Source organism: Shewanella sp. SM73 (genome assembly GCF_025653795.1).
Taxonomy (GTDB): Bacteria; Pseudomonadota; Gammaproteobacteria; order Enterobacterales; family Shewanellaceae; genus Shewanella; species Shewanella oncorhynchi.
In genome coordinates this window covers 1-57,671 of record NZ_JAKKRY010000014.1, presented here as the reverse complement: position 1 = coordinate 57,671, position 57,671 = coordinate 1, and the positions used below count along the sequence as shown (strand labels likewise).

Below are 57,671 nucleotides of genomic sequence, written 5' to 3'. Positions count from 1 at the left end.
AGATAACGGCAGGATTTGTGCGAGCAAAATAGTCGCTACCGCACTTAACAAATAGCCACCAAAGGTTGCTGCGAGGCAGCGATTGCCTATGTTCAGGCTATCGCTCCAGATGGCTGACGTTTTCCAGCGCATCAGTCTTTGTGTTAACGGCGGAGTCATGTTGGTTTTTTCAGTCATGATGGTGTGCCACTTCTGCTGAATTTGTCTTGTGGGTGCGGGATAGCACAGAGATTAACAGGGCGGGTAAAAAGGTTAAGCTGAGTAGCGTTGCCACGATAAGACCTGCCAATACCACTATGCCAACGCCGCGGTAGAGTTCGCTGCCAGCACCGGGGAATAACACCAACGGCAATAAGCCAAACAAGGTCGTCGCGGTAGACATTAGAATCGGTCGTAATCGACTGGCGACGGCAGATTTGACGGCATCAACGACACCAAACTGACCCGATTGCAGGTTTTTACGGCTCTGTTCCACGATCAAAATCGGGTTGTTAACGACAGTGCCGAGTAGGATTAGAAATCCAAGCATAGTAATCATATCAAAGGGTTGGTGCCAACCTTGGCCGCCAAGATACGCAAATAAGCTGCCAATAGAATTAAGCGCTTGTAAGCCGACTAACCCGCCTGCGAGTCCGAGCGGGATAGTGATCAGCACAAATAACGGATAACCCCAGTGATTAAAAATCGCGACTAATAACAAGTAGATGATCAACACGGCGACCAGAAAATTGCTGGAGAGTGCCGCTTTCGTCGCTTCGAGCTGATCGGCTGCGCCCGAAATATCCAAACTGACATCTTTACCGACAGCACCCTGTTGATAGAGGATGGGGACTAATTCTTCCCGCACCTTAGCCACAGCGGTTTCCAGCGCAATGGAACGCGGCGGAATAATGTAAAGAGTCACGGTTCTGCGGCCATCGACGCGGCGTAAACTGTCGCTATCCATTTGCTCGCTAATGTCGGCCAAGGCTTGCAGTGGCAGTACATTGCCCTTAGGCGTGACTATCGGAGCGAGCGCTAATTGCGACAGACTCTGTTGATTGCCTGCCAGACTAAATAGAAAGATATCCACCTTGTTATCATTAAGGAAAAACTCGTCGACATAGGCGCCATCGCTCAGTGCCGAAACTGCATAGCCAAACTCGCTGCCGCTAAAATCTTGTTCTACAAGACGTTGCCAGCGAGGGGAGATCTGCCACAGCGGTTGATCTAGCGACAAGGTCGATGGGTCAGAATACAGCTGTGGTTCGGCAAATACTTTTTCCGCCGCTTGATACGCCGCTTCGGCAGCACGATAGAGGCTGGCTTGATTCGGGCCAGAAATATCCAAGGCGACAGCGCGGGTGCCACCATCGTTGCTGGAAATAATGGAACCCCGCGATGAATAGGCGCGCATGCCCGGATATTGCTCAAACAAGGCGGTGAGTGAACTCATCATGGCATCCATATCTTGGCTGCGAACGGGCTCGCTCATCACCCAAATACTGCCGACACCCACGCTGAGGGTATAGTATTTTAGCGGCGGGATCTTTTGCTCACCACGTTCAAAGGATGCCGCCTCGGCATTGACTCTCGCTGAAAGCTGAGTCGTTAATTCTTCTGCAATTTTAGCCATTTCCGATAGGTTGTAACCCGGCGGTGCGACCATAGAAGTAAAGGCTTTTGGTTCTTCGCCTTCGGGTAAATATTCGGCCGGAGGCATCAGCCAAGCCGCAAGCCCAATCGTTAAGACGAGCGATAACACAATCACAGCGGTGCGGCGTTTGGCCGATAGTACAAGTTGGCTGACTAAGCTCAATATGCGTGATGCTTTGGGCGGCGCACTTTGGTTTGTCTGCGCCGAGTGCATCTTACCGAAACCAAAACGGGCAATAGCTGCGGGTACGATGAACACTGCGACCAGCATAGAAGCGATAATGGATGAAGCGATGGCAATCGCGATATCCGAGTACAGTTGTCCCGCTTCTTGTTTGATAAATAGAATGGGTACAAACACTAGCACTGTGGTGAGCGTCGAGGCTAATACTGCGGGCCAGACATCGTAGATGCCACTGATGGCTGCTTCGAGACGATCTAATCCGCGTCTGCGCGCTTGTTCAATGCTTTCGAGCACCACAATGCTGTTATCGACCGTCATGCCTATGGCAAAGGCAACACCCGCCAGCGAAATGACATTAATGGTGCGATCAAACACCAGTAGCCCGACGAAGGCGGCTAAGGTACACAGCGGAATACCGATAACACCAATCAGGGTGGCTCGATTCGAGCGCAAGAAGAGGTACATGACCAAGGTTGCCAGTAAGGCACCTAGACCTAAATTCACCCACACATTTTCAACTGAATCTTGCACATAGCGCACATCATCACTGAATAACTCTAACTGCATGGCGTGCTGGGCGAGTTGATTTTGATTGATCTGCGCTATCACGGGCATCATGGCATCTTTGATGGCGATAACGTTAGAACCGACATCCCGTTTGACCGCTAAGCTGAGGGTACGTTCTTGTTCGGCAAAGGACAGTTCACGGATCTCGGCGTGGTCGAGTTTTATCTCGGCAACGTCTTGCAGCAGAATATTCGTATTACCTTGGCGTTTTAAAATCAGTTGCTTAAGTTGATTTAAATCCTCAAAACGGCCAATTACCCGCAGTAAATAACGTTTTTTACCACTGTCGATATCGCCCGCAGAAGTGTCCTTGTTGCGATCTCGAATGGCTTGGCGTACGTCCATAATGCTGATGCCGCGTTGGGCGAGTTTGGCGGGATCGAGCCGTATTTGGATTTGTCGTTCAGCGCCGCCTTGAATGGTGACGGAGGAGACGCCTTTGACGCGCTCCATTTGTGGGCGAATAAAGTCGTTAGCAAAATCGCGCATCATGTCTATGTCTAGATTCAGCGGGTTCCCTGCGACAGGTACGAGACGAAAATACATGAAAGCATTGTCTGAATATGAACTGCTGTAAAGCTGTGGTTGGTCGACGTTTTCTGGATAAGACGATACTTGGCTGAGCGCATTGCTAACACGAATAAGCGCGTCGCTGATCTCAGTGCTTTGGGGGAATTCGAGTTCTATCCATGCCGAACCCGTATCAGCCCAAGATGTCATGCGTTGTAAGTTGGGCAGGGTGCGCAGGTAGCGTTCCTGCTCAAGTAGAATTTCTTTTTCGACGTCTTGCGGTGTTGCCCCCGGCCAACCTGTGGCCACGCTGATGGTGCGCACATCTAAGTCGGGGATCATTTGGATTGGGATACGCAGTGCTACAGCCGTGCCCAACACGCAGAATATCAAGACGATGACAGACAGTAAGGTGCCATGTTTAATTCCAAACTTCAGCATCCCACTAACCTCCTACAGCAGAGTTGAGTACAGAGACTGGCTGTTGGTCTTGTAGGCTCTCGTTACCGCGGATCACCACGGGCGCGTCTTTGGGTAATGGGCTAAGGATTTCAATCCCTATGGCGCTCGTGTGGCCCACTTGAACGGTATGCCGTTGGGCTATGTTGTTTTGCACGGTAAAGACACTGAACTGGCCGTCCGGGTGACGGACTAGCGCATCTTGCGGCACGACAACACTGTGTTGCGCCCGCTGTAAGTGGAAGGTCGCAGTGGCCGATGTGCCGGGCATCAAAAGTCCACTCGCATCAGGAATGGTTAAGCGCACCAAGAAGCTGCGAGCATTGTGGTCGCTCACGGGGACGAGTGCATTCACATGGCCGATAAACTGCTGTTCAGGCAGCATATCTGCGGCAATATCGACTTGAGTTGCAGTGGCTATGTTTTGGAACATTTCCTGTGGCACTTGAATATCGAGCCAGAGCTGTTCTTGGGACACTAAAGTGAAGATTTCAGTGCCGACATTGACCCATTCCCCAGTTTCAGTTTGTTTGCTTGAAATCACTCCCGCAAACGGCGCGATCAGTTGGTGGCGGGCGACCACCTCTTTTTGGTGTGCTAATGCCGCCGTTAAACTCTGCAGATTAGCTTCGGCTTCGGTTAACGCCGCTTGACGAATCGCGCGCTCAGTTTCGGGGAATAATTGCTGAGAACTGAGTGTTTGCGCTTCGGTGAGGAGTCGCTGCTTTTCTGCCAGCATGGTCTTAGCGGCCATTACATCGGCCTGACGCTGTGCTAATTGGTGTATGGCTAAGGTGTCATCGAGTGCGAGTAGAGGCTGGCCAGCTTTAACGTTAGAGCCCGCATCGACCAGTACTTTGGCAACTAAGCCATCGGTACGTGCAGATAAGCGGGCTACCCGTGCGGATTTAATGGAGCCACTGAGTGGCAAAAGTTCATTGGTACTGCCTGTTTGGGGCAAGGCGACTGTTACAGGTGCTGTGCTTGCGTGGACTGCAGAACACAGCATGTATAAACCTATCATTAAATAACGCACGTTAACTCCATCTCACTATTAAGATTATTACTGAGTGATAAAACTCGTGGTGGTGATGTGTAAAACGCTATCAACCTCGTTGCCTGCGAGTGTTTGTTTACCTTCTGTGGTGTGATTACTGACGAGTAAGTAGCGGCCCGCATCTGGGGTATCTAGGGCGAATTTACCTTGGGCATCGGTGGTGAAAGATTTACTCCAAAAACCGGGGCGATAAACTTGTACTGGATGATTCACCAGTGGTGCGCCTTTATAGCTAAGCACAAACTCGGGAACGCCTGACTTTACTGGCGTAAATTCAAAATCTTGCAGCGCTTTTGTGTGATCTTGTCCCGTGCGGGCATAGAGTATTGCGGCCTGCAATCCGGTCTCGGTTTTCCATGGTTGCCACGCGGTATCGGCATAGAAACTGATGTCACTCTTGCTATCTTGGGTTTTGACCAGTAGATGATCGGCTTGTGCTGTGGCGGTTAACGGCGTCTTGGCATTGGCGGCGAAAATACGCGCCGCGCTTAACGATGCTAACTCTTCTGCCGAAGCTTGCTCTGAACCCGGTTCGCCAAATTGCACTTTAACCGAACCATCGGTATTACGCTCAAGCCATACTTCATGTGCTTGAGCCGAAAAAGCGATACCGCCGAGTAAAGTGAGTATTACAAGTGCTTGTTTCATTTGAACATCCTTAATGTTATTTCGGGTTAGGGCTATGTTTTAGAGCGTCCAACGTAGTGATAGTGTGGCATTACGTGGCTCGCCAAAGTCGGCGTAACCCCAGAGTGAACGGTTGTAGTTCTTGTCGAAAATATTGTTAATGTTCACTTGCATAGAAATAGAAGGTGTGATTTGGTAGCCAAACATTAAGTCAACGAGTGAGTAGGCGGATTGTGTTTGGCGGTAAGCCACATTCGGCGCGCCATCGACACCCCAAATAGTGCCTTGATAGAAGGTGCTGCTCTGCCAGCGCCAGCTCGCACCTGCAGTAATGCCCGGCAGAATATCTTCAAAGTTATATTTAGTGGTGAGTTTGAAGATATCTTCGGGTAGATAAGTTTGACGACGTAGGCCATCTTTATCTTCTGCATTGTTGTGGGTATAACCACCGCTGATATCCCATAAGTCGGTAAGACGTCCGGCAATTTCTAACTCATAGCCTTTGGTGGTAATCCCATCCACACTTTCGTAGATAGAGTCACCGGAAGGTAGCTGACCTTTACCTGCATACTCGGGTTCGTTGTCTTTATTGGTTTCGTAGACGGCGGCTGACATGTTTAGCGTGTCATCGAACAGCGCGACCTTGACGCCGCCTTCGACGTTTGTGCCTTCTGCAGGTTCGAGCAGTTGGCCATCTTCACCAAAATAGGTGCCAGGTTTGAAGATTTCAGTACGGCTAGCGTAGACAGAGATCTGCTCGGTCACATCGTAGACTAGGCCGTAGTAGGGGATGAAAATACCGGTTTTTTCCATGGTCGCATCTGTGCTGTTACCCACGAGATCATGCTTTTCATAGGACCAGTTACTTACGCGTCCACCGACCATTAATTTCAGTGAATCCAACAGATTGACACGGACAGTGCCGTAAACACCCGATTGGCTTTGCTCATTGGTTTGGCCATTGGTGGGTGAATTAGGAATATTAGGCTTGGGGTAATTGCCCTGATCCGCAACGTTATAGCGACGTTGGGGGGCGGAGTTCGTGTTGATGTTATCGAACTCGTTGTCACCATAGTTAAAACCGATCACAGCGCTATGTTCACGGCCGAGCAAGTCGAAGTTACCCGTTGCATACAGGTTGAAACTGTTGGTATCGGATTCACGATCATGTTGGGCGGCATAAGTATCGCCCCAAGGGCCAACAAATTCGCCGGTTGATTTGACGATATAATCGCCTGGGTAAAAGGCCAATGCGTCTATGGTGGCGTTAGCAATACGATAGGCACTGACAAGTGACCAGTCGTTATCGAATCTATGTTTAAACTCGGCCATGAGACTTTTTTGGGTCACGTCCCAATGGGTCCAGTCCTGTGAGCTGGAATAACTGCGGCCGAAATCGACAGCTGTGCCATCGGTATAAAATGCGGGATTAGAGTTCCAGTTATACACGCCATCGGTTTGCGATTTTTGATAGTCCGCAAACAGTGACAGGCTAGTATCTACGCCTAGACTCGTTTCAACCACGCCATAAAGCACTGTGGTATCGCGCTGATAGCGGTCGATAAAAGAATCGCCTTTCTTCACCGCACTGACGAATCGACCTTTCACATTGCCTGAATCCGTGAGCCAGCCAGAAACATCGGCCTCAAGTCTATAGGTATTCCATGAGCCATAACTCGCACTTGCCGTGGCGCGGGTGTCATCCGTTGGACGTTTACGAATAAAATTAACCGTGGCAGAAGGTTCACCTAAACCGCTTAAAATCCCTGCCGCCCCTTTTAATACTTCAACCCGTTCGGCAATCACGGGGTCTAAACCTTGATCAATTGAGCCGCTGTAAACATGGGATGAAGAGGTCGTGATTAAGCCGTCAATTTGGACACCGCTGTCGAGTGCATAACCGCGCACGAAAATCTGACTATTTTCAGAGGCATCGCCCACCATAGTGACGCCAGGAGTGTGATTTAACACTGACTCCATAGTGACCAAACCTTTGTCACTGATCATTTCTTCGGTAATCAAAGTGACGCTTTGTGGGGTTTCTTTGAGTGACATAGACAAACCCGTGGCGCTATTCATTGCCGCGCGGGTGTATGTTCCTACCACGTTCAATCTTTCTATCTGTTCTGTATCTTTTTTCTCATCTTGCTTAGGGTCAGTATTGGCTTGAACCGTCAGAGTAAGTGTGCTGAGAAGTACAGGGATCAATGGCGAGCGCCAAGACGTTAAAACAGATAGGGGAGGCATGGTATTTCAATCCTTTCAGGCGATTTCAGATTAAATGATGATTGGTGATCCTGAGTGCAAATAAAGCGTTTAGGTGCAAATGAGAATCGATCGCATGATAGGTTTGTTGAAAATAAATGCAATATGCTCAATGTGTAAATTGTTTAAGCTGGGTTGTAACTTATTGGCGAATAGCTTGTCAGCGAGCTGTGATAAGCCGTCGCAGTGGGATCTGCACTTTTAGCGCATGCCTTACTATAACTCGGTTTCAGGGCATCGACTTGGAACTCAGGCTGTTGTGGATAGGGTCAATTTAGCCAACAAAAAGGCCACAGTCGTTACCGACTGTGGCCTTTAATCTTTACAATTGAATCGAAATCCAACGGACTTGTTAAGCCTAAAAGTGTGATTTACAGCTTAGGTTTACGCCCGCACTTGGCCTGTGCCTGAGACTAAATACTTCTCAGCGGTCAAGGATTCGAGTCCCATTGGGCCATAGGCATGTAGCTTAGAGGTCGCGATGCCGATTTCTGCTCCAAGGCCGAGTTCGCTGCCGTCGGAGAAGCGCGAAGAGGCATTGACCATTACCACAGAAGCATCGACCGCACGTTGGAAGTGTGCGGCTGTGACTTCGTTTTCGGTGCAAATCACTTCGGTGTGCTGGCTACCAAAACGAGCAATATGTTGGATAGCATGGTCAAAGTGATCGACTTGGCGAATGGCAATTTCGAGATTTAAATACTCTTGGCCGAAATCGTCTTCTTCCATGTAAGTACAGTTTTCAAAATAACCACCGGCTTGAGTACAAGCATTGATTTTAACCTTATGCTCGGCCAGCGCTTTGGCTACCTTAGGCAGGAATTGCGAGGCAATTTCTTGGTGTACTAATAGGGCTTCGAGGGCATTACATACGCCAGTGCGCTGGGTTTTACCGTTGAGCAGTAAGTCCATAGCAATATCCAGATCGGCATCTTTATCGACGTATAAATGACACACGCCTTTAAAATGCTGGATCACTGGGATTTTACTGTTGTCAGTCACAAAGTTAATCAAGCCTTCGCCGCCGCGGGGAATGATCACATCGATATAATCTCGTTGCTGCAGCAGTTCTAGCATGAGGGCGCGATCTGGGTCGGGCACCACAGTGATTAACGCCTCGGGCAAGCCGTATTGTTTCAATACGCTTTGCAAAATAGTGGCGATAATTTTACTGCTGTGTAGCGCCTCTTTACCGCCGCGCAAAATCACGGCATTGCCGGATTTAAAGCACAGGGCACCCGCATCGGCGGTGACATTGGGGCGCGCTTCATAAATCATACAAACCACGCCCAATGGAACGCGCATCTTACTGATGGATAAACCATTAGGTCGTTGACCTATATAACGTTCGTTGCCAATGGGATCGGGTAAGGCGGCGATGGTTTCAATGCCTACCGCCATAGCTTCGATACGCTCTGGCGTTAGCGTTAATCGGTCGAGCATGGCAGGGCCGACGTTATCGGCGGTCGCTCTGTGTAAGTCGATTAAATTTGCGCTTTGGATTTCATAGGACTTTTCACGTAATGAGCGTGCCATATCGAGGAGTACAGTATTTTTAAGCTGTTCGTCAACTTGGGCGAGGATCAGAGCCGCTTTGGCAGCTTCTTGAGATAAATTTTTGATTAAAGTCATATTTACTCCGCTTAGATGTTTACTCGCTTAGTTTTATTCGGCTGATGCTTATTCGAGAATGGCGATGTTTTTCTCGGAAATAATCGGTCCAGTCTTTTGCTGAAATTCACTGGCAAACTCGCGATCGTCTTGGTCCGTAATAAAGCTAAGTAAACAACTGCTGTAATTGGATTTGGCCTTGGCCAATTTAGTGCCATCGTCTTTGCGTACTAAAATGGTGTCACCGACAGAAAAGTCCCCATTGATGGCAACGACATCGTCACTGGTCAATTGCTCGCTATGGATATCAAGGGCGATATTAAAGTCATTTTCAACAATGACTTCGCCTTGAGCCTGCGAGGTATGTGTCATCCAGTGCAAGTGATCCTGCATTGGCTTCTCATCGGGGGTAAATAAGGTTCCTGGGTTTTGGCCCTTCAACAATTGGTTGAATGAGTCGGCATCAAAACCATTAATAATAAAGGTTTCGATCCCGTGGGAAATCGCCTTCTTGGCGGCTTGTATCTTAGTCCGCATTCCCCCCGTACCGACGGCACTGCTGGCGCCGCCCGCCATGGCGTAGATCTCGGCATTAATCTCGGTCACCTGCTTGATAAGCTGTGCATCGGGATATTCATGGGGGTTTTGCGTGTAAAGCCCATTCACATCCGAACAGATAATCAGCGTATCGGCATCGGCCGCCGCGGCGACCATGGCCGAGAGATTATCGTTATCGCCAACTTTGAGCTTGTCGGCGGTGACGGCATCGTTCTCGTTGATGATAGGCAATAGCCCATGTTCGAGTAGGCTGAAAATCGTGTCTTTAATACTGATGTAACGATCTCGATTGCGTAAATCACCGTGGGTTAACAGTAGCTGTGCGGTTGGGAAATCAAATAACTTGTTCCATGTGGCCATCATATCGGCCTGGCCCGCTGCAGCCATGGCTTTCTTCACTGTGACGCTCGGTTTATCAACCTCGCCAAAGTGATGCCATCCTGCAGCGACTGAGCCCGAAGAGACCAAGACAACTTGGATCCCTTGGGCACGACAATAAGTAATAAATTGGGCAATGCCGAGTAAGTAGTGGCTGCTGCAACCTTGTTTGTGTGGAGCAATCAGGGCACTACCTACCTTAACGACAATGCGTTTCCAGGGTAAGTCTGTCATACCTGCGCGCCTCATCTGTCTTCGGCTAAAACACGGCCAGCCTTATGGAATAATTTAGTGGTTTTGGCACAGGGATCAGTATCGAGTAACGAGACTATCCAAATCACCACACTGCTCACGGCAAAGCCGGGGATCATCTCATACACCACTGTGGTTAAAGCTTTACCGTCAGCAAGTACAGGTGCATAAATCCAAAACAACACTGTAGCTGCGCCTGACACTATGCCGGCAATCGCGGCTTTGTGGGTTAGGTTAGCTTTATACAAGCTAAACAAGACTAACGGACCGAAGGCTGCACCGAATCCTGCCCATGCATTACTCACCAGTGATAGCACACTGCTAGAGCGGTCAAGCGCCAGTAGACTTGCGACAATTGCCACGCCTGCTACGCCAAAACGTCCCATTTTCACCATGTCTTTTTCGCTAGATTCTTTCTTCGAAATAACGCGATAGATATCTTCCGTTAGCGAGCTTGATGACACTAATAGTTGCGATGAAATGGTGCTCATGATCGCGGCCAGAATTGCGGCTAATAAGAAGCCACTAATGATTGGATGGAACAACAACTCAGAAAACACGATAAAGATGGTTTCAGGATCGGTCAGCTTCATGCCAAATTTATTGGCGTAAGCGATACCGACAAGACCTGTTGCCAGTGCACCCACAATGGTCACTGTCATCCAGCCCATACCTATGTGTCTGGCGGTTTTAATGTCAGCGACTGAACGAATTGCCATAAAGCGCACAATAATGTGCGGTTGGCCAAAGTAACCGAGTCCCCAAGATAAGCTTGAGATAAGCCCTAACATAGTGACGTTCTGCATGGCATCGGTGAAGTGTGGAATCGATTGATACGCAAAGTTCAGCATAGTGTCAGCGCTGGTAAACTCTTGATATGCCACCACAGGCACTAAGATTAAAGCGACAAACATGATACAGCCTTGGACAAAGTCAGTGAGGCTCACTGCTAAGAATCCGCCCAACAAGGTATAAGAAACCACTACGCCGAGGGTGACGACTAAACCTATGTCGTAGTTCAGGCCGAATGCTGACTCAAATAACTTACCGCCAGCCACTAAACCCGCTGAGGTATACAAGGTAAAGAAGATCACAATGATCACGGCCGAGATAATTCGGATACTGCTGTTGGCATTGCCGAAGCGTTTAGCAAAAAACTCCGGGATAGTGAGGGCGTTATCCGCGACTTCGGTATAGACCCTTAATTTGGGTGCAACGACCAAGTAATTAATTAGAGCACCAATTAATAGTCCAAGTGCGATGTAAATGGTTTCGAAACCAACCAAAAACATTGCGCCGGGAAGACCCATTAGCATCCAGCCACTCATGTCAGATGCACCCGCTGAGAGTGCGGTGACCTGTGGGCTCACCTTGCGGCCGCCCAAAATATAGCCGGACACATCGCTGGTGGATTTTTTATAGGCGAATAAGCCAATAGCAAGCATGGCGATAAAGTAAATCGCTAAGGAAACGTAAGCCAGGTAATTCATGGGTTATTTGTCTCCTAACGCTTTGTTATTTTGAATAATACTCGGTTTCAAAATGACAAAGAGATAGGTGCTTAATATTGCGCATAAACACATAAACTGCATTGTTTCCTTGGCGTGTAATCGGGTAAAGCTTGCTACTTGCGAGATAAGATTTTCCTCTGGTGGGTTCTCCGTAGACATAATTGCTCCTTGGTTGATAATTGAATTTATATCACCAATATAGTTAGTGATCTAATTATATTAAGGCATTTTATCGGCCAAATATCAAGCTTCTATTGGATTTAAATGGTTTTGGCGGCAGCACGAGAGTGGCTTTTTCGGCGGAAAATAGTTTGAGAACTGACTATTTTTCAGAGGTGTTTTTCTGCTCGGCGATACTGTGGGCAGTGCGTTCGAAGGTTAAGGTGATGCGTTCAAACATCCCAGTAATCAGAGTGAATTGTTCGTGGGGTAACGGGCATTGCGCCAGCGCTTGTAATAAGGCTTCGCTGCTGGTGTTAAACTCTTCTGCGACTTGGCCGTGGGCGCAGGCGATAAATGCCTGACCTAAATTGTGTTGCCAGAGGTTGAGTGCATTTTCTAAGTCTGAGTGCGTATCTGAAATCCCCTGCAACATGCGCCGCATTCGAATCGACACATGGCCTAGATTAAGTGCAGTGAACACCAGATCGGTAAATACCCTCGAACTCTTGCCCGAGCCTTTTTCGTAACTGGCGATCCGCAGGAGTCGATCGCCCATGCGGGCGTTAAACCAAGGCTCAGGATCATCATGTTGCGCGATATGCACTAGATCTTTTTGGATAGATTGCAGCAGACGATATTGCATCAGCCGCTGGCTAGGTTCGGTGATCAATTTAAATAGCCAATACAGCACAGTAACGCCAACAAAAATCGCTAAGGCATTGCTGACAGTGTTTTCTATCGCAAATGAAATGGTATTACTGGGCTGTACTAATACCGCAAACGGCACGCAAATCCCGAGACCATAGGGCAAGGTCGGTCGATTCGCTAAGGCGAGTAGCCCAATAAAAAAGGGGCCTGCGAGCACTAAAATGAGGATTTCGAAATCGCCGCTACTCTCTGCCAGCAAAGGTAAAGCGTAAAACACTGTGAGGGGCACAGCGATAGTTATACCGACAAGAATACGGCGCAAAATCGTGGTTAGCATCGGCAGTGGCTGGCGCGCCATCATGATGGAAAAGACCACAGGCATCAGGATCATCATGAGTACCGCGCTCGACCCTGTGCCAATCCACAGCGAAGCACCAATGACAAATACCGCCATGCTGCGTAGACCGGTCGTAAACCCTATCAGTGGATCTCGGTGAAATTCCATTGGCGGCGCGTTGAGTTGTACCGCAGAATTGCTTGTCAGTACGTTATAACTCTTGAGCACCATGATCAGATCGGCGCTTAACTCCATCGCAACTTTGAGTAAGCGAGTCTCTAATGGGGTTCGGTCGCGGTATTGCATCAGGTTTTGTTGGAGTTGATACCTTAAAGTACGCGCCATTTTGTAGCATTCTTGGTCATCAGTGGATTGCGCCATCAGGGTAAAACTGCTGCGCATATTGGCTAAGGTTTTCGCGAGCGGTTCGCTGACCAGATGGGAATGATTACGTTGTAGTCGGCCAAATATTTGGATTGCCGCCAACAGCGAAAGGGTTTTATTGCAGAGAAAGTTCGCCGCATGGCTCTGCCCGCGACCTTCGGGACCTTCATAAATCACCGCGCTGGAGTCGTCACTCAGCGCCGATACTGATTCCATAATAGTGTCGATATGTTCATGGCGGCTCGCATGTACGCCCTGTAAATCTAGTTCTAATGCAAGATAGTTAAGCGTTTGATTAATTGTGTTTTTAGCATGCAGTTGCAGACCATGTTTTACCTTAGTCGGCCAAAGTAGCGAACTGACCAAGACGGCACAAATTGCGCCGACGATAATTTCGCTGATCCTCGCCTGCGCCACATCGAATATTTTTGCACTATCGGCTGTGCCTGGGCTCGCCATCACAATGAGCACTATCAAGCAGGCTGTCATGCCCGCCATAGCAAAGGCATAGACAAAGTTTTGCTGGCGCACCATGGCCGATAACCCAGAATTTAACCCTATCCAGCAGGCGAGTAATCCTAAGGCGAGTTCGGGATAGGGCGTAAACCCGTTGAGTATGGCAATCCCTGCAAGTGCGCCGACTAAGGTGCCGCCAATTTGGCATAAGCCCTTTTCTATCACGAGGCCACTTTCGGGGCGAATTTGCAAAAATACCGCTGACACCAGCGCCCAATATGGCCGTTCTAAATTTAAAAACATGGCCACATATAAGGCGAGCGCCATCGAGATCACGCCTTTAATCGCGAAGATGAGGGTTCGTCGGTCAGGAAAAAATAAACTCTTAAGTAACAGCGTCATAATGACTATTTGTCAGTCTGTAGCTGGATGGAAACTGTCATGCCGACGCTCAGTTCTATGTCCTTAGGAATGCTATCTAGCTGGATATCGACCGGAATACGCTGCGACAACCTCACCCAATTAAAGGTTTGGCCAATTTGCGGTAATAACTGCCCATTAGCGGTGACATTGGTATTGGCAATCGCCTTACCTATGCTGACCACTTTGCCGTGCAAGACATGGCCGCCACTCATCAGGCTGACATCGGCGTTTTGACCTATGTGAACCAAGGGGATTTTGGTTTCTTCAAAATAGCCTGTGATATAGAGAGAATCTTGTTTGACCAGCGAAAATACTGAGTTGCCTTTGCTGACATAGTTGCCATTACGCAGGCTTAAATTGATCAGTGTGCCGTTTTCGGGAGCGTGAATTTGCGTTCGCGCTAAGTCAATTTTGGCGGTATTCAATTGCGCCTGTGCGAGCTCATAACTGGTTCTTGCCAGTTCGGTATTGATAAAGGCTTCGTCGAAGGTTTCTTTGCTGACCAAGTTGTCATTGGTCAAACCGATACGGCGTTTGTACTTATGCTTTGCCAGTTCCCATGCCAATTTTTGGCTTTCCGCTTTGGCATTCAATTCGGCAATCGTGGCCTTGTAGCGGGTATCGTCCACAGTGAACAACACATCACCCTTATTGACGACTTGATTGTCTTTTACATTCAGTTGGTTCACCCAACCGGACACATCTGGCGCTATGGTAATGATTTCGGCGCGAACTCGGCCGTCGCGAGTCCAAGGAGAATAAAGGTAGTGCGACCATATCCAATGTCCGGCGATACCTGCAATCGCGACCACAATAAGGGTGAGGCTGATACGAAAGATTTTTCCCATGAACAATCAACTCCCAAGCAAGTAAATGACCAACGCCAGATAGCAGATAAACAGCCCAACTTCGAACCAAGCTGCGCGCCACAGCGTGTGATAGAGCCCAGTTTGATAGAGTACCCAGCGAGTGATGCAGGAAAGCAGAAAAGCTAAGGGGATAAAGATAATTAATGGACTAAATAACAAACCATCGAACGCGAGTTCTTTAAGCATTACGCTATTTATCCCGATGACAGTGGCGCAGCGATAACCGCGCTAGGTGTTTAAAATGCAAAGTACTCAGTCGAGATTATAGGAAAGTCGCGTGAGAGTTAATGGTTTTATGTTATCTGTGATCAATTAGGGCCAGCATAAGCTGGCCCTAAATATGATGAAATCAAAGCGAAAATCGCTTCTACCTCATAGTAACAAACTCTTCGGCGCCCGTTGGGTGGATAGCAACGACCGCATCGAAATCGGCCTTAGTCGCACCCATTTTCATGGCGACGCCAAAACCTTGAAGGATTTCGTCCATACCAAAACCAATACCATGAATACCGACGACTTTTTCGTCATTGCCAGCGCAGACTAACTTCATCTTACAGGCTTGGCGATGGGCCGTAACGGCGGTGTACATGGAGGTAAACGTCGACGTATACACTTTGACGTTATCGTCGCCGTATTGAGTGCGCGCTTCTGGTTCGGTCAAGCCCATAGTGCCGATTGGTGGATGGCTGAACACGACCGTTGGGATCAGGCTGTAATCCATTTTGGCATCTGTCATACCGTTAAATAAACGCTCGGACAACAAACGGCCCGCTTTAACCGCAACAGGGGTGAGCTCTACGCCGCCCGCCATAATGTCGCCGACACAGTAAATCCCTTTGTGAGTTGTATTTTGCTGCTCATCAGTGATGACATAGCCTTTGCTATCTAATTGCACTTCGGTATTTTCTAGGCCGATATTGCCTGTTGCAGGTGAGCGGCCAATTGCCCAAATTAGGCAATCGACTGTAATGCTTTCACCGTTTTCTAAGTTTAATGTCAGGCTGTCATCGGCATTTTTAACCACGGCTTTTGGCACGCTATGGGTGTGTAATGTCGGGCCTTCGGTTGCCATCGCATCGACGAGAGCATCGACTAATATAGGGTCAAAGTTACGCAGCGGCGCATGTTTACGCACTAATAAGTGAGTTTCACTGCCCAGAGCGTGTAACACGCCAGCGACTTCAACAGCGATATAACCCGCGCCAACAACGGCAACGCGCTTAGGTTGCTCGCGTAGGGCGAAGAAACCATCGGAGTCGATACCGTATTGCGCGCCAGGAATATTCGGAATCGTCGGTGCGCCGCCAGTGGCGATGAGGATGTGATCGGCGGTGTAATGTTCGCCGTCCACTTCGATGGTGTTGCCATCCACAAAACGGCCGTAACCATTTAACAGGGTCACTTTATTGTTGGCAAAACCACGGCCATAGGCATCGTGAATGCGACCAATGTAGGCTTCGCGGTTTTCGACCAAAGTATTCCAATCGAATTTATTAACAGTGACGTCGAAACCATAATCTTTGGCGTAAAGGTTCATCGCTTCGGCAACATGGGCGCCATACCACATGACTTTTTTGGGCACACAACCTACGTTTACACAGGTGCCACCCACGTGTTTGGCTTCGATGAGTAGAACCTTAGCACCACGCATTGCCGCTCGGTTTGCTGAGGCGATACCGCCGCTGCCTGCGCCTAGGCAGATATAGTCAAAATGTTGAGCCATGAGTTTCTCCGTCTTACTTCAAGGATGAGATGCTTTACAGCAGAAGGTCATTGTAGGGGGCTTTGCGGTAACAGACCAGCCTATTGCATCACTAACGTATAAGGCATTGCTTTTAATAAAAATACTCCTAAAGTTGCATTCAGTTGTTATCGTGTGGCTGTTTCGCGGCGATATTGGCACTTAGAGTGATCGTTTTGAGCTGGGCCTTCTGCACCACATTTCAAACATTGCCACTCCTTTTGGCGGGCGCTGAGTTCATCGGCTTGATGCTTAGCAGCGTTATCTTGCTTGTCGCCGAGTAGGGACTCTAGCTGATCCATACGTTTATCGAGCCAACGGCAGTTAGGATCATTGGCGACATGTTCACGACTGGCGAGCTGTTGTTTGCGACTGAGTTTTTTACTCTTAGCGGCTTTGTTCGATTGAGTGGCTTTAGTTGATTTAGTGGTTTTGGATGGCTCTGCGGGTGTGACAGTGGGGGGTGAATACTCGAATGCACTTTGCACTTGGTTAGGCACATTAATCGGCTTGCCCTCATTGTCGAGCAAAGTGCCTAGGGGCAAAGGCGCGGTTTGTGTCGGTTGCGCTAAGGACTCTAGACTCGGTTCAGGCTCAGATACCTGTTGCGCATTAGTCGAGCTTGTCACTGGGATAAAAAGCAGGGGCAAGGTAATGATAGCGGTTCGGATAAGATAGAAATGATGCGTTAACATTCCCTGTTCCTCGGCAAAATCGATATGAATAGTGAGTCGCTCCGTCGACATTTTGAGTTTAGTTAGTGAGCTTTGTTTTTGCCAAATGTCGCGGGATAAATTGACAGAGGAAGGTTGCAATACAGCGCTAGAAACACAGAGCTAAAACGACGTTAAAACGTTATTGCAAAGTGGATGCCTGCATAGGTTTGATCCTGTGAACTCATATCGCCATTGGCTGAGGCTTCTTGCTCAATATCACTCTGGGCAATGCTGTGGCTAATGTGTCCGCTAATATTCATGCTTGGGGTCAGTTGATAATTCGCTTCGAGGCCAAACTGCAGGTTATTACTGCCATCGTGTTCTTCTGTGCGGTATTTAAAATCAAACCCTTGAGTGATATAGGGCGTGAGGCTGAACTGGTCTGTGATATTCCAATAACTGTGCAAACTCACTTCAACAAAGTAGCCTGCCGCCTCTGTGGAATAGACATAACTCACCGATGGTACCAACCAAGCTGTGGCGTTGTAGGCGAGTTCTGCAAATAGCTCGTTATCTTGGCAGCGGCTATTGCTATAGCCTTCAATGCGCTGATATCCCAGATTAGCCTCTAGGTTTTCGGCTAAGTTGAACCCATATTCAAGGCCGATATTCCACTCTGTATAGGCTTGGCTATCACCGCGTCCGACTAAGGCATAAGTGGTTAAGTTGCCGTGTTGAACAGCAGCATTGAGCCAATAAATACCCCCATTTTGCAAGTTATTGCGACCCTGTGAGACATATTTGCTGTCCCAACCTAAATCCAGCGTCACCGCCAAAGGTTCTGTCATCTGGCGGGGTAATATGGTGTTTGAAATACTATCGACTTGTTCTAGGCCCTCATTAGCAACTGCGTTGTGACTAAGGCAGTTGATCCCTAATGTGCAGAGGACGCTGGCGATAAGTTTCACTGAGTGTGTTGCCATATTTTTGCTGATTTTGGTCGAGGTACGTTAGTTATGCAGATAATACCTTGCCCACATACAAACATTAATGCGAATTGATTCGATTTGCGATCGAGATTGCAACAATGTGTAGGTAAATAAAACGTAAATCCTAAATGCGAACTAGTTCACTTTTTTTCAGGGGAAATAGGGTTAAGTAAGGCGTTCGAAGGGGACAATCGGTTTTCTCGCCTTGATAAATAGGCCATTAGCCCTTATTTATAACAGATACAGATTGTTGAGGAGTCAATATGAGCAACCCTTTGCTTAGCGGCGCAAAATTACCGCTTTTTTCACAGATTAAACCGGAACATATTCAAGTCGCCGTTGAGCATGCCATTGCTCAGTGCCGCACTAAGATTGATGAAGTGCTGCAGAACCAAGGTCCTTTTACGTGGGACAACTTGGTCGCGCCATTAGAACAGGTTGACGATGAGCTAAGCCAAATTTGGTCGCCCGTTTCTCATATGAATTCAGTGACTAGCACAGATGAGTGGCGTGCCGCCCATGATGCTTGTTTACCTCTTTTATCGGAATACGGTACTTACGTTGGCCAACACCAAGGTTTGTATCAAGCCTATAAAGCGCTGCGAGCATCCAATGAATTTGCACAATTGAGCCAAGCCCTGCAGATGGTGATAGAGCACAGCCTGCGCGACTTTGAACTATCGGGTATTGGCTTAGATGACGCGCAAAAAGTGCGTTATGGCGAGATTGTAAAACGTCTTTCTGAACTCACCAGTGGTTTTTCTAATCAATTACTGGATGCGACGCAAGCTTGGACTAAGTTGATCACTGATGAAGCTGAGCTTGCTGGTTTGCCTGAGTCTGCCAAAGCCGCCGCTAAAGCGATGGCGCAGTCGCGTGAGCTAGAAGGTTGGTTATTTACCTTAGATTTTCCATCTTATCTACCCGTCATGGCCTACAGCGAAAACCGCAGTCTTAGGGAAGAATGCTACCGTGCGTTTGTCACTCGCGCTTCAGATCAAGGTCCCAATGCCGGAGAGTTTGATAACAGCCCGCTGATGGACGAAATTCTTGCTTTGCGCCACGAACTCGCATTGTTACTCGGTTTTGACAGTTTTGCTGACAAATCCCTAGCGACGAAAATGGCTGAAACGCCGGCGCAGGTGATGGCATTTTTAAATGAATTAGCGCTGCGCTCAAAGGATCAAGCTAAGGCAGAACTGGCTGAGCTGAGAGCGTTTGCTGAGGCCGAATATGGCGTGACTGAAATGGCCTCTTGGGACTTAAGTTTCTATGCTGAGAAGTTGCAGCAGCATAAGTATGAGATTTCACAGGAAATCCTGCGTCCGTATTTCCCCGAAGATAAAGTGCTCTCGGGGTTGTTCTACACAGTATCGCGTTTGTTCGGCCTTAAAATCCTTGAGCAAAAGGATTTTGACCGATGGCATAAAGACGTGCGTTTCTTCGATATTTTCGACGAAACTGACGAACACAGAGGTAGTTTCTACCTCGATTTATATGCCCGCACAGGTAAACGTGGTGGTGCTTGGATGGATGACTGCCGTGTGCGCCGTCAAACCGCCAATGGATTACAAAAGCCAGTGGCTTATTTGACCTGTAACTTTAATGGTCCGGTCGATGGCAAACCTGCGCTGTTTACCCATGATGAAGTGACAACCCTGTTCCACGAATTTGGCCATGGTATCCACCACATGCTGACCAAAATCGATGTTGCAGGCGTGTCGGGTATCAATGGTGTGCCTTGGGATGCGGTCGAGTTACCAAGTCAATTTATGGAAAACTGGTGTTGGCAGGAAGAAGCATTAGCCGAAATTTCTGGCCACTTCGAAACGGGCGAGCCATTACCTAAAGCCTTGTTAGATAAAATGCTGGCGGCGAAAAACTTCCAGTCTGGCATGATGATGCTGCGCCAACTCGAGTTCTCGTTGTTCGATTTTAGAATGCACCACGAATACGACCCAGCTAAAGGCGCGTGCATTCAAGAAACCTTAGACGAAGTGCGTCGTCAGGTGGCCGTATTAACACCGCCGGATTTTAACCGTTTCCAACATGGATTTGCCCATATTTTTGCGGGTGGTTATGCCGCAGGTTATTACAGCTATAAATGGGCTGAAGTGCTCTCGGCTGATGCGTTTTCCCGTTTCGAAGAGGAAGGTATTTTTAACCCTGAAACGGGTCGTCGCTTCCTGCACAATATCCTCGAAATGGGTGGCTCAGCCGAACCGATGGACTTGTTCAAACAGTTTATGGGACGCGAGCCGAATATCGATGCTCTGTTAAGACATTCAGGCATTGCTGCATAAGCAATTGTGAGTTTTGATAAATCAGCCATTTTAATGGGATGATTATCTGAGGGTATTTAGCTTAATCGAACGATAAAAAGACGCCTTAGGGCGTCTTTTTTGTGAGCTATATCTCGCTTGCCCTGTGGTATGACCTCTGTTAGCCTGTGGCTCTTATTTCAAGGGCGGTGCGTTATGAATCTGTATTTTCGTTTGTTTTGGTTGTTATTCTGGCGCACGCGCCATTGTCGTAAGATCGATTTTCTAGGGACAAGCCGTATCACTTATCGTGCTTTACCGAGCGATTGCGATATCAATTTCCATCTCACTAATTCTCGCTATCCTGCGTTTATGGATCTGGCGCGGACTTATATGTTGGCTGAGATGGGTCTGCTGAAACGTTTCTTAAAGTTGAAGTGGATGCCAATAGTCAACGCCGCCGAATTTACTTATATTCGCGATATTAAGCCGCTAAAAACCTTTGAGATTGAAACCAAAGTCGTCGGTTGGGATGAAAAATATTTTTATATTGAACAACGCTTTGTGAGCGAACGTGGCCTACATTGTATCGTCCATGTACGCGGTGTGTTTGTGTGCAAAGGTAAGCAAGTGCCGCTAGATGTGTTAGTGAAAGAGGCTGGTTATACCGATCCTGCACCTGAGTTGCCGCCCGAAGTCGTGAAGTGGAAAGCGTTTTTGCAGTTGAAGAAAGAACGCAATATGTGATTGTGTTGAGGCATGACTTACTCGCTAAGGTATGCCTCTTATTCCTGCCGTTTCCTCCATCTCAGCCAGTAACACCTCTTCTTGTACTAACATCCAAGCGCCACGCAGTTGTGCCTGTTGCCAATAGCGCACGATTTCATCTAAATCCAACAGGTTTAGATGTTGGAAGCTATAGCTTAAGCAAGGGATGAGTGCACAGTCGGCTAAGGTAAAACTGTCGCCACAGACCCAATGATGTTGTGTGAGTTGCGCGTCTAAGCGTTGAAACTGTGCCAGTAGTTGCTTCTCTAATTGTTTGATTTCGAATTCATTACTGTCTTCTATATGCTTTAACTTTTCTAATTGAAATAATGGGTTGTTAATATCATTGTCTATGATGCGATCGAACAAACGTACCAGTAAGTTGCGTTGTGGTTCTTGTGGCAGCAGTTGGGTACTGTTTTCAAAATGCCTATCTAAGTACTCGATAATAATGCTGGATTCGGGTATCAGCTGTTCATTTTGGGCTTTAAGCAGGGGGATTCGCGCTTGCGGATAACGTTGGTGAAATTCCTTGCGTGACAAAGGGTCGCGTAGATCTATGATTCTGGGGTAGAAGTTGGCCTGCTTTTCATAAAGTGCGATGAGCACTTTCTGTGAATAGCGTGATAACGGGTGATAAAAAAGCTCCATAGGCACTCACTCCAAACCCAGTCTTTTACGGACTTTACGTTTTAACTTTAGTCGTAATTGAAGCGCTTGCTGTAAGAGTTTTTTTAAAAAATGCTGGAATAAACACAATTTTTCTTGGCAAAGCCAAGTGATCCATCAGGGATAAAAATCGGTATTATGAGCCCATATAGAAAGTGTCGGGATTTAATCATTTTAAAGGTAATAATATGAGCCAGTTAGAGCGTTTTTCATCTATTTATGCCAGAGCCAGTGAGCGCAAAGGCGGACCTGCTGGACTCGAAGCCTTATTGTCTGGTTGCCTGTCTGATGATGAAATTCGCCAATATCGGGATGCTGAATTATTGTCGGCGATGAGCCGTCAGGTGTTTCAAAGTGGTTTTGTATGGCGGGTGGTTGTTAACAAATGGCCCGAGTATGAGAAGTCTTTCTTTGGGTTCGAACCGCATAAAGTATTAATGTTATCACCTGAGCAAATTCAAGCGCGGGCAAGTGATGCGACCTTGATTCGCCATCTTAAAAAGACTCAAGCCATTTATGATAATGCTCTGATGATCCACGATGTTGCTCGCGAACATGGCAGCTTGGCGCAGCTGATCGCCGCTTGGCCGACGCAGGATATTATCGGGTTGTGGGCATTTTTAAAGAAACGCGGTACCCGACTGGGCGGCAATACGGGTCCCTATTTTCTGCGCGGTATTGGCAAAGATACTTTTTTGTTAACCGATGATGTACAAGGCTATTTTAAAGCACATAAGTTAGTCGATACGGGTTTTTCATCACAAACGGCGCTTAAACAAGTGCAAGCCGTATTTAATCAGTGGCAACAGGAGTCGGGTCGTTGTTTGGCTGATATCAGCCGTATTTTGGCTTGCAGCGTGGGCGATAATCGAATTTAGTCCTGTTAAGTTGTGATTGAAGATGAACAAATTAGTTTTAATAGACAAATATTGCTTTGTTAGCAATATTTTTCATTACAGAAGCATTATTTGTGGGAGTCTGAGTTTCATTTAATGGGGTATTAATCTGAATTTCGGGTTTGCTCCGTTTTGGGGTAACCACTAAAATAGCCCGCTAGCTATTATTTGTGACTGTTTAATTGTGTGGCGTTGGCTCATAACGCTGGCGCTGCCTTTTAGCCGTGCACAAATAGTAGATGTAATAAACTGCACAGCAATCCGCTATCGGATGTATTCATGTTTTTACGCACAAGCAGTCTGAAGCCAGCTCTTTGCTTACTCTCTTTCGGTATTGTCAGTCTTGATAGGGTCGTTTTTAACGACTTGATGCTGAGAGTGGCCTGAGTAAAAACAAGCGCGCTGCGTTTTCGTCTCTATGTACAAATTATTGCAACAAGTGACGGTTAAGCTAACGTCATTGAGCAGTGGGCCTTGGCCTGCCGCAAGTCTAGAATATGAACAGATTTGCAACATATTCAATATGGAGTAGGCTTATTGGGTGTTTTACGGCATATCCCCCTAACAATGCCACTCAAAGTTAACCGATTTTTTAAATCGAATAACAATTCGATGAATATAGTAATGCTGAATGAGTGAAAATTTTCATTAGTTTACAATTTAGTTTCGTTATCTTCCTTGTTGATTCATATAGGCTATGAGATAAATAACGGATTTGATTTTAGTTATAATTACGGCTCGTGTCAGCGCAATAAGTGTACTGGTATGTGGGCAGTTAATATTTGAAGGAGTTCTCATGCGGCAGACAATTAAACTTGCCTCAGTTATAAGCGTGGCGTTATGGATGGCAGCTTGCAGCCCTCAAGAAGAGAGCGCTCAGGCGGGCGCTGGTCCACGTAGTATGGAAGTGGGAATCCTTAATGTTGTTGCCCAGCCACAAGTGATTCAGGTGGAATTACCAGGACGCAGTAAAGCTTTCCTCGAGGCTGAAGTTCGTCCACAGGTTAACGGTATTATCACTAAGCGTAGTTTTGTTGAAGGTGGCAATGTGAAACAGGGTGAATCTCTGTATCAGATTGATTCTTCAACTTATAAAGCTGCTTTAGTGAGTGCCAATGCTGATTTAGCCAGAGCGAATGCGGGCTTAGCCTCAGCAAAAGCTAAGGCGGCACGTTATCAGCAATTGGTAAAAACCAACGCCATCAGTAAGCAAGAGTTCGATGAAGCTGAAGCGGCTTATAAAGAAGCATTAGCGAATGTAACCGTGGCTGAAGCTGCGATTAACACCGCTAAAATCAACTTGCAATATACTGAAGTATTAGCGCCTATCTCTGGTCGTATCGGTAAATCGAGTGTGACTGCGGGTGCGTTAGTCACTGCCAACCAGAGCCAAACGCTGGCGACGATTCAACAACTTGATCCTATCAATGTGGATATCGCGCAATCGAGTGCTCAGTTGTTACGTCTTAAAGCTAAGTTGCAGCAAGGTAAACTACAAGCTTCAGAAAATGCAGACGTGAAATTATTGCTTGAAGATGGTACTCAATATAGTCATCCGGGTAAGTTGCAGTTCGCTGAAGTGAGCGTGGATCCAAACACTGGCTCAGTTATTCTGCGCGCCGAATTCCCTAATCCTGAAGGTATCTTGTTACCTGGCATGTATGTTCGCGCTATGTTAAATGCGGGCACTGATCCACAGGCTATCTTGGTTCCACAAAAAGCGATTACGCGTAACTCTAAGGGTGAAGCTGTGGCTATGGTGGTGAATGACCAAGGTTTAGTCGAAGCGAAAACAGTGACGACCGCAGAAGTGATTAACAACCAATGGCGAGTCACTTCTGGTTTAACTGTGGGCGATAAGTTGATTGTGGAAGGATTACAGAAAGTTCGTCCCGGCGCTCCAGTAACCACCAAAGTTATTTCTGAAACGCAAGCACAATAGGGCATAGCTATGGCACGTTTTTTTATTGATCGCCCCATCTTTGCGTGGGTGATCTCCTTGATTATTATGCTGGCGGGGATCCTCTCGATCCGCTCGCTGCCAGTGTCCCAATATCCTAACATTGCACCACCGACCGTGGTGATCAGTGCTAACTATCCAGGCGCTTCCGCTAAGATTGTTGAAGATTCTGTGACTCAGGTGATTGAGCAACGTATGACGGGTATCGATCACCTCCGTTATATTGCCTCAGCCAGTGACAGTTTTGGTAATGCTGAGATCACTTTAACCTTTAACGCTGAAGCCGATCCGGATATTGCACAGGTTCAAGTACAGAACAAGTTGCAGGGCGCTATGACCCTGTTACCGCAAGAAGTGCAGGCGCAAGGGGTTAACGTTAACAAGTCGAGTTCTGGCTTCTTAATGGTATTAGGCTTCGTATCGACCGATGGTTCGTTAGATAAAGGCGATATCGCCGACTATGTTGGTGCGAACATCCAAGATCCTATGAGCCGTGTTCCTGGTGTAGGTGAAATTCAGCTGTTCGGTGCCCAATATGCGATGCGTATATGGCTAGATCCGTTGAAATTGACTCAATACAACTTGACCAGTTTAGACGTTATCGCTGCGATTCGTTCTCAAAACGCTCAAGTTTCAGCTGGACAGTTAGGTGGCGCGCCCTCTGTGGCTGGCCAAGAGTTGAACGCAACGGTATCGGCTCAAAGCCGCTTACAAACGGCGGAAGAGTTCCGCAAAATTATCCTTAAATCGGATATTTCAGGCGCAAACGTCTTCCTAAGCGATGTGGCACGGGTTGAATTAGGTTCTGAAAGTTATGCTGTGGTGTCACTGTATAACGGTCAACCTGCGACAGGGTTAGCGATTAAGCTGGCAACGGGTGCTAACGCGCTTGATACTGCTGAAGCCGTTCGTGAAAAAATTGCTGAGATGAAACCTTTCTTCCCGCAAGGGCTAGAAGTTGTTTATCCATACGATACAACGCCTTTCGTTGAAAAATCGATAGAAGGTGTAGTACATACCTTGCTTGAAGCTATTGTACTAGTGTTCATCATCATGTACCTCTTCTTGCAAAATTTCCGCGCAACTTTGATCCCGACTATTGCGGTACCTGTGGTATTGCTGGGAACCTTTGCGATTCTGTCGTTAGCGGGTTTCTCGATTAACACTTTAACCATGTTTGCTATGGTGCTCGCCATTGGTTTGTTGGTGGACGATGCGATTGTGGTGGTGGAAAACGTCGAGCGGGTAATGGCCGAGGAGGGCTTAAGTCCACTGGAAGCGACGCGTAAGTCGATGGATCAAATTACCGGTGCTTTAGTCGGTATCGGTCTGACCCTCTCCGCAGTGTTTGTCCCTATGGCATTTATGTCAGGTTCAACGGGGGTTATTTATCGTCAGTTCTCTATCACTATCGTATCTGCGATGGCGTTGTCTGTTCTAGTTGCTTTGATTTTAACTCCTGCACTTTGTGCGACTATGCTCAAACCGATTAAGAAGGGCCATGCTCATATCGAAACTGGCTTCTTTGGTTGGTTTAACCGTAGTTTCGATAAACTGACTAATCGTTATGAGTCGAGCGTTGCTGGGATCATCAAGCGCGGCTTTAGAGTGATGGCGATTTACGTTGTGCTGGTTATTGCAGTGGGTTGGATCTTTATCCGTATGCCTACGGCGTTCTTACCAGATGAAGACCAAGGTATTTTGTTCACGCAAGCCATTTTGCCGACTAACTCGACTCAAGAAAGCACCTTAAAAGTATTGGAGAAAGTGTCTGATCACTTTATGGCTGAGGAGGGAGTGAGATCGGTGTTTAGCGTGGCAGGCTTCAGTTTTGCGGGTCAAGGGCAAAACATGGGTATCGCCTTCGTTGGTTTGAAGGATTGGTCTGAGCGTGAAGCGCCTGGTATGGATGTGAAGTCTATTGCTGGTCGCGCTATGGGTGTGTTCGGTCAGATGAAAGATGCCTTAGTATTCGCCTTCGTACCGCCTGCGGTAATCGAGTTGGGGACGGCGAACGGTTTCGACATGTACCTGCAGGATAAGAACGGCCAAGGCCACGAGAAGTTAGTGGCGGCACGTAATCAACTGCTTGGTATGGCGGCACAGAATCCAAATCTGGTGGGTGTGCGTCCAAATGGTCAAGAAGATGCGCCAATTTATCAATTACATGTAGATCACGCTAAGTTGAGTGCGTTAGGCATTGAAATCACTAATGTGAACAATGTGCTTGCAACGGCTTGGGGTGGTTCTTATGTGAATGACTTTATTGACCGTGGCCGCGTGAAGAAAGTATATGTGCAAGGTGATGCCCAGTATCGTATGCAACCGGGAGATTTAGATTCTTGGTACGTGCGCAATAACAAGGGTGACATGGTGCCATTCTCTGCGTTTGCTACTGGTGCATGGGAATACGGTTCTCCACGTTTAGAACGCTTTAACGGCTTACCATCGATGAACATTCAAGGTGCCACGGCTCCTGGATTCAGTACCGGTGCAGCTATGACAATTATGGAAGACTTAGCCAAGCAGCTTCCTCCTGGTTTTGGTGTCGCGTGGAACGGTCTATCTTATGAAGAACGTCTATCGGGTAACCAAGCGCCAGCGCTGTATGCTCTGTCGATCTTAGTGGTCTTCTTAGTATTGGCAGCACTCTATGAAAGCTGGTCGGTACCCTTTGCTGTTGTGCTCGTGGTTCCGCTCGGGATCATCGGTGCCTTGATTGCAATGAATGGTCGCGGCTTGCCAAACGACGTGTTCTTCCAAGTGGGGCTGTTAACCACAGTAGGGTTAGCGACTAAGAACGCCATCTTGATTGTGGAATTCGCCAAAGAGTTCTATGAGAAAGGTTCAGGCTTAGTCGAGGCGACCTTGCATGCGGTGCGTGTGCGTCTTCGCCCCATCTTAATGACGTCTCTAGCCTTTGGTCTGGGTGTTGTGCCGTTAGCTATCAGTACCGGTGTAGGCTCTGGTAGTCAAAACGCCATTGGTACAGGTGTACTCGGCGGTATGATGAGCTCGACTTTCCTAGGGATCTTCTTCGTACCATTATTCTTCGTGATAGTGGAGCGTCTCTTCAGTAAGCGCGAGAAGAAAGGTAAAGAACAGAAGCCAAACTCAGCTGAATAAGCTCGATCGTTTCTAAACTTCTAAACTAAAGCCCTGCAATTGCAGGGCTTTTTGTTATTTTAATGCTGTTAGTTATAAAGATGGATAGGCACTGTGCGCGAGTTCTGGCATATTGCGCTGAGGCAGTTAAGAGGACGAAACATGGATGATGCTGCGTTGGAATTGCAAAAACTAGATGCACTCATTGCTAAAGGTAAGATGTACGTCATTTTGGTCTTTGGCGTATTTTTCTGGGGTATGCTGACGTCCCTCGTGGTCGCCTTAATACATTATTTTATCTCGGGCGATCCATTCTGGGCGGAACTGCAAAGAGCGCTCTATATTTATCCCATTGGCGGTATTTTGTTTGGTTGGTTTGTGTGGGTGCAGATTAATCGTAAGCGAGATAAACTTCGCGCCCAATAGTATCAATAGTTCTGGTTAAGCTGAGTATAGGAGTGACATGGTGTTTTCGTGGGGTAATCTTGCCACTAAGCAACTTATCGTGGGAATGATATGTCATGGCATAGCGCTTGCATTTTTGGCCTATGGCGTTTATGCATTTTACTTGCAGGAGCTTGTACTGCCAGAGTTAACTCGCTGTGTCGGTGCTGCAGTGTTATTTGTGGGCATGGGGCTAGCCCCTCAATTATTTTTTATGTCTGTGAGCCAGATAGTGTCGCAAGCTGAGGACACGACATTAAAATCTACCCTACAGACCTATGTGTTTAATCTAGGTATTTTTTTGATGATCTGCAGTTTGTTAATGGAATGGCTATACGACTAAAGCTATCGAATAAAGAAAGGGCGTCGACTTCACTATCGACGCCTTTTTTATTGCGGTTAAGGCGTGTAGTAAGTCGCGGCTCCCGGCCCAACGGGCAGACCAAAGCCAAATACCCACAGGAAGAAGAACGCTGTCCAACCCACGAAAAACACGAGCGAGTACGGCAGCATAGTGGCGATCAGCGTACCTATCCCTAGGTTTTTCTGGTAACGACAGGCAACCGCTAAGATTAAACCAAAGTAGCTCATCATAGGTGTGATTAAGTTAGTCACCGAATCCCCAATACGGTACGCCGCTTGAATCGTTTCGGGCGCATAACCAACCAGCATCAGCATAGGCACAAAAATAGGAGCGGTAATGGCCCACTGGGCCAAGGCACTGCCAAGCATCAAGTTGATAATGCCGCAGAGCATAATAAAGAACAAAAATACGATCGGGCCCGTCAAGCCAATGGATTGCAGAGCATCGGCACCTAACACCGCCAATACAGCGCCTAAATTACTCCAGTTGAAGAAGGCGACAAACTGCGCGGCGAAGAAGACGAGGACGATATACATGCCCATAGTGCTCATGCTGTGGGACATGGCATTGATGACATCTTTATCATTTTTGATGCTGCCCACGACTTTGCCGTAAATAAAGCCCGGTATGGCAAAACAGATAAAGATAAAGGCGACTATGCCCTTGAGGAATGGCGAACCTGAGATGAGACCGGTTTCAGGATGGCGCAGCGGTGCGCCTTCTGGTACGACTGAAATCGCTAAAATAACCGCGAGCACTAACATAGATAACCCAGCCCATTTTAAGCCGCGTTTCTCAATAGCACAGATGCTCTCCATCGATTGCAGTACGGTTTCGTCTGCATCATCATCTTGGTATTGACCTAACTTAGGTTCGACGATTTTCTCTGTGACAAAGGCGCCAAGGGAAGTGATCACAAAGGTGGAGACAAACATGAAGTACCAGTTTACTTCTGGGCCGACGTTGTATTGAGGATCTATCATGCGCGCCGCAGCTTCGGTAATGCCCGATAGCAAGGGATCGACAGTACCAAGCAACAAGTTAGCGCTATAACCTCCTGAAACCCCGGCAAAAGCGGCAGCTAAACCTGCAAGTGGATGGCGGCCAAGGGAGTGGAAAATCATCGCCGCCATAGGGATAAGTACCACATAGCCAAGCTCGGCAGCGGTGTTGGACATAATGCCGGCAAATACTATGGTCACAGTGACTAATCGTTTAGAGGCACCCATGACTAAGGCGCGCATAGCCGCAGATAATAAGCCAGATCGTTCGGCAATCCCGACGCCGAGTAGTGCCACGAGCACAGTGCCGAGCGGCGTAAAGCCGGTAAAGTTGGTCACTAGATGCGAGACTATCATCCGCAAACCTTCGGCGTTCATCAGGCTCACCACATGGATTAAACCGTCGGCACTGCGGCCGTGTGAGCCAATAGGTCTAGGATCGACCACGGTTAACCCAAAGTAGCCCGCAATACCTGAAATAATGACCACGGCAACACAGAACAGTGCGAATAAGGTGATTGGATGGGGCAGCAGATTGCCTAAGCGTTCAACAATATTGAGAAAACGTACAAACCAACCACTAGAGCTGATATCGCCCTGTTGTGGATTGGGTTCAGAAGCTTTTTGTGGGGGAATATCGCCGGAATTAAAACTCATCGTCCTTCCTTTATGTCGACCTTTACGCAGCGCAATATTTGGACCCTATAACAGACTCGAGACATTGCCGACGGCCGATTGTGGATGATGTGGCTGAGGGGATAACTCTAGGTGCAAGACTCGGAGTGAAAGCTAAGGTAAAAGTTAAAAAATTAGCGGTAAAGTATGATTGTTAAGTTTTAATTGAAACTTAAATGTTGCTATTGACTGTGTTGAGGTGAGGAGGGCTAAAATTAGGATAAAAAATGGACTCTCGAGGAGTCCAGTATTCACGAGCAAAATTGGATGCTCTAATGTTGTGCCATATCACTATAGACGTTGTTTGCTGTATCGGAGCTGAATATCGATAAATTTATAGGTTAAATGCTGTTTTTTATGCAGATGATCACTTTTCATCGTTGAATATGGCCAGTTTCGTTGATGATTGCTCGTTAGATAACATCGCCAGCTCTGACCAGCGAGTAATTTCATTGTCTTAATCAGCCCGCAGGTGAAATTTTCACTCATTTATGGTTAGCTGTATCCTATTAACAAGAATAAGAAACCTAAGGATGGAAGATGGAAAAATTGTTATTGGGATTAACGCTGATTTTTATCGTGACCTATCTTTGGTACGTCAGCCTAGTCAAAAAGCGCAATACAGCGCTCGAAGCCTTGTCGGGTATCGATGTACAGCTGACCAAGCGTGCCGACCTTGTGCCTAATATTCTAAAAATCGCTAAACGATTTATGGAGCATGAAAAGTCACTGCTCACTGAAATCACCGAATTGCGTACTCTGCTAAGCCATAATTACAACAAGGCCGACCCTAGCGCAGTTAAAGAACATTTAGTTCAGGCCGAGCGGTTGAACGACAAAATGAGCACCTTGATGGTGAATGTGGAGAACTATCCTGAGCTCAAGTCCGACAACACTATGTTGCAGGCGATGCAGACCTATAACGAGGTCGAAGCACACATCTCAGCTGCGAGGCGTTTTTACAACTCGGCAGTTTCCGAGCTTAATACTGCAGTAGAAATCTTCCCCGGCTCGATTATCGCTTCTATGGCGAGTATTAAAGTGATGCCATTCTATGAGGTGAGCGAAGCGGCAAAAGCGCCCGTAGATGCGGCCGAATACTTGTAAGTTTAGTATTGCAGGGTGAGTTATCACCCTGCAATACTATGACATCAATATGAATATCATCACTTTTATTTTAGGTAGCCCGATTCGGACTTATCGGGGTCATGTTGGTTTGTCTGCGGATTTGGACGAACTACCTCAACTCGAAGCCTATTACGAAGAATATATCGCTCCAATCAGTCGCAAATATGAAACTAAGCGTGTGGCTTGCCTTAAGGCGGCGCGTAAACGTTTGTATTTGAGTTTGATGATAGTGCTTGGGCTGAGCTTGCTCACCGTTATTGGCTACTACAGCGGTGGCGCTTATTTCCCGTCTTTGCCATTGCTTGCCTTAGTAGGATTATGCTGGTGGAGCTTTGCTCCGACTCGTGAGTTTAAGCATTTGGTTCAAAATGATATTTATCCGCTGATGTTTAAATATTTCGGCGATGATTTTATTTATAGCCGCGAAATGCGCCTCGACATGAATCGACTCGTTGCGGCTAAAGTATTACCGCGATACGACAAAGTCAGCTTCGGTGACTATATACAAGGCTGCTATAAGGGCGTTGAGTTGGCGGTCAATGAGCTTACCCTGACCAAGAATGTGCAAGTCGAAGAACTGGATGTCAGTACCAGCAGGCGCAGAACTGTGACCCGCACGGAAACCCAGTTTCGTGGCTTAGTGGTTGAGCTGAGTAGCCATAAAGCTTTTATGGGTCATACTGTTGTGCTGAGGGATCGCGGTGGTTTAGCAAATTTCCTGTCCGACAGCCATGCGGGACTGGTACGAGTCAAACTTGAAGATCCGCAATTTAAAAAAGAGTTCGACGTGTTTTCAACGGATCAAATCGAGTCACGCTATTTGCTCAATACGGCATTTATGGAGCGCTTACAGGAGCTTGCCAAACATTTCGATGGCAATATTCAATGTGCATTTTTCCGCAATAAACTAACTTTGTTCCTACCGAATCGCAGAACGCATTTTCAAATGCAGTCCATTTTTTATGGCGCGACCTTTTCAGTAGAATTTAGTCAGATAAACCGAGAAATGAAGCAACTCTTTGCTATTATTGAAGTACTTAAACTTAATCAGTACACGGGACTTTGATGTTGCTTACTCGCTTAGCGCTTGCTCGTACACTGACTTTTGCAGCCTTTTCATTGCCCTGCAGATTTGAGGCGCTAGGCCTGTGCTTATTATTGATATCGAGTTTGATGATAAATGCAAATGCTGAGGAGGCGCGCGAAAAAGCTAAGCCGCGTATTGTGGCGCGGTACTCACAGAGCGGCATAGTGAGTAGTGAAGGTCTAGAAAAACTCAAAATTTATCAATACCAACAAGCTAATGGTGTCACCGTATTTACTGACAAAGCCCCTGCAAATAACCAATATCAAATTTTGTTATATGACTGTTTTGCCTGTCGTCCCGATTCGACCATAGACTGGAATGGTATTCGGCTATTTACCGCTAATTATGATGCCCTTATCTCCCATGCCGCCCATAAGCATCAACTTGATCCCGCCTTAATCCGCGCTGTGATCCACGCGGAATCAGCCTTTAATGCGCGTGCACTTTCGCGAACTGGTGCCATGGGATTAATGCAATTGATGCCAGAAACAGCAAAAGAGATGGGTGTGGCAAATGCATTTTTGCCCGAAGAGAATATCTTAGGTGGCAGTAAGTATTTGGCACAAATGCTAAAACAGTTCAATGGTGATATCGCATTGGCCTGTGCGGCTTACAATGCGGGGCCGACGACCGTGGTTCAGTACAATGGCATTCCGCCCTATCCTGAAACCCAAGCCTATGTTGAGCGTGTGAAAATTTTATTGAAGCGTTACCGCGAGCAGAAAGACGTTTAGTTACCGCATTGATAAGCTGAAATGAAGTGGCGAAAATCCAGAGATCATCGCCGCCATTCGAGTCGAAGGTTACTCGCCGACTTCCCATTTTACGGTAATGTTACCGTCCACTTGTCCAAGTGTTTTACCCAAGTAATCCATTAATTCTGTTGCGATTTCGTCTAACTGCCAAGGTGGATTGATGATCCATAATCCTGCCGCAGTCATGCCAAATTCATCTGAATCGGGCTTAATGGCTTGTTCAATTCTCAACTGACGTTTAATGCCACTGCTGGCGAGGCGCGATAACATACCTTCGGTCTGAGCACGATTTACGACTGGATACCACAGGATAAACACACCTGTAGCAAAACGCTTGTGCGCTTTTATCAGGGTTTCGGCCACATCTTGGTAGTCGGTTTTCATCTCGTAGCTAGGATCGACTAGCACCAGAGCACGACGCTCTAATGGTGGTACTGCGGCGATAAGGCCTTTTAAACCATCACCTTTGATCACTTTAACTTGTCTGTCTTCACAGAAATAATCATCCAATAACACATAATCAGTGCTGTGCAGCTCGTGCAGCACCATGCGATCTTTAGGCCCTAGCTCCATGTCGATAATGGCGGGTGAACCTGGGTAGAAGTTGAGTTCGTCTGGATTTTCTTCATTAAAATGGCGCACGGCGGCGACATAGTCCTGCAGCGATTGTGGTAAGTCAGTTTTATCCCAAAGCTTAGCTACACCTTCGAGGTATTCACCGGTTTTCTGTGCAAATTCATCGCTTAAAGCATAACCACCCGCACCTGCGTGGGTATCGATATACACGAGTGGTTTGTCTTTCTTGTGCATCAGCTGCAAGGTTTGTAGCAAGATGGCGTGTTTCAACACATCGGCATAATTGCCAGCGTGATAACCATGGCGGTAACTTAACATGGGGTAATCCTAGTAATTTGCAAACATAGCAAAGAGAGGCAAATGCCAGTCGGCAATTATACCTGCGATGGTTCTAGGCGTAAATTTAATGCCTCAGTTGGCGCTCTTTTTATTGGCAAACCAATGTGTGGGGGTTTGCATTTGAAAGGTTTTCAGCCAGAGATTCGCTGGTGCGGGTTTACCGAATAAATAACCTTGAAATTGTTCGCATCCTAGCGCAGTGAGTTGCAATAACTGGGCTTCGGTTTCGATACCTTCGGCAATGACGTTGAGTTTTAAGCTCTTGGCTAACAGGATGGCGGCGTTAACAATTTGGGTATGGCGTTCACTAATGCCCATTTGACTGACAAAGTAACGGTCGATTTTAATCGTGTCGGCACTGATATCAATGAGCTGGCTTAATGACGCATGGCCAGTGCCAAAATCGTCAATGGCGATAGAAACCCCCATGCGAGCTAAGGTGTTTAGGCGTCGGCCTGTTTCTTTATGGGTTGAAAATACAGAGGTTTCAGTAATTTCAATTTCCAACAATGGGATGAGTTCAGGATGATTCATATAGGTTTGGATCAACACCTTAAAGAAGCGATCCGACAGAATATCTTGCCCTGATAAATTAAAGGCTATCCTAACCAGAGGCACATTCTTAGGCCAAGAACGGATCAGTTGTAGTAATTGCCTGAAGACTTTTATCGCAAAAATCGCCTGCAATTGAGATGACTCTATGATGGGGATAAAAGTGTTCGGCATGATCATAGTGCCGTCTTCGTCAAACATTCTGGCTAGCGCTTCAAAGCTAGTAATGTGGCCATTGGCCATCACTTTAGGTTGCAGCCACATTTCAAGGCGGTTGTGTTTCAGCGCGTCACGGATTCTGGCTTTTTGCGATGAAGCTTCGAGCAGATTGTTAATCAAACCAATGTAATACACCATCACTGGGCTAGCTTGGGTGGTTTGTTTTATGGCAATTAAACATTGCTCCGCGGCTTGCTGCGGTGAGGCTTTATTACCAGAGCTGCAACCGACTCTGCACTCGAGATGATATTCAGTCTGTTGTTCTTGCTTAAGTTGTAGGTTTGTTGGAATACGCTCGCGTAATTGTAGCGCTAGGTTTTCAGGGGAGATAAGCGGCAGGCTAGTAAACTCGAGTGCAAACGATGCTCCTCTAAATCGGTATATTTTTGCGATATGACCAAAGCGATTTTTGAGTTCAATAGCAAAGGCTTTTAGGATGGCATCTCCGACGCTGATACCGAAAGCAGCATTAATTTGGCTAAGATTATCAATTTTGATTAAGGCTACGGTCATTTCCTTATGGATCAAGCTTGGCGCTGGGTTATACCAGTGATTTTCGTTGGGTAATCCTGTCACTAAATCATAGAAATGCGTGCTGATGTGGTGCTTTTTAAGTCGACTCAGCTCAATCGCATGGTTTGCCTGTTCTGTGACATCGTGGCAGTGAAACAACAAAGTATCATGGTGCTGTAATGAGGCTTTCTGCAGCAGATATTTAGTGCTGTTATTGTTCTTTAAATGGGTCGGAAACGACGCCGCCAGTAAATTCGTGCTGGTATCTTCGGTAAGTTCAAAAATGTCACATAGGCGAGTGCGGTTTAGTGTGACTTCTCTAGCGATTTCCCTCGCGGCATTATTCAGGTTGAGAATGACTCCATCCTCATTGCAGAAGAAAGAGGCTGTACCATTATTTTCAAATATTTCAGCATATTGGTCTAATGTATGTTGCAGTGCATTTTGATGCTGGATCATTTGCTGCGCATGGATTTTCTGGGTTTTTAGCAGACGCATCGCCGACAACGGGATACAGATATTAAAAAACATAAACAGCAAACCGTTTAGATAAGCGTGGGTCGCAGGTAGGCTGATATCAATATCGATAATGGGAGGCAGGTTTTGGTTACGCAGTAGCAGTAAAAAAGGCAATACGTTGAAACACATCATAATAAAAGCGACTTTTCTGCCAAACAGGAAAAGCGCCATCAAGGGCAAGGTATATAAGAAAGTAATACCTACCTGCGATAAGTTGAAGTCAGGGATAAACAACAGCATAGATAAACAGGCTGCAATAACCATCGCCAGCAGGCTGATAGAGCTGACGAGTAAATATTTGCGCGTAAACCATAAAGATAGGAATAGTACGGTTAAAAAACTGACCGTAATGCTGATAATGAAAGTGAGGTTTAACTCATACGCAATTAAAGAGCTATGCAGCACTATGCTAGTGGTCAAGATGGCGCCACTGAGCAGAATAATCCGCAATAAGCTGGTTTTTAATATCGTTTTGTCAGGATTTAAAAAATCTTGCTCCCTGATAAACAAAAAACCTTTTAGCCATTGAAGCAAAAAAAGTCCTTATCCCGTACGGAAGTCACGCAGGTTGGCTGGGGACGTAACATATAACATAAATCACTAAACTGTTATACAAATAGATTACCGCCTTTATAAATCAGTATATTACAGTGTGATACTTGTTTGAATTATTAAGGGCGCACTGAGACAAATTGGCTAAGACAGTGATGAGTTTGGCGATGTGTTTTGCTTACTAGCATATTCATAAACGAGATTTTTAGGCATAATGGCCATCATTTTCGTTGGTAAGAAGACAGCCTGTGACCCCGATTTTTTTCAATCAGCAATACCCAACACTTGTGGATATTTGTGCACGTTGGCAACTCGTCTACGATGCGAATGCGACCTTCGAATTACGTTTTGAATCAGATACGTTATCACTGCATAAACGCGATGAGCCTAAGCTCGATGGCATAGTGGTGGACTTTGTGACTGGTGCCGTCGCCCATAGACGTAAGTTTGGTGGTGGTCGCGGCCAATCTATCGCTAAAGCGGTGGGATTAAAGCAAGGGGTAACACCGAGTGTGGTTGATGGCACTGCGGGTTTAGGGCGCGATGCGTTTGTGCTCGCAAGCCTTGGTTGCACTGTAACTATGGTTGAACGTCATCCTGTGGTTGCGGCATTGCTTGAAGACGGCCTGCGCCGCGCCTATCAAGATGCTGAAATCGGCGATTGGATGCGTGAGCGGATGCGCCTATTTCATGGTTCTAGCCTAGAAGCACTATCGAAATTGGCACAAGAGGTGGATGTGGTTTACCTCGATCCTATGTACCCCCACCGTGATAAATCGGCCCTTGTTAAAAAAGAAATGCGTGTATTCCAATCCTTAGTCGGTGCCGATTTAGATGCCGATGGTTTACTCGCCCCAGCTTTAGCCTTAGCAACTAAACGTGTCGTCGTTAAGCGCCCAGACTATGCCGAAGATTTGGATGGGGTTAAGCCTAATATGGTTATTGAAACCAAAAAAAACCGTTTCGATGTCTATGTAAAAGCCGCGATGAAATAGGGAATATTTTTCTCATCGCGAACATAGTATGCTTTCTGTCGCTGAACCCATACACTGACATAATGTACCCATAGTATGACAAATTTAACTCATTCAATGACATAAAAATGGCTTTTGTAATCATGTTACAAAAGCTATTTTCTTTAATATTAGTATGTTGAACAATTAATAACCCATAGATTGACAAAAAACTGCATGCCAGTACACTAAATGTACACTATTGGTTCGAATTATACTTATGTATATAAGAAGCTTACGTAAACCATCACCGAACAAAAACGTATTTAAATTCGCTAGCGCAAAAGTTAGCGAAACGATAATGTGTGAAAGTTCATTGGAATTTGATGCGTGCTTTCATCATGAATACAATGATTGTATAGAGGTGTTTGGTAGCCAGCCTGAAGGGTTCTATTACGCTTTTGAGGGCAAAAGATTGCCCTATACTCCTGATGCGATAATTCAGTTTTTTGATGGGACAGTAAAGTTCCATGAATATAAACCTTATAGCAAAACATTCGATCCAATCTTTAGGGCTAAATTTCTAGCAAAGAAAGCGGTTGCTCAGTCTTTAGGTGCAGATCTTATCTTGGTCACTGAACGTCAAATCCGTGTAAACCCGATTCTAAATAATCTTAAAATTTTGCATCGATATTCGGGAGTTTACGGCTTGAGCGATATTCAAGTTGAACTGCTCAATCTTATAAAAAAAACAGGGAAAATTAGTGTTAACGATGTGGCTGCAAAGCAATCATTAGCATTAGGGGAAACCCGTTCACACTTGTATTCCCTTATGCATAAAGGATTGGTTAAGGCGAACTTAAGCCAGGATGATCTTGGTTGTAATCCAGCGGTATGGTGCATTGAATGATGGATTTTGAGGATGAATTTAGTGAGTCTGAATTAGTTAAAAAACCAGATACCCCCATTCAATATGTGAAGTTAGAAGATACAGCATTAGTCAAAAGAGACTTAGATACCTTCCCTGAATTTTTAAGAGACAATGCGTTAAACAAATATCAACTCATTGTCTTCATAGACAAAAAAATTTCTGGTGGATGGACTCAAAAAAATCTAGATCCAATTCTTGATGTTCTTTTTACTACGGCCATGGACAAGCGGCCTAACTGGCGAACGTTAGTCCGTTGGCGTAAAAGCTACATTGAAAGTGATGGTGACCTTGCATCATTAGTCGTTAAGCGGCACAAAATGGGTAATAGAACGAGTCGAGTTAAGGGGGATGAAGTTTTTTTTGAGCAAGCACTAACTCGTTTTCTAGATGCCAAAAGACCTAGAGTATCTACAGCATATCAATACTATAGAGATGCCATCACAATTGAAAATGAGAGTATTGTTGATGGACACATTCCTATCATTTCTTATAAAAGCTTTAACCAAAGAATAAAGTCATTACCTCCTTATCCTGTTGCAGTAGCGCGGCATGGTAAATTTAAAGCAGATCAATGGTTTGCATATTGCTCATCCCATATTCCCCCAACGCGAATATTAGAACGGGTAGAAATCGATCACACTCCACTAGATCTAATCCTGATTGACGATGAATTATCTATTCCAATTGGCAGACCTTATTTAACTTTGATTGTTGATGTTTTCAGCGGTTGTGTTTTGGGGTTTCACTTAAGTTATCGAGCACCCTCATATGTTTCAGCCGCAAAAGCAATAGTACATGCAATAAAACCTAAATCATTTGAAGCTCTTGGGATCAAACTTCAACATGAGTGGCCTTGCTTTGGCAAATTTGAAACCCTTGTTGTGGATAATGGAGCAGAGTTTTGGTCTAAAAGCTTAGAGCATGCGTGTAAAGAAGCTGGAATTAACATTCAAATTAACCCAGTTCGTAAACCTTGGTTAAAACCATTTGTAGAACGTTTTTTCGGGATGATTAACGAGTATTTTTTAACTGAGATACCTGGCAAAACCTTCTCCAACATTCTAGCAAAAGAAGACTATAAACCGGAAAAAGACGCCATTATGCGCTTCTCTACTTTTGTTGAAGAATTCCATCGCTGGGTTGTTGATATTTATCATCAAGATTCAAACTCACGTGAAACACGAATCCCTATAAAACAGTGGCAGCGTGGCTTTGATATTTACCCGCCACTAAAGATGAGTGCAGAGGACGAACAACGGTTTACTGTGCTGATGGGTATTTCAGATGAGCGAAAATTAACCAGAAATGGTTTCAAATTTGAAGAGTTAATGTATGACTCTACTGCTTTGGCCGATTACAGAAAGCATTACCCACAAACCAAAAAAACCATCAAAAAAATCATTAAAGTCGACCCTGATGATCTATCGAGTATCCATGTTTACCTCGAGGAATTAGGCGGTTATCTTAAAGTCCCCTGTACTGATAATAGTGATTATACCCACGGCTTGAGCCTTCATGAGCATAAAGTGATTAAGAAAATTAATCGTGAGATTATTCGGGAAGGGAAGGATGATTTGGGATTAGCTAAAGCGCGTATGGCTATTCATGCTCGAGTTAAACAAGAGCAAGAAGCGTTTCAAATATCTAATACAAAAGCGAAAATTTCAGGGCTTAAAAAGCAAGCTCAACTTGCAGATGTGAGTAATACAGGTCAGGGGACAATACGCCTCGAAAGCGAAGAATTGCTCCCTTCTGTACCAAACAAATCAGAATCTAATATTAGTAATCTTCTCGAACACTGGGATAATGATGTAGAGGCTTTTGAGTGAAAATGTTATCGCCCCATCAAATTGAACAGTTACAAAGATTCAGTGATTGTTTTGTTATGCATCCTCTAGTCAAAGACATTTTTAATGACTTTGATGAATTAAGACTAAATAGGGTTTTTCAATCGGATCAGCAGTGCATGCTACTGACTGGAGATACTGGTGTTGGTAAAAGTCATCTAGTTAATCACTATAAAAAAAGTGTTCTGGCCAGCCAAAATTATGGACGAGAATCTATGCCTGTTCTTGTGAGCAGGATATCTAGTGGTAAGGGTTTAGATGCCACCTTAACTCAAATGCTTGCAGATTTAGACCATTTTGGTAGCTACCAGAGAAGGAAACGTGGTTATGCGACAGATTTAAGGAAAAAGTTAGTTGAAAATTTAACTAAGGCTCAAGTTGAGCTGCTAATCATCAATGAGTTTCAGGAGTTAATTGAGTTTAAAACAGGATCGGAACGGCAAGACATAGCTAATGGTTTAAAGTACATCAGCGAAGAAGCTAAGATACCTATTGTACTTGTTGGAATGCCTTGGGCCGAACAAATCGCTGATGAGCCACAATGGTCATCTCGTTTAGTTCGAAGAAGGAAGCTTGAGTATTTTAGTCTGCAAAAAGATATCAAGTTTTTCCGACAATATTTAATGAGCTTGGCCAAATTTATGCCTTTTGATAATCCGCCAAAGCTAGAAGATAAGAATTTTGCAATTCCACTGTTTGCAGCATGCAAGGGTGAAAACAGGCTGCTAAAGCATTTACTGATAGAGTCGTTAAAAATAGCATTGAGGAAAGACGCAAAAAACCTCGATATTGAGCATGTTAGTGATGCCTATGATTTGATTTTTCAGAATGAAAATAGGCCCTCAAGTAATCCGTTTAGGCAGTCTCTAGATAACATATTGATTTCAGAGGTCGTGAAGCCCTCTAGGTATAATCCTAATGCTATAAGTTCTGAAGACATGTTAGTCGCGCGTGAATTTTCGACGCCCAAAACACTAGCTCAGCTATTGACTAAATGAGCCATTTTTACGGTAACAATCTACTGGCGTTCCCTATTAGCCTGAAGATGTACTCTACGAGCTTCTAAATCTAATCCTCAGTGAACGGCCAACGTTACCCCTTTCGATTTCACTATGAAAGCCCTTTAAGGTCGGTTAAATAGGCTTCAATGGCTTTGATTTTTCCCGCGAGTGTAGAGCCTCGATTTCGAGCATCTAAGTAACGGGGGAAAAGATTAATCTTAGAGCTGGGAAGTGCTTCGTAGAGACGTTTAAACTCTTCTGCCTCACCAATACAACCGTGAAAACCTTCTTGATATTGATGGAGTGTAGCTTGAAGTTGTTCGATTTCAGGGAGTTTAATTGGTGATATTTCTATTTTCATAAAACGTGGTTTACTCGGCATCAGGCGAGTTATATCAAATAGAGAGGTTTTCTCAAAAACAGTTTTTTTTCCATAGGTTATTTTCTCTAAAAAACCAATGTTTGAGAGTTTTGAAAGCGTGCGGCGCACGATTTGTTCTGACTGTCTTGGCAAAATCGAAGGATTTACTCTGACCATCTGACTTTTTATTTGTGTAACAGTGAGTTGCTGCTTCTCATCAACAATAAGAATGGTGAGTAATGTTGCATTTATGCGGATTATTTTCGGCATCAGAATATTTACCAATAGTCTTTATTTTCAATATGTAATGTGCCACTCCATGACGTTATTCCAATATTTCACTTTGATTTCGTTCTGCGAATATCCCCGCATTGCGTAATTGGTGTGGAGCTTGACAACTAACGATAAAAAGCTAAGGATTCCTTAGTATACCTTAAGTCAAAAAACTAAGACAATCTGAGTTATCAAAGGACAAATTATGTTGAAGCTGTGGCCGATAAAATTATCAATCCATTACCTCTCAGGCTCAAACAAGCTCGCACTGCTAAGGGGATTAGTCAAAAACAGCTGGGTATCCAGCTAGGTATGGAAGTGGGTACTGCGAGTGCGCGTATGAATCAGTACGAAAAAGGCAAGCATACACCTGACTACCAGACTTTAAAGGCTATCGCTGATGAATTAGGTGTGCCTGTCGCTTACTTTTTTTGTGAGTCGGAAAGCACGGCTAAATTGCTATGTTTACTTGAAAAAATGACAGAAGAAGAAAAGTCCAATTTGATAGAGCAAATCACAAAATCATAAAATAGTTGTGGTGATTTTTAGCTAGATTTGAATCTGTCCGTTTCTGGAGATAACTCATCGTACTTCCGTTATTAGTGTGAGGTTATCGAAGTTGCGTAGGGCTGCCGTAACCGTGCTTCTATGCTGCTAAGCTAATTCTGTTAAGTAGCAAGTCAAGTAGGCAAAGGAAAATACCATATCTCAGTCGAAAGTTCTTAGCTGAGCTGATGTAGCTTTAAGTTTTCCCAAATAGAAAGATAGTAAGTACTGCCAAGGTGGTTAATTGTGAAAAATAAAGTTAAAGGCATTTCATTTGCAGCAGTTAAAGCTGCGGCATTCAAGGACCCAGTTGTTCTCGAAGCTTACTTGCTTGAAAAAGCCTCAGAATCAAATCGGATTGATATTGAATTGTTCATGACTAAGCTCAAGGTGGTTTTAAGTGATCTTCCTCAGAAGGATATTGAGGTGTGTGATTTGGCCAATGAGTTAGGAATTGTTTTGGCCTCAGTATTGGGTAATGAAAAACATACCGAAAAAGAGTGTCTTAAGGGGATTAGACATGGCTTTTCACTGACTAGAACGACATAATTTTCAGTCTACATATGTGCTCATCAATATTAGCTCATCACTGTTGTATGTTTGGATCTTTCTGGTTTGTGCTTCAGACACGGATATTTACATTGCTCTTGAGTTTTTATTAGTAGTTTCCGTTTCGCTAATCTACGGTTATAACTCATTCTATGTGGTGGTTATACGCCTATTTTCCTTCTTCTTAATGCAAAGTTCCCCTTGCCGAGGCCGCTGGTAAATTTGCAATACAAATTGTTTTAAAGGCGCTACTATCTTCAAAAGAGAATGTAGGTTAGATTCACTTGCTTGCTACATTTTATAGTGTTATCAATAAACTAACTATAAAATTTCAAGTGAAATCGCATTATGAATGAGTCTCGTCTACAAACGCTGTTTACCGTATTGCCAGTCATTTCTGCGGCATTGTATTTTATGGGAATTACGTATCATCAGAGTTATCTCGCGGTGTTTGGCCTTGATGATTCACAGTTCCCACTCGCATCAGATAAATCTCTAGTGTCTGGATTCCTTGCTTTGATGATATTTAGTTTCAAGCCAATGCTGTACGCGATAATAGCTGTTTGCACATTGGTTTTTACGGTAATTGTTACAGCTGTACTCTCTTCTTATCCAAAGGTTAAACATTGGCAATCTATTATTCTTGCCCGATTAGCTTCGTTAAAACTAAAAAATAGCCCTTCAGAAGCTATGCACAATCTCGTAGATAAGAGCACAATCATTTATGGATACAGTGTTGGTATCTTTTTATTGGTGCTTTCTCTTGTGTTAGCCACTGTTTTATCTGGAGAAATTGGCAAAGAACAGGCCGTTAAAGAAATAGGCCTGTTCAACGATAAGCTTGGGGCGTATGCCATGCTTCATTCAAAGTTGCTCCCAACCCCCATACGTGTGAAGCAGATCATCTGTAGTCCAACTCATTGTGCCTTTTGGCTTGGTAATGAGACCTTGGTTATTCGGCATGATAGTGTTGAGCGTGCCCTAATGTATAACCCTGCAATACAGGGGATGCAAAAAGAGAATTAATAGTGCGCGTTTTAATCGCCTCATGAGCTAAATGCGTATTAAATGTTAAGCCATATAGGAGAATGCGTATGTCGAAGAAGCCTTCTGATATTTTTAACGAAACAAACTTCGTTTTCGGCTCAAAAAGTGATTTCAAGGACGCATATCCTGAAATTCAGGAGATGTCTATTCATGTTACAGAGTTAGAGAGCCTAATCTGGATGAAGGAACAGGTGACACATCATCTCACATTAGAGCGCCCCGGCGGCGAATACATTAATTGCACCAATCCATCATGTGAAGGTGGAGGTTTTCCAATGGGTAATATTTTACGTGAAGCGATAAGCGGCAAGAAAGAAAAAATAGAAAAAAATATTACCTGTCATGGTGCTGAAACCTCAGGAAGACGGTGTATGCATGCTTTTAAAGTCAGTGGTTCTGTCAAGTACAAGGCTTAATAAAGCGCAACTATTCGTGCTCTTTTTGTCGTCGCAATTTTTTCGGTGTTATTGCGATTTGAGGATGAATAAAGTTTTAAAGTATGTATGTGAGTCAGTCTAGGCAAGTCTGATTCTCGCCATAAAACTGTCTATTTGAGCTAACCTTGAGTTAACGTGCTTTTTTACAAAATTTACTAGTGCAAAAAATCTAATATTCATTCATTACTTTAAAGTTTCCACTTTGAAAGTGAATATCTATGCAAGTAAAAAGTCTAATATCTTGGTAAGTAGTAAAAAAAGAAAAGTATCGATCCGAGCGAGGTTACTGAGTTAAAAACTTAGCTAGCGAATGTGGCTATTCAGCATAACTAACTGGTTTCAATCATCCAACAATACCAAGCCACCGAATAAGATGCTAAAATAATCCTCCATAAACCACTACATAAAGACTAGTTGCTACAGATATGTTGGAAAACCATTCACAAGAAGTGTTAGCTAAGCTTGTAGACACCTTAACCCAAGTGAAGCAGCTCGCAACTCATGATTTTTCTGGTATTGGTCTAGTGGTTTATAAGGATATAAAAAATATTCCCATATTCCCTCTGCAGCAGCAAAACTTCAAAACAAATCCAAACAATTTGGTCTCCGATTTACTTGAAATTTCAAGCTACGATAGCGAATATCACGATGGCTTTCACTTTATCTCTGAAGATTTTGAGATGTCTCATGTTGCTCAATATTTTTCTCCACCAATCATATCAAATGCCAACGTTGATTATTCAAAAGTTCTCGGAGGTAGATTTATGGCCGCGTTATTCGGGTCATATGTTAAAAGTGTGTTCCTAACCGGAATTCTAACCAGAGGTAATGGTATTATAATTTTTGAACATGGAAATACTGTTTACTCAAAATGCTGGCATAAAATATGATAAACCTAATACCAATAAGCAAAATAATTGTAATCATCGCTGTTTTATATGCCGCAATAATCGCAGCATTACTAACTGCTCTGCACACACCTGATGTCAGTATACTTTCCAATATCGTTATAGCTTTAAAAGGAGCTACAGGACTGAACCTTTTACTTATACTTTCGTTCTCTTTTGGGTGGAGGTGGCTATGGCGTATGTTTCCAAAATTGAACCACATTTTTTTTCCAGACTTAAACGGAAAATGGGAAATGTCGATCCATTGGGTTTCAGAGAAAGATAGTGGGGTCGCCTATGCTACTGCATATATTAAGCAAGATTTTTTAAGCATAAGTATGGAGGTTGTCTCAAAAGATTCGGAGTCGAGCACTTTATTGGCAAAACCCAAAAAAGATCCTGAGTCAGGCCGACCAATTTTGTATTATATCTATCGAAACATACCAACCAAAAAGAATGGAAACAAAGATACACCTTATGATGGAACAGCTATACTAAAGCTAGGTCACGATGACTTCAAAACGTTAAATGGAAACTACTACACGGATAGGTTAACTCATGGTCATTACGAGCTAAAAAGAACTAATACTCATACTCAGTAACATTTATAAAAACCTCCCCATTCCACATTCCATACCAATTTGCCTTACGACCAAGAATAACCAATAGCATAGGTCTTTGAGGTAACTTTTTTCGCCATTCCCTATAATCTAGAAATGAAGGCAATGGATAATCCTGTGGATGAGTATGCCAATCACCAATATGAGTCTGAATAGAATCGGAACTTAACCAAGCTTTATTTGCAGCTTCTTGATGATGTGGACTGCGCCTGCTAAACCTACACCGACTCCTTTGGTCTAACTCGCCAGGCTCCGTTACTGAAAGAATACGTAGGTCATCTCCACGATATTCACCAATTAAAATCCCTCCAGCTTCTTTTGATGAAGTCTCAAACTGTCGATATTTTAGTGTTGGACTCAGAGCTCCCGCTTCGATCAAAACTTTAGTTCCATCTTCAGCGACCAAAACTAATTCCTGCATGATGGGCAATCCAGATTTTTTTTAAGTTTTTTATCCTTTAATTCAATAGCTTGATTAGACACTCTTCTCATCAAGAGACTAGGGGCTTTCTTGTTTCTACCCCTCAATAACTGAACAGCTAATGAAGCAGCTAACATGCTTGCTTCTGAACCAAAAGGTAAATGATTTTCTCCGCAAGATCTTTTGAATAGATGAGATGCATCAGGCTCCTTTCCACTTGCAAAGGAAGGATAAAGTTCAGTTTTGACTGAACCCTTTGAGTAGTCGAACTGACAAGCATAGCAACCATTAATACCATCATCTAACATGGATTTCGCTGTATGCCCGAAACCAGAGATCCAACTGTGAATGAGAAGAATTTTCCCACCTTGAGATCGATATTTGGAAACTTTTGAAGATAAATTCAGAGAAAAAGCCTGATCTCCTGTAGCGTCCAAGATTAAATCAAAGCGGGATAAATCTGAGCTCAAGTTAAATTTACCCTCTGCTCGAATATCCAAATCAAGACCTTGCTCTTCTAGATAATATTTCAGTGAATCGCTCTTTCTTTCACCTATGAACTTTATCCCTAGTATATGCCTACCCACATTTCCAACTTTCAGTACATCATTATCATAAATGACTAAATGACCGGAATCATGCCCAGCACCAACCTGAGATAAACTATGAGCTAAATAACCACCAATTGTTCCAGCCCCAATAAGAGCAATTCTCTTATTGCTCAAAAGAGGAGAAGAAATTGCTCGATTTCGCTCTATCACATGATCAGGAGAACATGGCATTACATCGAGAGGAAATATTTTATCTCTAGAGTTATCAAATATTCTCTTACGTAGCTTCTCTCGAGCTTGCTTACCACGGCCTCTTCGTGATTTAGGTCCATAATGGTTGACAATAGCTTTACGACTTTCCGTCGGTAAATTAAAAGAAACTCCAAAAAATTCTCTGTCATAATGGAAAATAACATCAACAAAAGTATTCCAGCCCTTACTCCACTTACCTAATTTCGCTAAAGCAACTAGAAGCCTTTCTAGTACCAGAGGCTCATTACTAGACATTAAGAGCCAGTTACTAAAATCTTTGAGGGAGTCTGGGGGCCAAGGATGATCATAGTGGATGTATGGGGCTTGAGTTAATTCAACAAATACAGCTGAGTTACGGTATTCAATTAGTCCTACGGAATTTCTACTATGAGCCCACTTTTCAGCGACCTCTCGCTCAGGTGCAACCACATACTCCCTAGAGCTATTTCCATTTATAGCCTTTCTTTCAAAGCTATAGACATCTAAGTTTTTGTTGAGATATGTACTTTCTAATAGGTAAGTAGGGATCCCCCCCCAATAAAGGCTAAACTCAGCGACATAATCCTCGCTATAGTCTCCCGACTCCCATAGCTCAATAACTTCTTCTACCTTGTGTAACCAACTAGAAACCAACTTATTGATATTCAGAGGATCTATGATGGATGTATCACTAAATAAGCAGCAGTATTTTCCTAAGAGTAAATGTGGAAGCCTCCGTTTACGTAGTTGTTCTGGCAATGATTCAACTATTGGGAAAGGAGCTCGATTGAATGAATCTTCTGTTATTTCAAATTTAATTTTATATATACCAGAAGCTTTAGAAAAACTCTTGCTAAAGCAGTAGTCATCGCCTCCAAATTTGGGGTGGAATATATAACCATGAGCTAAAAATTCTTTAGCTGCTAATTGTAACTTCCCCATTATCCAGCGTCCTGATTTACCACATTAGGTTGGGGTTGAGCTTTTGCGGGTTGTGAGCGAATTACAGCCGCAACAGAGCTTGTCGACGTTAGTAAATCTAGCAAACTAGGAAAACGGCTTCCAAATGACTTCTGAAGCTTTATGATTGCATCACTTTTCGTTTTTGCGTGAATAATCGCATTCTGCAAAGATTGATATAGCTCTATTGCAGATTCGTATATTTCATCAATCTCGGATTTTGACATCTCTTTTTTTGGAAATAACAACTCACCTTTGTCTCTCTCTGCATCATTAGGTACACCGTTTAACAACTGACTAGGTAAACATTTGACACATTCCAACAAAGCTTCACCGTCACTTAACTTGTCCATAGAACGCGACCTAGACATTTCTTGAAAAGAAAGAACTACACACGTCATTAATGCCACTGAAGATGGCCCACCTGATTCAAAAGCGTGGTCACGCCAAGCTTTTAAATACCTGCATACTCGACGACAAACATCTTCGCCTCCAACAAGCTCTTTATAGAATTTAAAGTTTTGTTTAAAGTAATCATTGAGAACTGCGGGATCACTAACTGTCCAAGATTCTTCATTCCGAAGTGCCAAATTGACTTCATTTGGTTCTAACCTAGTTCTTGCCTCTAGATAATTTGACGTGCTATCGAAAGCATTTAGCGCAACTTTTTCAAACATGGCCTCATGTCGTTGCTTTGGTACAGCATAGAGCGGGACATCTACATGTGTTAAATCATCAATGATCAAACGTGCACATGTATTTTTTTTATCTGAAAAACCCCAGCCTTTCCGTTTAGCCAAATTTAATAATGTATTGTCGACATAATTGAAAAATAGGTCTTTGCTTATTAATGGCTTATCTTCAAACATGTCAATCGGCAAGTAAATACCATCATCCAAATCCATTTGTTGTGGAGCTTGGCAAGGTGAGTTCATTGTTTTATAAACAAATGATCCTTGTGAAGCAAATTTAGGCTTTAATTTTTGTAATGATTTCTTTTGCTCACTAGATAGCTTCTTTAAATCTTCAGATAAGAAAAGCGTTGATGCGTTGGAAACGTAATGCATTTGACCATTGATATCACTGAAGCTACTTGATAGCTCGGTAAACTTATTCCTTAACTCGTTCCGAACTTCTTCTCGAATAGCTCTCAATTTTTGGATCTGTTCCGGTTTAGGAGTAATCTCGGCAATAAAGCCATTTTGAGGATGATTTAATGCTTTTGATATATCAAAATTCATATTTTTTCACCTGTCGTATCATAGAACTGTGGTTTTGGAGCCAGATGAGAGAAAAAGCTTTTCACTCTTCCATCACCTAGTGAGCTTTGTGCACGATCTGCACCAAAACGTTTCAAAAGGTTAGCTGACTCCTCACTTGAATCTGCGAGATCTATTTCATGCACGTTTGGGTCATCAATATGAACTAACCTCTCACCCAAATAATGAGAAGCCATCGTAACTTGCCAATACTCGGATACATCCATCATTAAACTTAATAAATCTTGTCCATTAGACCACTCATTAAGGTACCCTTTATCTCCTGCCGATTTAGCCGCTAATCTTTTCTTACTTCCCATAGTACCAATACACATCATGTGTATTTGTTCTGGGTCTATCCCAAGAAATCGACTACACGCCAACTCATGATATGTAATAAAACTAGGTAAATTTGCAAATAATCCACCATCAAGCATGAGTCCATCGTTAGAAGAATGAGCAGGAAAATATGTAGGGGCAGCGCTAGTAGACATTGCTACATCACTCACTAACCTCTCACCATCAAATGTAAACTCTTTATGGTGTGGCGTCTTAAATGCCTTAGGGCGTCCTGTAGTACCATTAACAGCAGGGATAACAACCTTAGTTCGCAGATCTCTTAACTTGATATCACCAATAGAACCAACAACTATGTCCTTCAACGCTTGAGGATTAAAAGCGGTGCCGAGTGCTTGATTTTTCTTTCTCCGGATTTTTGCCCAGAAGTTATTATTGGGACTAGGAAAAATTTCACACCTTTTTGAATCGATGAGCTCTAATAATCTGCGCGCAGTTTTCCCTGATGCAAGCCCTAAAGCCAAAATACCACCAATAGACGTACCTGATATCATGTCGAAGTGTTTTGCTATGCTGTAATTAGGATCTCCATTAGAAATATTAGCCTCAATTTCAGCTAAAAGCTTAATGGTATATAAACCACGAACACCACCACCACTTAGCACAAGAGCCTGAACCCTTGGTTTAATTTCATTTTCCAATTTGGCGTTTAACTCATGAACAAATACTATCCAGAAAGATATCATAAAAATAAAAGCTTGATAGCATATATTCTTGTCAAGCTTTTGAATGGGCGTATTAATTTGATTTTTTTATAAAAACATTTCCCAAATAGGACACTGCCGACATCGTAGCTTGTACGGATTCCTGCTTAACCTACTTTGGTAGGTTTAGGGCGATGGCTTAAACTGACCTCGGATTAATTATTCACTAATAGGTGGGGACAAATACAGAGCTTTCATGCTTTCGCATTGTAGGAATTAAATGATCAGAGCCTATGAACTAGCTAATAATTGTCCAAAAGTGAGCTTAGCTTAGAGTATGCAGTATTGCTGCCGGCGCCATGGTAACTACAAAGAATCATTACTCACCATTTGCTATTTTTATGTGACTGCTCTATTTTGTTTTGCTAAGGATTTCTTAGTTGTTGGTTGGTGATGGCATTTTTATTTTCCCCTAGAGCGCGTGCATTTATTGATGAATCGCTTGAAAGTTATTTGCTTCGAATCGTATCGGAGAACTTTTTTGATTCTTATCAGCAGCTCAGTCTGGCTATCAGAGAAGAGCTTCATGAGCTAGACTTCGAGGCACATGGGGCTTTCCCTATCGAGCTAAAACGCCTCAATATTTATCATGCTAAGCACAATAGCCATTTTAGGATGAGGGCGTTGGGCTTACTTGAATCCCTTCTTGGTCTACCTCCCCATGAACTCGAGAAAATAGCCCTATTTAGATCGAACAGAGTCTTTATTGGGCCTAACGCTGCCGTGCATCGTAATGGTGTCGATATTCCTTTAAGTTTTATCCGTTATGCAAATGAGGATGATGTTGAGAGTTTGCCCGTTTGCCCTCAATGCTTAAAGGATGAGCCTTATATTCGGCAAGTTTGGCATTTAAAACCATATGCTGCCTGTGCCAAGCATGAGTGCACGTTGATCCATCATTGCCCCGAATGCAAAGCACCGCTCAACTATATTGAGAATAAATCAATTGGCTATTGTTCCTGTGGATTTGAGCTTTCAAAAGCGGAAATTGTTCGCGCTAAACAGCCAGATCTCATGTTAGCGAGGAGCCTTATTGGTGGTGATGTTACCTCTATAAATCCGCTTCTTCATGAAGTATCTGTGACTCATCGGCTTGCGGCTCTACTTTGGTATGAAAAGCGTTATTGCAAAAGTAAAGAAGCTTCTTTTAGCGATGCGTTGGAGTATTTTGATAACTGGCCTGAAAACTTTTATCAAGAGCTAGACAAACTGACGCAGGGCGCTGAATTAAGACTGATAAAGCTATTTAACCACACTGCATTTCGATTTATTTATGGTGAGTTAATTCTGCATTCCCGCTGTTTGTATCCAGAGGATAAAGATCCACATTTTATCTATGTTGCTTTAATGCGTTATTTGCAAAGATTGGTTGAGCTACATCCAAAATCGAAAAAGCCTAATGTGGCTGATACGCTAGTGTCAGTTGCAGAAACAGCGGTTTTACTGTCAACAACCCAAGAGCAAGTTTATCGGCTTCATCAAGATGGGATATTAACGTCGGCGTTTAGGCAAAAAATGAAGCAGAGGATTGATCCACATATTGGTATTTTTTATTTAAGGCAAGTGATCGAGTATAAAAGCAGCTTCGGCAGTGATAGACAGGGGATGTACTTATCGGCATGGTAAAGAAATTACATTTGCGAGAACTGCTAGATATTGAAAATGTTCAAGCACGTTCGGCAGCGTTGAGGCGTACATTTGCTGCTTATACAGAACCGTTAGATGTGACTGGCGAGGAAAGCTCTGCCCTAATTATTTTGCTTAATCTTACCTATCCGAAAAAGTTGGTGGATGACTTACTCGATAAAAGGTTAGCTAGAACAACTGTTAACAACCAAACCCATATTGATGTTTGCATTGACGAAGTACAATGGCTGCATACCCATAATCTCAAGTACCCAGATATTCGGGTCAGTAAACAAAGGCTCGTTGCCCCCAGTCCTCAATTACATCCCAATATACTGAGTAGCGCTAATTGCCAGCGTACTTTAGGGTGGTCTCATGACAGTGCTAAAGTCAATTTTGCCAAGCTGTTTGGCTGCCAGTTTATTTGGCAAGGTAAAGTAACTTGCCTTGCAACGTTAATGTGTGAAGCACCAAAACACTGGAAAGAGGCTTTTCAAGAACTTGGCATGCCTGTTCAACAGTTTATGAATATTTGCGGCAGGGTGAAGCATTTTTTACCTGCGCAGTTAAGCCCAGATAGAGTCGATAAATACTCCATACAGGTTCGAATGCCATACCGTGATGGATATATAGCTATTACCCCCGTTGTAAGCCATGCACTTCAGTCTGAACTCCAGCAAGTAGCAATCAAAAAACAGGGCCGATATACCAGTCTTGAGTTTATTCGCCCCGCGGCAGTTAGTGAGCTAGTCGCATCTCTTGGCGGTAATGTTAAAGCCCTGAATTATCCGCCTCGTATTAATAAAAAAACTCACGGATTAGGCGATAATTTACTGGCTAGGGTCTTATCTGGTCAGGATGTATTGAATCAAAATGTATTGTCACAGCCTCGATTTGTGAGGGTATTGGATGATCTGTTATCGAGTGAATCAGCGTTGGCGTTAAAGCAACGCAGGCAACAAAAAGTCGCTAACCTTAGACAGATAAGAACGATGTTATCTGAGTGGCTTGCGCCAATGTTGGAATGGCGATTAGAGGTTAAAGAGGGGCTGATTCTTCTTAGCGAGCTTGAGCCTATTAATGGCTCATTAGAATATCAGTTTTTAACCTTTGAGAATGAGCTATTACCTGAGTTACTGATGCCTCTGTTCGGTAGATTAAATTCGGTGATGTCGCATTCTGCAACGATAAGTCAGTATGCCTTTCACCAGAGATTGATGCCCTATCTTCGAAATAGCTTGAAATGGTTCTTAACTCATTTGGCTTATAAAGAACCTTTGCCACAAAAAGAGGATGAGCATTTCCAGCGATATTTACATTTGAAAGGTATTCGGGTGTTTGATGCCCAAGCTTTATCTAATCCCTATTGTGTTGGCATTCCATCTCTCACTGCTGTTTGGGGAATGATGCATAACTACCAGCGGCGATTAAACGAAGGCTTGGGTACTCAGCTTAGATTAACCTCATTTTCGTGGTTTATTCGTCAGTACTCATCTGTCTCGGGCAAAAAACTGCCTGAGTTCGGCATGCAAGGAGCGAAAGAGAATCAATTTAGGCGAGCTGGAATAATTGATAATCGATATTGTGATTTAGTGTTTGATCTTGTCATTCACATTGATGGTTATGAAGACGACTTAGCTATCTTAGATAATCAAACTGAAATGTTGAAAGCAAGTTTTCCGGCGAACTTTGCCGGTGGAGTAATGCATCCTCCCGAGTTAGATGCTGTTGATGCGTGGTGCCAGCTTTATCAATCCGAAGCTGAACTTTTTTCAATATTGAAAAGACTGCCTATGTCAGGAAAATGGATTATGCCGACTAGATATTCAATGGGTAATGTTAGTGATCTTCTGTTTCTGCTAGATAAAAATTCTTCGCTGTGTCCCACTATGCTTGGCTATTTACCATTAACTGAACCCGTTAGCCGAGTCGGTAGCCTAGAGCCTTTACATTGCTATGCTGAACCAGCGCTTGGCGTAGTTGAGTGTGCATCGGCAATTGAGATAAGGTTACAGGGGCAAATAAACTATTTTAAGAGAGCGTTTTGGATGTTAGAGGCAAAAGAGCATTCAATGCTGATGAAACGGATTTAAGGAAGGTTTATGGAGCTATGCAATGTTTTAAAGTATGACCGATCCCTCTACCCAAGTAAGGCGGTATTTTTCTATAAAACGGCCGATTCTGATTTTGTTCCTCTTGAAGCTGAAATCACTCGTATACGTGGTCAAAAAGCTGGATTCACTGAAGCATTTACTCCTCAATTTAAATCGAAAAACTTAGCACCCCAGGACCTTACACACTGTAATCCTCTAACTATTGAAGAGTGTTATGTTCCGCCAAATGTAGAACACATCTATTGCCGCTTCTCGCTAAGAGTACAAGCTAACTCGCTCAAACCTTCTGGCTGCAGCGATCCTGAAGTTTCTACTTTGCTTGAAAAATTGTCCGCAGCATTTAAGGAGTGCGACGGTTACCAAGAGCTGGCGACCCGTTTTTGTAAAAATCTGCTGTTAGGAACTTGGCTCTGGCGTAATCAAAACTCTGGTAATACTCAAATAGATATTAAAACCAGTGCGGGAAAGTGTTATCAAATCAGTAACACGAGGCAGTTAGCTTGGAATATTTGGTCTGATGAAGCCCTGACTATTCTTGATGAATTAAGTAAAGAGATGCACTTAGCTTTGACTGATCCGAATGTATTTTGGAACGCTGATATTACGGCAAAAATTGAGACTGTCTTTTGCCAAGAGATCTACCCAAGCCAAACCTTTGGTGAAAAGTCCGCAGAAGGTGAAACTTCAAAACAGTTTACTAAGGTTAAATGTACTGATGGCCGTTATGCGGTGAGTTTTAATTCGGTTAAGATAGGTGCGGCTATTCAATCAATCGATAATTGGTGGGATCAGGACGATGTTAAACGATTACGAGTACATGAGTACGGTGCAGACAAAGAGCTGAGTATTGCACGGCGTTCACCTGAATCTGCACTGAGTTTTTATACCTTATTTGTAAATACAGAGCTGTATTTAGCTGAACTCAAGCAACAGGTCGCAGAGTCAGGCCATTCAATTCATCCTAATATTTACTATCTTTTTGCTGTCCTGATAAAGGGTGGCATGTTCCAGAAGAAAGCCGAAACGAAGAAGGCATAATATGCAGCGCTACTATTTTATGGTGCGTTTCTTACCACAAGAAGCAAACTTGGCCTTGCTAATGGGGCGTTGTATCTCAGTAATGCATGGGTACATCTGCAAACATGAAATTAAAGGTCTTGGGGTGACGTTTCCTACTTGGTCAGACGCGTCTATCGGTAATGTGATTGCTTTTGTTCATTCTGATGAAATTGTATTGAGTGAGCTGAAGCAGCAATCCTATTTTCAAGATATGAAAGAATGTGGCTTTTTTAGTCTTGGTAACGTTGACGTTGTACCTGATGATTGTGCTGAAGTGATGTTCAAACGTAATCAGGCAATTGCAAAGATGTTTGTTGGTGAGGCCCGCAGACGCTTAAAACGTTTGGAAAAACGAGCGTTAGCTCGAGGTGAGACGTTTAATCCTATAAAACATACTCAGCCAAGAGAGTTTAACATTTTCCATCGTATAGCAATGAACAGCGGTAGTAATAAGCAAGATTACCTTCTTCATATACAGAAAATGGTAGCAAAGGAGCAAACTGAACCATTGTTTAGTAGCTATGGGTTTGCTAGCAATTTACAACTAAATGGAACAGTACCGGAGCTATCTCGTCTTATAGATAAGATTTGACCTTTTGGTTTGGTGGTTGCTGTAAAGTTTTAATTTTAAAGCCAATTATCTGTTTGAGAAATTATATGGTTATTTTCTGAATTTTGGCTCTAGCAATTGATTTTATTTAGGTTTATTTTATAAACGTATTGTGACCTGCCGAATAGGCAGCTGAAAATCTTAACATCGATTTCGTTCACTACACCCTAAAGTGACCTGCCGAATAGGCAGCTGAAAATAAAAACAATCGTTTCGACGTTTATGTTAATACAGTAAACTGCCGGATAGGCAGTAAAAGTCTCTTCTTACCCTATGTAGGAAGAGGATTTTTATTGGTTATACCCTAATTGTTGGTGGATAATAATTTGAGTGGAAATGTGCCTTTTTAAGCTATTCATAGCCATTAAAAAGCTAAAGTTTTATCAAGTTTGAGGAAAATCACTACCAACAAGACGGTAGAAGTGACAATAAATATTGATCAATCTCTAGTAAGCTTTGGGACATTTCCAAGTTAGACTTTCAGCTCGAATTAGTGAGTTTCGAATAAGAATTTCTATTGGTAACGCTCGCTTAAAGGACAGACAACGCTACTGCCAACTTTCCTCATAACACCATATTAACGAAAAAAACGCATAGTAAAAATACTACGCGTTGGCAGTCCCTCTTGAAGCGTTTGTTAGCTAATCTATAGCGAGAACATTGGCAGTTTACGCATTTTTGATCTCACGACAGGTGCACCTACGCCAAACTTTTTAGTCACTGAGTCAACAAGTTGGAAAAACCATTCAGGAGCATCATGCGCAACTCGCACCTCTCGTACCAGTGTATTCAGGTTCACTTTTACAATAGTACCGCGATCACCTTCTGGACGAGTTGAGAGCAGCTTCGCTGAAGGTTTATAAGCCATTAGGCGAACTTCATTCTCAAAAGCATAAAAGTCTGACTTATGCATTAAAGGAGCTAACCCATGGTATTCCTTAAAAGGCTCATCATCATGCGAGATATAATGGACAGGTGAAAGAACAAGGTTGTATTCAGGCAAACATATCACTGCGTTTTTCAAGTGCTCGACATCAGTGACTACACAAACTGAGTTTGTGGAACCACCATAAATTTTCCACATTGCCATACTTTCAGATTTATTCGCATGCCAACAGCTAACATCGACCCAGTGACGATGCTGCTTAAATACCGTTTCATACTCAACTTCATCATGCTTGAAAGATCCAAAAACAGTATTGTATTTGCGATTTTCATACTCATCTTCTAGCTTTCGTCTCTGAATTGTTTGCTTTTCTACTTCTTCAGGAGTTGGCTTAGTCGCTGACGGCATACTGCAAACAATTTGGCTAAGGAGATTAGCCATTCCGTTACTTACCATTATGTAGCTTGGTGTTAAACCGCCCTCGAGTTGGTCTTCAAAACACGATACTCGAGAAAGGAACAAGTTACTGGTACCCCCTGTGTCAGGATAGTTGTCACCCCTAAATAATCATTATTTTTAAAGACAGGGCGCGGCAAATGAGAACGATATGGCTCGGTATTCACCAGAACGTAAAGAGGCGATCCTTAAAAAATTATTACCGCCTCACAATTTAACGGTCGCAGAGGTCGCTCGGGAAGAAGGCATCGCGGTGCAAACCTTGTATCATTGGCGAGATAAAGCCAGAAAAGAAGGTCGTCCCGTGCCAGGTAAAACTCTTA

Annotated in this window: 50 protein-coding genes (1 of these 50 running past the window's edge); 25 read left to right on the top strand and 25 right to left on the bottom strand. The window is 44.3% G+C overall.

Translation table 11 applies throughout. The annotated features are described in order from the left end of the window. From L5M51_RS17520 to L5M51_RS17450, 15 genes are all read right to left on the bottom strand, one after another. On the bottom strand, positions 1–177 hold the 5' end (the start) of the coding sequence (locus L5M51_RS17520; protein WP_263173903.1) for a hypothetical protein. 192 nt of this gene lie to the left of the window's left edge; only the first 177 of its 369 coding nucleotides appear in the window; it begins with the start codon at positions 175–177; its stop codon lies beyond the left edge, outside the window. Continuing rightward, positions 170–3,337, bottom strand: a complete 3,168-nt coding sequence (locus L5M51_RS17515; protein ID WP_263173902.1) for an efflux RND transporter permease subunit — start codon at positions 3,335–3,337, stop codon at positions 170–172. Before L5M51_RS17515 ends, L5M51_RS17520 begins: the two co-directional genes overlap by 8 nt. A gap of 4 nt (positions 3,338–3,341) precedes the next feature. Beyond that, the gene (locus L5M51_RS17510; RefSeq protein WP_113940189.1) at positions 3,342–4,391 is read right to left on the bottom strand and encodes an efflux RND transporter periplasmic adaptor subunit; all 1,050 of its coding nucleotides are present in this window, start codon (positions 4,389–4,391) and stop codon (positions 3,342–3,344) included. Between the two features lie 27 nt (positions 4,392–4,418). Continuing rightward, the gene (locus L5M51_RS17505) at positions 4,419–5,060 is read right to left on the bottom strand and encodes a DUF4198 domain-containing protein (protein ID WP_219251437.1); all 642 of its coding nucleotides are present in this window, start codon (positions 5,058–5,060) and stop codon (positions 4,419–4,421) included. Positions 5,061–5,099: 39 nt separating this feature from the next. After that, positions 5,100–7,286 carry a TonB-dependent siderophore receptor gene (locus L5M51_RS17500; protein ID WP_263173900.1) on the bottom strand — a complete coding sequence of 729 codons (2,187 nt, stop codon included), beginning with the start codon at positions 7,284–7,286 and terminating at the stop codon, positions 5,100–5,102. Between the two features lie 402 nt (positions 7,287–7,688). Next, the gene (locus L5M51_RS17495; RefSeq protein ID WP_263162568.1) at positions 7,689–8,936 is read right to left on the bottom strand and encodes a glutamate-5-semialdehyde dehydrogenase; all 1,248 of its coding nucleotides are present in this window, start codon (positions 8,934–8,936) and stop codon (positions 7,689–7,691) included. Between the two features lie 48 nt (positions 8,937–8,984). Then, positions 8,985–10,085: a glutamate 5-kinase gene (gene proB, locus L5M51_RS17490; protein WP_105250714.1), complete on the bottom strand. Its 1,101-nt coding sequence runs from the start codon at positions 10,083–10,085 to the stop codon at positions 8,985–8,987. An 11-nt stretch (positions 10,086–10,096) separates the two neighbouring features. Continuing rightward, on the bottom strand, positions 10,097–11,593 hold the full coding sequence (putP, locus tag L5M51_RS17485; RefSeq protein WP_168826179.1) for a sodium/proline symporter PutP: 1,497 nt from the start codon (positions 11,591–11,593) through the stop codon (positions 10,097–10,099). Positions 11,594–11,596: 3 nt separating this feature from the next. After that, positions 11,597–11,773, bottom strand: coding sequence for a hypothetical protein (locus L5M51_RS17480; RefSeq protein ID WP_168826181.1), 177 nt, complete (start codon positions 11,771–11,773; stop codon positions 11,597–11,599). A gap of 163 nt (positions 11,774–11,936) precedes the next feature. Then, a complete protein-coding gene (locus L5M51_RS17475) occupies positions 11,937–14,003 on the bottom strand; it encodes an FUSC family protein (protein ID WP_263173899.1) in 2,067 nt (688 codons plus the stop codon). A 5-nt stretch (positions 14,004–14,008) separates the two neighbouring features. Next, a complete protein-coding gene (locus L5M51_RS17470) occupies positions 14,009–14,872 on the bottom strand; it encodes an HlyD family secretion protein (protein ID WP_263167948.1) in 864 nt (287 codons plus the stop codon). A gap of 6 nt (positions 14,873–14,878) precedes the next feature. Further along, positions 14,879–15,079, bottom strand: coding sequence for a DUF1656 domain-containing protein (locus L5M51_RS17465; RefSeq protein ID WP_263167949.1), 201 nt, complete (start codon positions 15,077–15,079; stop codon positions 14,879–14,881). 181 nt (positions 15,080–15,260) lie between these two features. Beyond that, positions 15,261–16,616, bottom strand: coding sequence for a glutathione-disulfide reductase (gene gorA / locus L5M51_RS17460; RefSeq protein ID WP_212599472.1), 1,356 nt, complete (start codon positions 16,614–16,616; stop codon positions 15,261–15,263). A 146-nt stretch (positions 16,617–16,762) separates the two neighbouring features. Continuing rightward, entirely contained in the window at positions 16,763–17,329 is a 567-nt protein-coding gene (locus L5M51_RS17455; RefSeq protein ID WP_263173954.1) for a hypothetical protein, read from the bottom strand. 152 nt (positions 17,330–17,481) lie between these two features. After that, a complete protein-coding gene (locus L5M51_RS17450) occupies positions 17,482–18,273 on the bottom strand; it encodes a hypothetical protein (RefSeq protein WP_263173896.1) in 792 nt (263 codons plus the stop codon). 269 nt (positions 18,274–18,542) lie between these two features. On the opposite strand from L5M51_RS17450, the gene prlC reads away from it, so the two are divergent. Continuing rightward, positions 18,543–20,582, top strand: a complete 2,040-nt coding sequence (prlC, locus tag L5M51_RS17445) for an oligopeptidase A (protein ID WP_263173895.1) — start codon at positions 18,543–18,545, stop codon at positions 20,580–20,582. 174 nt (positions 20,583–20,756) lie between these two features. Beyond that, positions 20,757–21,287: a thioesterase family protein gene (locus L5M51_RS17440; protein ID WP_011791203.1), complete on the top strand. Its 531-nt coding sequence runs from the start codon at positions 20,757–20,759 to the stop codon at positions 21,285–21,287. A gap of 24 nt (positions 21,288–21,311) precedes the next feature. On the opposite strand, the gene L5M51_RS17435 is transcribed toward L5M51_RS17440, so the two are convergent. After that, positions 21,312–21,959: a glutathione S-transferase family protein gene (locus tag L5M51_RS17435; protein ID WP_173248370.1), complete on the bottom strand. Its 648-nt coding sequence runs from the start codon at positions 21,957–21,959 to the stop codon at positions 21,312–21,314. Between the two features lie 206 nt (positions 21,960–22,165). Here L5M51_RS17435 and L5M51_RS17430 point away from each other — a divergent pair, with 206 nt between their 5' ends. From L5M51_RS17430 to L5M51_RS17410, 5 genes are all read left to right on the top strand, one after another. Next, positions 22,166–22,855, top strand: a complete 690-nt coding sequence (locus tag L5M51_RS17430; RefSeq protein ID WP_131524443.1) for a DNA-3-methyladenine glycosylase I — start codon at positions 22,166–22,168, stop codon at positions 22,853–22,855. An 814-nt stretch (positions 22,856–23,669) separates the two neighbouring features. Continuing rightward, on the top strand, positions 23,670–24,815 hold the full coding sequence (locus tag L5M51_RS17425; RefSeq protein ID WP_105250703.1) for an efflux RND transporter periplasmic adaptor subunit: 1,146 nt from the start codon (positions 23,670–23,672) through the stop codon (positions 24,813–24,815). A 9-nt stretch (positions 24,816–24,824) separates the two neighbouring features. Further along, positions 24,825–27,959 carry an efflux RND transporter permease subunit gene (locus tag L5M51_RS17420; RefSeq protein WP_105250702.1) on the top strand — a complete coding sequence of 1,045 codons (3,135 nt, stop codon included), beginning with the start codon at positions 24,825–24,827 and terminating at the stop codon, positions 27,957–27,959. 141 nt (positions 27,960–28,100) lie between these two features. After that, the gene (locus tag L5M51_RS17415; RefSeq protein WP_168826198.1) at positions 28,101–28,364 is read left to right on the top strand and encodes a hypothetical protein; all 264 of its coding nucleotides are present in this window, start codon (positions 28,101–28,103) and stop codon (positions 28,362–28,364) included. A gap of 37 nt (positions 28,365–28,401) precedes the next feature. Continuing rightward, on the top strand, positions 28,402–28,725 hold the full coding sequence (locus L5M51_RS17410) for a hypothetical protein (protein WP_198572450.1): 324 nt from the start codon (positions 28,402–28,404) through the stop codon (positions 28,723–28,725). A 56-nt stretch (positions 28,726–28,781) separates the two neighbouring features. Here the strand turns inward: L5M51_RS17410 and L5M51_RS17405 are convergent, their stop codons facing one another. Continuing rightward, positions 28,782–30,404 (bottom strand): AbgT family transporter, encoded by a 1,623-nt coding sequence (locus tag L5M51_RS17405; RefSeq protein ID WP_263173892.1) that lies wholly within the window; start codon positions 30,402–30,404, stop codon positions 28,782–28,784. Positions 30,405–30,962: 558 nt separating this feature from the next. Between L5M51_RS17405 and L5M51_RS17400 the strand changes: the two genes are divergently transcribed. Genes L5M51_RS17400 through L5M51_RS17390 form a run of 3 tightly spaced genes read left to right on the top strand, consistent with a single transcriptional unit; the run spans position 30,963 to position 33,371 of the window. Then, entirely contained in the window at positions 30,963–31,529 is a 567-nt protein-coding gene (locus L5M51_RS17400) for a LemA family protein (protein WP_105250697.1), read from the top strand. A gap of 49 nt (positions 31,530–31,578) precedes the next feature. After that, positions 31,579–32,616, top strand: coding sequence for a DUF3137 domain-containing protein (locus L5M51_RS17395; RefSeq protein ID WP_263173890.1), 1,038 nt, complete (start codon positions 31,579–31,581; stop codon positions 32,614–32,616). Continuing rightward, positions 32,616–33,371 (top strand): lytic transglycosylase domain-containing protein, encoded by a 756-nt coding sequence (locus L5M51_RS17390; protein ID WP_168826208.1) that lies wholly within the window; start codon positions 32,616–32,618, stop codon positions 33,369–33,371. Before L5M51_RS17395 ends, L5M51_RS17390 begins: the two co-directional genes overlap by 1 nt. Positions 33,372–33,440: 69 nt before the next feature. On the opposite strand, the gene L5M51_RS17385 is transcribed toward L5M51_RS17390, so the two are convergent. Then, a complete protein-coding gene (locus L5M51_RS17385; RefSeq protein ID WP_212599480.1) occupies positions 33,441–34,286 on the bottom strand; it encodes a 23S rRNA (adenine(2030)-N(6))-methyltransferase RlmJ in 846 nt (281 codons plus the stop codon). A gap of 93 nt (positions 34,287–34,379) precedes the next feature. Continuing rightward, a complete protein-coding gene (locus tag L5M51_RS17380; protein WP_263173888.1) occupies positions 34,380–36,644 on the bottom strand; it encodes a GGDEF domain-containing phosphodiesterase in 2,265 nt (754 codons plus the stop codon). 266 nt (positions 36,645–36,910) lie between these two features. On the opposite strand from L5M51_RS17380, the gene L5M51_RS17375 reads away from it, so the two are divergent. From L5M51_RS17375 to L5M51_RS17360, 4 genes are all read left to right on the top strand, one after another. Continuing rightward, entirely contained in the window at positions 36,911–37,657 is a 747-nt protein-coding gene (locus L5M51_RS17375) for a class I SAM-dependent methyltransferase (protein WP_105250692.1), read from the top strand. Between the two features lie 334 nt (positions 37,658–37,991). Then, positions 37,992–38,525: a TnsA endonuclease N-terminal domain-containing protein gene (locus L5M51_RS17370; RefSeq protein ID WP_263173887.1), complete on the top strand. Its 534-nt coding sequence runs from the start codon at positions 37,992–37,994 to the stop codon at positions 38,523–38,525. Then, positions 38,522–40,375 (top strand): transposase family protein, encoded by a 1,854-nt coding sequence (locus tag L5M51_RS17365; RefSeq protein WP_263173886.1) that lies wholly within the window; start codon positions 38,522–38,524, stop codon positions 40,373–40,375. The genes L5M51_RS17370 and L5M51_RS17365 overlap by 4 nt, the downstream gene beginning before the upstream one ends. 2 nt (positions 40,376–40,377) lie before the next feature. Continuing rightward, on the top strand, positions 40,378–41,391 hold the full coding sequence (locus L5M51_RS17360) for a TniB family NTP-binding protein (protein ID WP_263173952.1): 1,014 nt from the start codon (positions 40,378–40,380) through the stop codon (positions 41,389–41,391). Between the two features lie 112 nt (positions 41,392–41,503). Here the strand turns inward: L5M51_RS17360 and L5M51_RS17355 are convergent, their stop codons facing one another. Then, the gene (locus L5M51_RS17355; RefSeq protein WP_263173884.1) at positions 41,504–42,025 is read right to left on the bottom strand and encodes a hypothetical protein; all 522 of its coding nucleotides are present in this window, start codon (positions 42,023–42,025) and stop codon (positions 41,504–41,506) included. A gap of 219 nt (positions 42,026–42,244) precedes the next feature. On the opposite strand from L5M51_RS17355, the gene L5M51_RS17350 reads away from it, so the two are divergent. The 6 genes from L5M51_RS17350 (at position 42,245) to L5M51_RS17325 (ending at position 46,096) form a co-directional block, all read left to right on the top strand. Next, entirely contained in the window at positions 42,245–42,556 is a 312-nt protein-coding gene (locus L5M51_RS17350) for a helix-turn-helix domain-containing protein (RefSeq protein WP_011718593.1), read from the top strand. Positions 42,557–42,820: 264 nt separating this feature from the next. Further along, a complete protein-coding gene (locus tag L5M51_RS17345; protein ID WP_219251418.1) occupies positions 42,821–43,123 on the top strand; it encodes a hypothetical protein in 303 nt (100 codons plus the stop codon). 348 nt (positions 43,124–43,471) lie between these two features. Continuing rightward, complete coding sequence (locus L5M51_RS17340; protein WP_263173882.1) at positions 43,472–44,149, top strand: hypothetical protein; 678 nt, start codon at positions 43,472–43,474, stop codon at positions 44,147–44,149. A gap of 68 nt (positions 44,150–44,217) precedes the next feature. Continuing rightward, positions 44,218–44,586, top strand: a complete 369-nt coding sequence (locus L5M51_RS17335) for a hypothetical protein (protein ID WP_263173881.1) — start codon at positions 44,218–44,220, stop codon at positions 44,584–44,586. A gap of 446 nt (positions 44,587–45,032) precedes the next feature. Next, positions 45,033–45,497, top strand: a complete 465-nt coding sequence (locus L5M51_RS17330) for a hypothetical protein (protein WP_263173879.1) — start codon at positions 45,033–45,035, stop codon at positions 45,495–45,497. Beyond that, positions 45,494–46,096 carry a hypothetical protein gene (locus L5M51_RS17325; protein ID WP_263173877.1) on the top strand — a complete coding sequence of 201 codons (603 nt, stop codon included), beginning with the start codon at positions 45,494–45,496 and terminating at the stop codon, positions 46,094–46,096. The genes L5M51_RS17330 and L5M51_RS17325 overlap by 4 nt, the downstream gene beginning before the upstream one ends. Here the strand turns inward: L5M51_RS17325 and L5M51_RS17320 are convergent. From L5M51_RS17320 to L5M51_RS17305, 4 genes are read right to left on the bottom strand one after another with little or no spacing between them, the layout of a single operon-like run. Beyond that, positions 46,077–46,535, bottom strand: coding sequence for a Mov34/MPN/PAD-1 family protein (locus tag L5M51_RS17320; protein ID WP_263173876.1), 459 nt, complete (start codon positions 46,533–46,535; stop codon positions 46,077–46,079). The genes L5M51_RS17325 and L5M51_RS17320 overlap by 20 nt on opposite strands. Next, positions 46,523–48,259, bottom strand: coding sequence for a ThiF family adenylyltransferase (locus L5M51_RS17315; RefSeq protein WP_263173874.1), 1,737 nt, complete (start codon positions 48,257–48,259; stop codon positions 46,523–46,525). The genes L5M51_RS17320 and L5M51_RS17315 overlap by 13 nt, the downstream gene beginning before the upstream one ends. Further along, positions 48,259–49,518 (bottom strand): CBASS cGAMP synthase, encoded by a 1,260-nt coding sequence (locus tag L5M51_RS17310; protein ID WP_263173873.1) that lies wholly within the window; start codon positions 49,516–49,518, stop codon positions 48,259–48,261. Before L5M51_RS17310 ends, L5M51_RS17315 begins: the two co-directional genes overlap by 1 nt. Next, positions 49,515–50,534 carry a CBASS cGAMP-activated phospholipase gene (locus tag L5M51_RS17305; RefSeq protein ID WP_263173871.1) on the bottom strand — a complete coding sequence of 340 codons (1,020 nt, stop codon included), beginning with the start codon at positions 50,532–50,534 and terminating at the stop codon, positions 49,515–49,517. The genes L5M51_RS17310 and L5M51_RS17305 overlap by 4 nt, the downstream gene beginning before the upstream one ends. A 456-nt stretch (positions 50,535–50,990) precedes the next feature. Between L5M51_RS17305 and L5M51_RS17300 the strand changes: the two genes are divergently transcribed. Genes L5M51_RS17300 through cas6f form a run of 4 tightly spaced genes read left to right on the top strand, consistent with a single transcriptional unit; the run spans position 50,991 to position 55,988 of the window. Continuing rightward, positions 50,991–52,223: a TniQ family protein gene (locus tag L5M51_RS17300; protein WP_263173869.1), complete on the top strand. Its 1,233-nt coding sequence runs from the start codon at positions 50,991–50,993 to the stop codon at positions 52,221–52,223. Beyond that, complete coding sequence (locus L5M51_RS17295; protein ID WP_263173868.1) at positions 52,217–54,316, top strand: type I-F CRISPR-associated protein Csy2; 2,100 nt, start codon at positions 52,217–52,219, stop codon at positions 54,314–54,316. Before L5M51_RS17300 ends, L5M51_RS17295 begins: the two co-directional genes overlap by 7 nt. 9 nt (positions 54,317–54,325) lie before the next feature. Beyond that, positions 54,326–55,375 carry a type I-F CRISPR-associated protein Csy3 gene (gene csy3 / locus L5M51_RS17290; protein WP_263173867.1) on the top strand — a complete coding sequence of 350 codons (1,050 nt, stop codon included), beginning with the start codon at positions 54,326–54,328 and terminating at the stop codon, positions 55,373–55,375. A gap of 1 nt (position 55,376) precedes the next feature. After that, positions 55,377–55,988 (top strand): type I-F CRISPR-associated endoribonuclease Cas6/Csy4, encoded by a 612-nt coding sequence (gene cas6f, locus L5M51_RS17285; RefSeq protein WP_263173864.1) that lies wholly within the window; start codon positions 55,377–55,379, stop codon positions 55,986–55,988. Positions 55,989–56,652: 664 nt separating this feature from the next. Here cas6f and L5M51_RS17280 read toward each other — a convergent pair. Further along, positions 56,653–57,333, bottom strand: coding sequence for a DUF2971 domain-containing protein (locus tag L5M51_RS17280; protein WP_263173862.1), 681 nt, complete (start codon positions 57,331–57,333; stop codon positions 56,653–56,655). Between the two features lie 166 nt (positions 57,334–57,499). On the opposite strand from L5M51_RS17280, the gene L5M51_RS17275 reads away from it, so the two are divergent. Next, the coding region (locus tag L5M51_RS17275; protein WP_263173358.1) for a transposase at positions 57,500–57,671 on the top strand (172 nt) is incomplete at its 3' end.

What these genes read in the sequence shown, in the direction of transcription:
- L5M51_RS17395 (WP_263173890.1), top strand. Translation starts at nt 31,579, where the DNA reads ATGAATATCATCACTTTTATTTTAGGTAGCCCGATTCGGACTTATCGG.
- cas6f (WP_263173864.1), top strand. Translation starts at nt 55,377, where the DNA reads ATGCAGCGCTACTATTTTATGGTGCGTTTCTTACCACAAGAAGCAAAC.
- L5M51_RS17465 (WP_263167949.1), bottom strand. Translation starts at nt 15,079, where the DNA reads ATGCTTAAAGAACTCGCGTTCGATGGTTTGTTATTTAGTCCATTAATT.
- L5M51_RS17435 (WP_173248370.1), bottom strand. Translation starts at nt 21,959, where the DNA reads ATGGAGCTTTTTTATCACCCGTTATCACGCTATTCACAGAAAGTGCTC.
- L5M51_RS17475 (WP_263173899.1), bottom strand. Translation starts at nt 14,003, where the DNA reads ATGACGCTGTTACTTAAGAGTTTATTTTTTCCTGACCGACGAACCCTC.
- L5M51_RS17325 (WP_263173877.1), top strand. Translation starts at nt 45,494, where the DNA reads ATGATAAACCTAATACCAATAAGCAAAATAATTGTAATCATCGCTGTT.
- L5M51_RS17365 (WP_263173886.1), top strand. Translation starts at nt 38,522, where the DNA reads ATGATGGATTTTGAGGATGAATTTAGTGAGTCTGAATTAGTTAAAAAA.
- L5M51_RS17320 (WP_263173876.1), bottom strand. Translation starts at nt 46,535, where the DNA reads ATGCAGGAATTAGTTTTGGTCGCTGAAGATGGAACTAAAGTTTTGATC.
- L5M51_RS17360 (WP_263173952.1), top strand. Translation starts at nt 40,378, where the DNA reads ATGTTATCGCCCCATCAAATTGAACAGTTACAAAGATTCAGTGATTGT.
- L5M51_RS17390 (WP_168826208.1), top strand. Translation starts at nt 32,616, where the DNA reads ATGTTGCTTACTCGCTTAGCGCTTGCTCGTACACTGACTTTTGCAGCC.
- L5M51_RS17505 (WP_219251437.1), bottom strand. Translation starts at nt 5,060, where the DNA reads ATGAAACAAGCACTTGTAATACTCACTTTACTCGGCGGTATCGCTTTT.
- L5M51_RS17470 (WP_263167948.1), bottom strand. Translation starts at nt 14,872, where the DNA reads ATGGGAAAAATCTTTCGTATCAGCCTCACCCTTATTGTGGTCGCGATT.
- L5M51_RS17385 (WP_212599480.1), bottom strand. Translation starts at nt 34,286, where the DNA reads ATGTTAAGTTACCGCCATGGTTATCACGCTGGCAATTATGCCGATGTG.
- L5M51_RS17300 (WP_263173869.1), top strand. Translation starts at nt 50,991, where the DNA reads ATGGCATTTTTATTTTCCCCTAGAGCGCGTGCATTTATTGATGAATCG.
- L5M51_RS17400 (WP_105250697.1), top strand. Translation starts at nt 30,963, where the DNA reads ATGGAAAAATTGTTATTGGGATTAACGCTGATTTTTATCGTGACCTAT.
- L5M51_RS17430 (WP_131524443.1), top strand. Translation starts at nt 22,166, where the DNA reads ATGAGCCAGTTAGAGCGTTTTTCATCTATTTATGCCAGAGCCAGTGAG.
- L5M51_RS17330 (WP_263173879.1), top strand. Translation starts at nt 45,033, where the DNA reads ATGTTGGAAAACCATTCACAAGAAGTGTTAGCTAAGCTTGTAGACACC.
- L5M51_RS17480 (WP_168826181.1), bottom strand. Translation starts at nt 11,773, where the DNA reads ATGTCTACGGAGAACCCACCAGAGGAAAATCTTATCTCGCAAGTAGCA.
- L5M51_RS17340 (WP_263173882.1), top strand. Translation starts at nt 43,472, where the DNA reads ATGAATGAGTCTCGTCTACAAACGCTGTTTACCGTATTGCCAGTCATT.
- L5M51_RS17415 (WP_168826198.1), top strand. Translation starts at nt 28,101, where the DNA reads ATGGATGATGCTGCGTTGGAATTGCAAAAACTAGATGCACTCATTGCT.
- L5M51_RS17515 (WP_263173902.1), bottom strand. Translation starts at nt 3,337, where the DNA reads ATGCTGAAGTTTGGAATTAAACATGGCACCTTACTGTCTGTCATCGTC.
- L5M51_RS17420 (WP_105250702.1), top strand. Translation starts at nt 24,825, where the DNA reads ATGGCACGTTTTTTTATTGATCGCCCCATCTTTGCGTGGGTGATCTCC.
- L5M51_RS17310 (WP_263173873.1), bottom strand. Translation starts at nt 49,518, where the DNA reads ATGAATTTTGATATATCAAAAGCATTAAATCATCCTCAAAATGGCTTT.
- gorA (WP_212599472.1), bottom strand. Translation starts at nt 16,616, where the DNA reads ATGGCTCAACATTTTGACTATATCTGCCTAGGCGCAGGCAGCGGCGGT.
- L5M51_RS17315 (WP_263173874.1), bottom strand. Translation starts at nt 48,259, where the DNA reads ATGGGGAAGTTACAATTAGCAGCTAAAGAATTTTTAGCTCATGGTTAT.
- L5M51_RS17355 (WP_263173884.1), bottom strand. Translation starts at nt 42,025, where the DNA reads ATGCCGAAAATAATCCGCATAAATGCAACATTACTCACCATTCTTATT.
- putP (WP_168826179.1), bottom strand. Translation starts at nt 11,593, where the DNA reads ATGAATTACCTGGCTTACGTTTCCTTAGCGATTTACTTTATCGCCATG.
- L5M51_RS17495 (WP_263162568.1), bottom strand. Translation starts at nt 8,936, where the DNA reads ATGACTTTAATCAAAAATTTATCTCAAGAAGCTGCCAAAGCGGCTCTG.
- L5M51_RS17280 (WP_263173862.1), bottom strand. Translation starts at nt 57,333, where the DNA reads ATGGCTAATCTCCTTAGCCAAATTGTTTGCAGTATGCCGTCAGCGACT.
- proB (WP_105250714.1), bottom strand. Translation starts at nt 10,085, where the DNA reads ATGACAGACTTACCCTGGAAACGCATTGTCGTTAAGGTAGGTAGTGCC.
- L5M51_RS17440 (WP_011791203.1), top strand. Translation starts at nt 20,757, where the DNA reads ATGAATCTGTATTTTCGTTTGTTTTGGTTGTTATTCTGGCGCACGCGC.
- L5M51_RS17335 (WP_263173881.1), top strand. Translation starts at nt 44,218, where the DNA reads ATGTCGAAGAAGCCTTCTGATATTTTTAACGAAACAAACTTCGTTTTC.
- L5M51_RS17500 (WP_263173900.1), bottom strand. Translation starts at nt 7,286, where the DNA reads ATGCCTCCCCTATCTGTTTTAACGTCTTGGCGCTCGCCATTGATCCCT.
- csy3 (WP_263173867.1), top strand. Translation starts at nt 54,326, where the DNA reads ATGGAGCTATGCAATGTTTTAAAGTATGACCGATCCCTCTACCCAAGT.
- L5M51_RS17410 (WP_198572450.1), top strand. Translation starts at nt 28,402, where the DNA reads ATGGTGTTTTCGTGGGGTAATCTTGCCACTAAGCAACTTATCGTGGGA.
- L5M51_RS17295 (WP_263173868.1), top strand. Translation starts at nt 52,217, where the DNA reads ATGGTAAAGAAATTACATTTGCGAGAACTGCTAGATATTGAAAATGTT.
- prlC (WP_263173895.1), top strand. Translation starts at nt 18,543, where the DNA reads ATGAGCAACCCTTTGCTTAGCGGCGCAAAATTACCGCTTTTTTCACAG.
- L5M51_RS17450 (WP_263173896.1), bottom strand. Translation starts at nt 18,273, where the DNA reads ATGGCAACACACTCAGTGAAACTTATCGCCAGCGTCCTCTGCACATTA.
- L5M51_RS17405 (WP_263173892.1), bottom strand. Translation starts at nt 30,404, where the DNA reads ATGAGTTTTAATTCCGGCGATATTCCCCCACAAAAAGCTTCTGAACCC.
- L5M51_RS17455 (WP_263173954.1), bottom strand. Translation starts at nt 17,329, where the DNA reads ATGTTAACGCATCATTTCTATCTTATCCGAACCGCTATCATTACCTTG.
- L5M51_RS17425 (WP_105250703.1), top strand. Translation starts at nt 23,670, where the DNA reads ATGCGGCAGACAATTAAACTTGCCTCAGTTATAAGCGTGGCGTTATGG.